Annotated in this window: 53 protein-coding genes and 1 riboswitch (2 of these 54 only partly in view); of the genes, 14 read left to right on the top strand and 39 right to left on the bottom strand. The window is 69.2% G+C overall.

The window, feature by feature from the left end:
• The 6 genes in view from AC069I_RS11210 to AC069I_RS11185 are tightly spaced (at most 39 nt apart) and all read right to left on the bottom strand, a layout consistent with a single transcriptional unit that may run on beyond the window.
• Positions 1-524 carry the 5' portion of an ABC transporter permease gene (locus tag AC069I_RS11210; protein WP_016336350.1) on the bottom strand. 493 nt of this gene lie to the left of the window's left edge, so the window shows 524 of its 1017 coding nt (coding positions 1-524); the start codon lies at positions 522-524; its stop codon lies beyond the left edge, outside the window.
• A complete protein-coding gene (locus tag AC069I_RS11205) occupies positions 521-2041 on the bottom strand; it encodes a sugar ABC transporter ATP-binding protein (RefSeq protein ID WP_478231545.1) in 1521 nt (506 codons plus the stop codon). The genes AC069I_RS11210 and AC069I_RS11205 overlap by 4 nt, the downstream gene beginning before the upstream one ends.
• Positions 2038-3063 (bottom strand): sugar ABC transporter substrate-binding protein, encoded by a 1026-nt coding sequence (locus AC069I_RS11200; RefSeq protein ID WP_478231934.1) that lies wholly within the window; start codon positions 3061-3063, stop codon positions 2038-2040. Before AC069I_RS11200 ends, AC069I_RS11205 begins: the two co-directional genes overlap by 4 nt.
• A gap of 39 nt (positions 3064-3102) precedes the next feature.
• Positions 3103-3861, bottom strand: coding sequence for an SDR family NAD(P)-dependent oxidoreductase (locus tag AC069I_RS11195; protein WP_478265320.1), 759 nt, complete (start codon positions 3859-3861; stop codon positions 3103-3105).
• The gene (locus tag AC069I_RS11190) at positions 3858-5159 is read right to left on the bottom strand and encodes an enolase C-terminal domain-like protein (RefSeq protein WP_478231547.1); all 1302 of its coding nucleotides are present in this window, start codon (positions 5157-5159) and stop codon (positions 3858-3860) included. The genes AC069I_RS11195 and AC069I_RS11190 overlap by 4 nt, the downstream gene beginning before the upstream one ends.
• Positions 5159-6019 (bottom strand): fumarylacetoacetate hydrolase family protein, encoded by an 861-nt coding sequence (locus AC069I_RS11185; protein ID WP_478231548.1) that lies wholly within the window; start codon positions 6017-6019, stop codon positions 5159-5161. Before AC069I_RS11185 ends, AC069I_RS11190 begins: the two co-directional genes overlap by 1 nt.
• A gap of 230 nt (positions 6020-6249) precedes the next feature.
• On the opposite strand from AC069I_RS11185, the gene AC069I_RS11180 reads away from it, so the two are divergent.
• Positions 6250-7497, top strand: a complete 1248-nt coding sequence (locus tag AC069I_RS11180) for a Bcr/CflA family multidrug efflux MFS transporter (protein ID WP_478265319.1) — start codon at positions 6250-6252, stop codon at positions 7495-7497.
• 34 nt (positions 7498-7531) lie between these two features.
• On the opposite strand, the gene AC069I_RS11175 is transcribed toward AC069I_RS11180, so the two are convergent.
• Positions 7532-8761, bottom strand: coding sequence for an NAD(P)/FAD-dependent oxidoreductase (locus AC069I_RS11175; protein WP_478265318.1), 1230 nt, complete (start codon positions 8759-8761; stop codon positions 7532-7534).
• Between the two features lie 195 nt (positions 8762-8956).
• Here AC069I_RS11175 and AC069I_RS11170 point away from each other — a divergent pair, with 195 nt between their 5' ends.
• The 3 genes from AC069I_RS11170 (at position 8957) to AC069I_RS11160 (ending at position 13129) form a co-directional block, all read left to right on the top strand.
• Positions 8957-9175: a hypothetical protein gene (locus AC069I_RS11170; RefSeq protein WP_478225695.1), complete on the top strand. Its 219-nt coding sequence runs from the start codon at positions 8957-8959 to the stop codon at positions 9173-9175.
• 58 nt (positions 9176-9233) lie between these two features.
• Complete coding sequence (locus AC069I_RS11165) at positions 9234-11207, top strand: SDR family oxidoreductase (protein ID WP_478225696.1); 1974 nt, start codon at positions 9234-9236, stop codon at positions 11205-11207.
• Positions 11208-11320: 113 nt separating this feature from the next.
• Entirely contained in the window at positions 11321-13129 is a 1809-nt protein-coding gene (locus AC069I_RS11160; protein ID WP_478265317.1) for a hypothetical protein, read from the top strand.
• 70 nt (positions 13130-13199) lie between these two features.
• Here the strand turns inward: AC069I_RS11160 and AC069I_RS11155 are convergent, their stop codons facing one another.
• Positions 13200-14516, bottom strand: a complete 1317-nt coding sequence (locus tag AC069I_RS11155) for an aminotransferase-like domain-containing protein (RefSeq protein WP_478265316.1) — start codon at positions 14514-14516, stop codon at positions 13200-13202.
• 129 nt (positions 14517-14645) lie between these two features.
• Between AC069I_RS11155 and AC069I_RS11150 the strand changes: the two genes are divergently transcribed.
• The gene (locus AC069I_RS11150) at positions 14646-15473 is read left to right on the top strand and encodes an ABC transporter ATP-binding protein (RefSeq protein WP_478231553.1); all 828 of its coding nucleotides are present in this window, start codon (positions 14646-14648) and stop codon (positions 15471-15473) included.
• 32 nt (positions 15474-15505) lie between these two features.
• Positions 15506-16162 (top strand): O-methyltransferase, encoded by a 657-nt coding sequence (locus tag AC069I_RS11145; RefSeq protein WP_478225700.1) that lies wholly within the window; start codon positions 15506-15508, stop codon positions 16160-16162.
• 226 nt (positions 16163-16388) lie between these two features.
• On the opposite strand, the gene AC069I_RS11140 is transcribed toward AC069I_RS11145, so the two are convergent.
• Positions 16389-18329 (bottom strand): transglycosylase domain-containing protein, encoded by a 1941-nt coding sequence (locus tag AC069I_RS11140; RefSeq protein WP_478225701.1) that lies wholly within the window; start codon positions 18327-18329, stop codon positions 16389-16391.
• Between the two features lie 100 nt (positions 18330-18429).
• Here AC069I_RS11140 and AC069I_RS11135 point away from each other — a divergent pair, with 100 nt between their 5' ends.
• Together AC069I_RS11135 and AC069I_RS11130 are read left to right on the top strand one after the other, a co-directional pair.
• On the top strand, positions 18430-18759 hold the full coding sequence (locus tag AC069I_RS11135) for an ArsR/SmtB family transcription factor (protein ID WP_007031391.1): 330 nt from the start codon (positions 18430-18432) through the stop codon (positions 18757-18759).
• 4 nt (positions 18760-18763) lie between these two features.
• Positions 18764-20434, top strand: coding sequence for a SulP family inorganic anion transporter (locus tag AC069I_RS11130; protein WP_478265315.1), 1671 nt, complete (start codon positions 18764-18766; stop codon positions 20432-20434).
• On the opposite strand, the gene AC069I_RS11125 is transcribed toward AC069I_RS11130, so the two are convergent.
• The 12 genes from AC069I_RS11125 to AC069I_RS11070 form a co-directional block, all read right to left on the bottom strand.
• The gene (locus tag AC069I_RS11125; protein ID WP_016336365.1) at positions 20408-21130 is read right to left on the bottom strand and encodes a FadR/GntR family transcriptional regulator; all 723 of its coding nucleotides are present in this window, start codon (positions 21128-21130) and stop codon (positions 20408-20410) included. The genes AC069I_RS11130 and AC069I_RS11125 overlap by 27 nt on opposite strands.
• Before the next feature lie 88 nt (positions 21131-21218).
• Complete coding sequence (locus AC069I_RS11120; protein WP_478225703.1) at positions 21219-22592, bottom strand: L-serine ammonia-lyase; 1374 nt, start codon at positions 22590-22592, stop codon at positions 21219-21221.
• A 16-nt stretch (positions 22593-22608) separates the two neighbouring features.
• Positions 22609-23610 (bottom strand): lipoyl synthase, encoded by a 1002-nt coding sequence (gene lipA / locus AC069I_RS11115; protein WP_478225704.1) that lies wholly within the window; start codon positions 23608-23610, stop codon positions 22609-22611.
• On the bottom strand, positions 23607-24875 hold the full coding sequence (gene glyA / locus AC069I_RS11110; RefSeq protein WP_478225705.1) for a serine hydroxymethyltransferase: 1269 nt from the start codon (positions 24873-24875) through the stop codon (positions 23607-23609). Before glyA ends, lipA begins: the two co-directional genes overlap by 4 nt.
• Before the next feature lies 1 nt (position 24876).
• On the bottom strand, positions 24877-25254 hold the full coding sequence (gene gcvH, locus AC069I_RS11105; RefSeq protein ID WP_125673314.1) for a glycine cleavage system protein GcvH: 378 nt from the start codon (positions 25252-25254) through the stop codon (positions 24877-24879).
• Positions 25255-25271: 17 nt separating this feature from the next.
• Positions 25272-26363, bottom strand: coding sequence for a glycine cleavage system aminomethyltransferase GcvT (gcvT, locus tag AC069I_RS11100; protein WP_478265314.1), 1092 nt, complete (start codon positions 26361-26363; stop codon positions 25272-25274).
• Between the two features lie 8 nt (positions 26364-26371).
• Positions 26372-29203, bottom strand: a complete 2832-nt coding sequence (gene gcvP / locus AC069I_RS11095; RefSeq protein ID WP_478265313.1) for an aminomethyl-transferring glycine dehydrogenase — start codon at positions 29201-29203, stop codon at positions 26372-26374.
• A 142-nt stretch (positions 29204-29345) separates the two neighbouring features.
• Positions 29346-29439: riboswitch (glycine riboswitch) on the bottom strand.
• Between the two features lie 157 nt (positions 29440-29596).
• Positions 29597-29959, bottom strand: coding sequence for a four-helix bundle copper-binding protein (locus AC069I_RS11090; RefSeq protein WP_478225708.1), 363 nt, complete (start codon positions 29957-29959; stop codon positions 29597-29599).
• 257 nt (positions 29960-30216) lie between these two features.
• The gene (locus AC069I_RS11085; protein WP_478265312.1) at positions 30217-30984 is read right to left on the bottom strand and encodes a 3-oxoacyl-ACP reductase; all 768 of its coding nucleotides are present in this window, start codon (positions 30982-30984) and stop codon (positions 30217-30219) included.
• 45 nt (positions 30985-31029) lie between these two features.
• On the bottom strand, positions 31030-32391 hold the full coding sequence (locus AC069I_RS11080) for an aldehyde dehydrogenase family protein (RefSeq protein ID WP_478265311.1): 1362 nt from the start codon (positions 32389-32391) through the stop codon (positions 31030-31032).
• Positions 32388-33101 (bottom strand): gamma-glutamyl-gamma-aminobutyrate hydrolase family protein, encoded by a 714-nt coding sequence (locus AC069I_RS11075; RefSeq protein WP_478265310.1) that lies wholly within the window; start codon positions 33099-33101, stop codon positions 32388-32390. The genes AC069I_RS11080 and AC069I_RS11075 overlap by 4 nt, the downstream gene beginning before the upstream one ends.
• Entirely contained in the window at positions 33082-34446 is a 1365-nt protein-coding gene (locus tag AC069I_RS11070) for a glutamine synthetase family protein (protein ID WP_478265309.1), read from the bottom strand. The genes AC069I_RS11075 and AC069I_RS11070 overlap by 20 nt, the downstream gene beginning before the upstream one ends.
• A 228-nt stretch (positions 34447-34674) precedes the next feature.
• Here AC069I_RS11070 and AC069I_RS11065 point away from each other — a divergent pair, with 228 nt between their 5' ends.
• Entirely contained in the window at positions 34675-35199 is a 525-nt protein-coding gene (locus tag AC069I_RS11065) for a YflT domain-containing protein (RefSeq protein WP_034323444.1), read from the top strand.
• Between the two features lie 51 nt (positions 35200-35250).
• On the opposite strand, the gene aspS is transcribed toward AC069I_RS11065, so the two are convergent.
• The 3 genes from aspS to AC069I_RS11050 all read right to left on the bottom strand — a co-directional run bounded on the left by aspS (position 35251) and on the right by AC069I_RS11050 (position 38423).
• Positions 35251-36504: an aspartate--tRNA(Asn) ligase gene (gene aspS, locus AC069I_RS11060; RefSeq protein WP_478265308.1), complete on the bottom strand. Its 1254-nt coding sequence runs from the start codon at positions 36502-36504 to the stop codon at positions 35251-35253.
• 351 nt (positions 36505-36855) lie between these two features.
• Positions 36856-38103: a DUF1700 domain-containing protein gene (locus AC069I_RS11055; protein ID WP_478265307.1), complete on the bottom strand. Its 1248-nt coding sequence runs from the start codon at positions 38101-38103 to the stop codon at positions 36856-36858.
• Complete coding sequence (locus AC069I_RS11050) at positions 38100-38423, bottom strand: PadR family transcriptional regulator (protein ID WP_478225715.1); 324 nt, start codon at positions 38421-38423, stop codon at positions 38100-38102. Before AC069I_RS11050 ends, AC069I_RS11055 begins: the two co-directional genes overlap by 4 nt.
• A gap of 162 nt (positions 38424-38585) precedes the next feature.
• Here AC069I_RS11050 and AC069I_RS11045 point away from each other — a divergent pair, with 162 nt between their 5' ends.
• Genes AC069I_RS11045 through AC069I_RS11030 form a run of 4 tightly spaced genes read left to right on the top strand, consistent with a single transcriptional unit; the run spans position 38586 to position 40911 of the window.
• Positions 38586-38963 carry a GntR family transcriptional regulator gene (locus AC069I_RS11045; protein ID WP_034323460.1) on the top strand — a complete coding sequence of 126 codons (378 nt, stop codon included), beginning with the start codon at positions 38586-38588 and terminating at the stop codon, positions 38961-38963.
• Positions 38960-39847: an ABC transporter ATP-binding protein gene (locus AC069I_RS11040; protein ID WP_478225716.1), complete on the top strand. Its 888-nt coding sequence runs from the start codon at positions 38960-38962 to the stop codon at positions 39845-39847. Before AC069I_RS11045 ends, AC069I_RS11040 begins: the two co-directional genes overlap by 4 nt.
• On the top strand, positions 39844-40533 hold the full coding sequence (locus AC069I_RS11035) for an ABC transporter permease (RefSeq protein ID WP_340683363.1): 690 nt from the start codon (positions 39844-39846) through the stop codon (positions 40531-40533). The genes AC069I_RS11040 and AC069I_RS11035 overlap by 4 nt, the downstream gene beginning before the upstream one ends.
• Positions 40534-40560: 27 nt before the next feature.
• Entirely contained in the window at positions 40561-40911 is a 351-nt protein-coding gene (locus tag AC069I_RS11030) for a DoxX family protein (RefSeq protein WP_478231562.1), read from the top strand.
• Here AC069I_RS11030 and AC069I_RS11025 read toward each other — a convergent pair.
• The 14 genes from AC069I_RS11025 to rsmD form a co-directional block, all read right to left on the bottom strand.
• Positions 40908-42092, bottom strand: coding sequence for an MAB_1171c family putative transporter (locus AC069I_RS11025; RefSeq protein ID WP_478265306.1), 1185 nt, complete (start codon positions 42090-42092; stop codon positions 40908-40910). The genes AC069I_RS11030 and AC069I_RS11025 overlap by 4 nt on opposite strands.
• Positions 42089-42652, bottom strand: coding sequence for a hypothetical protein (locus AC069I_RS11020; RefSeq protein WP_340683366.1), 564 nt, complete (start codon positions 42650-42652; stop codon positions 42089-42091). The genes AC069I_RS11025 and AC069I_RS11020 overlap by 4 nt, the downstream gene beginning before the upstream one ends.
• On the bottom strand, positions 42653-43093 hold the full coding sequence (locus tag AC069I_RS11015; protein ID WP_034323476.1) for a helix-turn-helix domain-containing protein: 441 nt from the start codon (positions 43091-43093) through the stop codon (positions 42653-42655).
• Positions 43094-43160: 67 nt separating this feature from the next.
• Positions 43161-44021 (bottom strand): bifunctional DNA-formamidopyrimidine glycosylase/DNA-(apurinic or apyrimidinic site) lyase, encoded by an 861-nt coding sequence (mutM, locus tag AC069I_RS11010; RefSeq protein ID WP_478225720.1) that lies wholly within the window; start codon positions 44019-44021, stop codon positions 43161-43163.
• A gap of 174 nt (positions 44022-44195) precedes the next feature.
• Complete coding sequence (locus AC069I_RS11005; RefSeq protein ID WP_478265305.1) at positions 44196-45551, bottom strand: polysaccharide lyase 6 family protein; 1356 nt, start codon at positions 45549-45551, stop codon at positions 44196-44198.
• Between the two features lie 111 nt (positions 45552-45662).
• Positions 45663-46409 (bottom strand): ribonuclease III, encoded by a 747-nt coding sequence (gene rnc / locus AC069I_RS11000; RefSeq protein WP_034323482.1) that lies wholly within the window; start codon positions 46407-46409, stop codon positions 45663-45665.
• A gap of 15 nt (positions 46410-46424) precedes the next feature.
• Complete coding sequence (gene rpmF, locus AC069I_RS10995) at positions 46425-46607, bottom strand: 50S ribosomal protein L32 (protein WP_005160412.1); 183 nt, start codon at positions 46605-46607, stop codon at positions 46425-46427.
• Between the two features lie 72 nt (positions 46608-46679).
• Positions 46680-47297 (bottom strand): YceD family protein, encoded by a 618-nt coding sequence (locus AC069I_RS10990; RefSeq protein ID WP_478225722.1) that lies wholly within the window; start codon positions 47295-47297, stop codon positions 46680-46682.
• A gap of 268 nt (positions 47298-47565) precedes the next feature.
• On the bottom strand, positions 47566-48291 hold the full coding sequence (locus AC069I_RS10985) for a DivIVA domain-containing protein (RefSeq protein WP_034323487.1): 726 nt from the start codon (positions 48289-48291) through the stop codon (positions 47566-47568).
• Positions 48292-48417: 126 nt separating this feature from the next.
• Complete coding sequence (locus tag AC069I_RS10980; RefSeq protein WP_478265304.1) at positions 48418-49188, bottom strand: hypothetical protein; 771 nt, start codon at positions 49186-49188, stop codon at positions 48418-48420.
• On the bottom strand, positions 49188-49703 hold the full coding sequence (locus tag AC069I_RS10975; RefSeq protein WP_478265303.1) for an RNA polymerase sigma factor: 516 nt from the start codon (positions 49701-49703) through the stop codon (positions 49188-49190). The genes AC069I_RS10980 and AC069I_RS10975 overlap by 1 nt, the downstream gene beginning before the upstream one ends.
• Before the next feature lie 69 nt (positions 49704-49772).
• Complete coding sequence (locus AC069I_RS10970) at positions 49773-50465, bottom strand: ribonuclease domain-containing protein (protein ID WP_478225725.1); 693 nt, start codon at positions 50463-50465, stop codon at positions 49773-49775.
• A 99-nt stretch (positions 50466-50564) separates the two neighbouring features.
• Positions 50565-51047: a pantetheine-phosphate adenylyltransferase gene (gene coaD, locus AC069I_RS10965; protein ID WP_016336395.1), complete on the bottom strand. Its 483-nt coding sequence runs from the start codon at positions 51045-51047 to the stop codon at positions 50565-50567.
• A 53-nt stretch (positions 51048-51100) separates the two neighbouring features.
• Entirely contained in the window at positions 51101-51655 is a 555-nt protein-coding gene (gene rsmD, locus AC069I_RS10960; RefSeq protein ID WP_034323500.1) for a 16S rRNA (guanine(966)-N(2))-methyltransferase RsmD, read from the bottom strand.
• Between the two features lie 122 nt (positions 51656-51777).
• Here rsmD and AC069I_RS10955 point away from each other — a divergent pair, with 122 nt between their 5' ends.
• Positions 51778-53892, top strand: a complete 2115-nt coding sequence (locus tag AC069I_RS10955) for a HelD family protein (RefSeq protein ID WP_478225727.1) — start codon at positions 51778-51780, stop codon at positions 53890-53892.
• Positions 53893-54150: 258 nt separating this feature from the next.
• On the opposite strand, the gene AC069I_RS10950 is transcribed toward AC069I_RS10955, so the two are convergent.
• Positions 54151-57334, bottom strand: the 3' portion of a protein-coding gene (locus tag AC069I_RS10950; protein WP_478265302.1) for an nSTAND1 domain-containing NTPase. It continues 632 nt past the right edge of the window; only the last 3184 of its 3816 coding nucleotides appear in the window; its start codon lies beyond the right edge, outside the window — the gene reads right to left on this strand; it ends in the stop codon at positions 54151-54153.

Here is a 57334-nt window from a genome sequence, read left to right as displayed (position 1 = left end):
GCGGTGAACACGTCCAGCTGATCGAAGAGCGTCTTTCCCTGGGTGGACCCGATCTGCGTGCCGCGCAGCACCGTCAGCATCGCCAGCGTGACGATGAAGGCGTTCAGCTTCAGCTTGACGATCAGGAAGCCGTTCACGAACCCGACCGCGGCACCGGCCACCAGTACGGCGAGGATGCCCGCGAAGCCGGGGATCTCGGTGCCGAAGCCCGAGGACGCCACTGGGATGACCAGCATCGCGCCGAGCGCGGGCGCCATGCCCATGGTGGATTCCAGCGACAGGTCGAACTTCCCGGTGAGCAGCACGAGGGATTCGCCCAGCACCACCATCGACAGCGCTGCCGAGGCGGACAGGATCCCGACGATGCTGCCGAAGGTCAGGAACGTGTCACTGATCAGTCCTCCGATGATCAGCACCACGACGAGCGCGGGCACCAGGGCGAGTTCGCGCAGCCAGCGGAACTTCCGGCGCTTCGGCGGTGCCGCGAGTGTCGAAGTCTTCGGATCGGTCATCAACTCGGTCACCGTTCGACTCCTTCGATGTCGGCCACCAGGTCGCCGTCGGACCAGCCCGCCCGGTGTTCGGCGACCACGGCACCGGCGCGCAGCACCAGCACCCGGTCGCTCAGACGAAGATCGTCCAGCTCGTCGCTGACGATCAGCACCGCCTTGCCCTCCGCGCGCACCCGGTCGACGACCGCGAGCAGCGCTTCCTTCGATTTCACGTCCACGCCCGCGGTCGGGTTGATGAGCACCACCAGGCGCGGATCCCCGGCCAGCGCGCGGGCCAGGACGACTTTCTGCTGATTGCCACCGGAAAGGTCGGACACCGGCTGGTCCGCGTCGGCCGCGACGATGTCGTAGTCCTTCAACGCCTGGGCGGCACGGCCGTATCGCGCGCCCGGTGACGCCAGGCCACCCTTCCCCATACGGTCCAAAATGGACAGTGTGGCGTTGTCCGCGATGGAATGCTCCAGCACCAGCCCCTCGTGGTGCCGGTCCCTCGGCACACAGCCGATCCCGGCGCGGATCGCGGCCGGGATGTCGCCCGGTTTCAGCGGCTTCCCGTCCACCTCGATCGTGCCGCCGGACGGCGAACGGAGGCCGTACACGGTTTCGGCGACCTGATGCTTGCCGCTGGCGTTGCTGCCCGCGAGCCCGATCACCTCGCCGCGATGGATCCGGAAGGTCACGTCGGAGAACCCGTCACCGGAAAGCCCGTCGACGGTCAGCACCTCGTCGGCGTCCTGAGCCAGCGCCTCGCGGGTGGAGGCGTCACGCACGGAAAGCCCGCCCTGCTCACCGGTCATCGCGTCGATCAGCTCGGCACGCCCGACCTCGGAGACCGGCGCGGTCAGGATGTGCTTGGCGTCGCGCAGCACGGTGACCGCCTGACAGACTTCGTAGACCTCGTGGAGGTGATGCGAGATGAACAGGAACGTCACCCCGTTGTCCTGCATCTGGCGCATCCGCGCGAAGAGCCGTTCGATCGCCTGGCTGTCCAGCTGCGCCGTCGGTTCGTCGAGAACGATGAACCGGGCACCGTAGGAGAGCGCCCTGGCGATCTCGACGAACTGCCGGTCCTCCACCGAAAGCTCGCCCGCCGGGGTGTCGACGTCGACCCGCACGTCCCAGGAGTCGAGCAGTTCCCGTGCCTGACGGCGCAACCGCTTCCAGCCGATCGCGAACCCCGTGCCCGACTGGCGATTGAGGAACAGGTTCTCCGCGACGGTCAGCTGCGGGACGACCATCGCGTGCTGGTAGACGCAGGCGACCGCGCGTTTCCAGTCGTCCTGCCTGGACAAGGGCGGTGCGGGGACGCCGCCGAACTCGACGCGCCCGGTGTCCGTTTTGGACAGTCCGGTGAGGATGGAGACGAGTGTCGATTTCCCGGCACCGTTGCGGCCGACGAGCGCGTGCGACTCGCCGGGGTGCACGGTGAGGCTGACGTCGGACAGCGCCACGGTCGGGCCGTAGCGTTTGCCGACGCCCTGTGCGCTGACCACCGGCACGGCGGCGGATCCGGCGGGCAGCGCGCTCACAGGTTGTTCCCCCAGAGTGCCTTGTCGTCCACGTTGTCCTTGGTGACGACGGGCGCGGGGAGCTGGTCTTCCAGGATGCCGGGCCGGACCTCGACGACGGTGCTGCCGTGATCGGTCGGCCCCGCCTTGAAGGTCTCCCCCGCCATGGCCTTCTTGATCCAGTACATGCCGTACTTGGCGTAGTCGTCGGCCGGCTGCGAGACGGTCGCGTCGAGTTCGCCCGCGCGGATCGCGGCGAGCTCCTGCGGGATGCCGTCGTTGCTGACCAGCACGACATGCTTCGGGTCGCCGACCGGGAAGTAGAGGTTCTTGCGCTTGAGCGCCTGCTGCGTCGGCGCCAGGTACACGCCGCCCGCCTGCATGTACACGGCCTTGATATCCGGGTTCGCGGTCAGCAGACTGTCCAAACCGGACGAAGCCTTGTCCGCCTTCCATTCGGCGGCGACCTCCAGCACCTGGACGTCCGGGTACTTCGTCTTCATGCACTGCCGGAACGCCTCGGAGCGGTCGCGGCCGTTGACCGAGGCCAGGTCGCCCATGACCTGCACGACCTTGCCCGACGTCACCTTCGCGCCGATCGCCTCGCAGGCCTTGGTGCCGTACGCCTTGTTGTCCGCGCGCACCACCATGGCGACCTTGCCGCTCTCCGGCGCGACGTCGACGGCGACCACGGGGACCCCCTTGTTCTCCGCCGCCTTGAGGCCCGCCACGACGGCCGCGGAGTCCAGCGGCGTCACGACCAGGCCCTTGACGCCCTGGTTGAGCAAGGTGTTGATGTCGGTGATCTGCTTCGCCGAGTCGCTGTCCGCGTTGACCGTCGGCAGCGCCTCGACACCCTGTTCCTTCGCCTTCAGCGGTACGTAGTTGTTGTAGGCCTGCCAGAACGGCGAGGTCAGCAACGGGATCGTCGCGCCGACCTTGCCGCCCCCGCCCGTACCCGGCTGGGGGGCGTTGTCCTTCGTGGACCCACAGGCCGACAGGGCCAGCCCGAACGCGGTGGCCGCGGCGGCCACCTTGATCACCCTCGTACGCACCGCATCCTCCTTGATGACAGCGAAAAACTACCGCTGGACCGGGCCGCGCGGGCGCAGCCCGTACATCCCTCCGTCGACAGCGAGCGCCGTGCCGGTGGTCGAAGCCGACAGCGGGCTGGCCAGGTACACGACCGCGTTCGCGACCTCGTCCGCGGTGACCAGCCTGCCCATCGGCTGACGGGCGGCCAGCGCGGCGCGTTCGGTCTCCGGATCGCCCGCGGCGTCGAGCAGCCTGCCGACCCACGGGGTGTCCGCGGTGCCGGGGCAGACGCAGTTGACCCGGATCCGGTCGGCGAGGTGGTCGGTCGCCATCGCCAGGGTCAGCGAGAGCACCGCGCCCTTGCTGGCCGAGTACAGCGCACGGTTGGGCAAGCCCGCCCACGCGGCGATCGAACAGGTGTTGACGATCGCGGCCGAGGGCGAGTTCTTGAGGTGCGGCAACGCCGCCCGCGCCAGCCGCACCATGCCGACGACGTTGATGTCGAGCACGCGGTGCCATTCGTCGTCGCTGTTGGCGGTGACGTCGCCCTGCGCGCCGATACCCGCGTTGTTGACCAGGACGTCGATCCCGCCGAACCGGTCCGCGACCGCGTCGATCGCCGACCGGACCTCTTCGTCGGAACCGACGTCGCAGCGGAATCCGGTGAGACCTTCGGGAAGGTCACCGGGATTCAGGTCGAGGACCGCGACCTTCGCCCCGCGTGCGGCGAGCAGGTCCGCGGTGGCCCGGCCGATTCCCGACGCGCCTCCGGTGACCGCCGCGACGAGGCCTTCGAACTCACTCACTTGCTTGTCTCCGTCCATTCCGGACCGTCGGGGAAGGTGAACCGGCGCAGCGTCGCGTCGTGCATCCGTGCCGAGAAGCCCGGCGCGGACGGGGCGACGTAGCGGCCGTCGACGACGGCTGCCGGATCGGTGAAGTGCTCGTGGAGGTGGTCGACCCACTCGATGGACCGGTCGGTGCCGGAGCCGGATACCGCCACGAAATCGAACATCGACAGGTGCCGGACGAGTTCGCACAGCCCGACACCGCCGGCGTGCGGGCACACCGGGATCCCGAACTTGGCCGCCAGCAACAGGATCGCCAGGTTCTCGTTGAACCCGCCGACCCTGGCGGCGTCCAGCTGCAGCACCGAGATCGCGCCCGCCTGCAACAGTTGCTTGAACACCACACGGTTCTGGACGTGCTCGCCGGTGGCCACCCGGATCGGGGCGAGCGCCTTGGCGATCGTGGCGTGCCCGAGCACGTCGTCCGGCGAGGTGGGCTCCTCGATCCAGTACGGGTCGTACGGCGCCAGCGCGGTCATCCAGGTGATCGCGGTCGAGACGTCCCAGCGCTGGTTCGCGTCGACGGCGACCCGGATGTCCGGGCCGACGGTCTCGCGGGCGAGTTTCATCCGGCGGACGTCGTCCTCCAGATTCCCGCCGACCTTCAGCTTGATCATCTCGAAGCCGTCCGTCACCGCCTGCTCGGCGAGCCGGACCAGTTTCGCGTCCGAGTAGCCGAGCCAGCCGGGAGAAGTGCTGTACGCGCGGTATCCGTCACGCTCGATCCGGGCGATCCGCTCGGCGCGGCCCGGCTCGGCGGCGCGGAGGATGTCGAGCGCCTCCTGCTCGGTCAGCGCGTCGGTCAGGTAGCGGAAGTCGACGAGGGAGACCAGGTCCTCGGGCGACATTTCGGCGGCGAATCGCCAGACCGGGAGGCCGGCGACGCGCGCCGCGAGATCCCAGGCGGCGTTGACCACCGCGCCGATCGCCATATGCGCGACACCCTTTTCCGGGCCGAGCCACCGCAGTTGCGAATCGCCGACCAGCGTCCTCGACAGGGCGCCGAGAGCGGCGGCGTCGGTCGGCACGTCCATGCCGACGACGTGCGGTTCCAGCGCGCGGATCGCCGCGGCCTGGACGTCATTGCCGCGGCCGATGGTGAAAGCGAGTCCGTACCCGTCCGGACCGCCGTCGGTGTGCAGCACGACGTACGCGGCCGAGTAGTCCGGGTCCGGGTTCATGGCGTCCGAACCGTCGAGCTCCCGCGACGTGGGGAACCGGACGTCGAGCACCTCCATGCCCACGATCTTCGCCATCACGCCTGCCTGACGTTCTGGCGCTGGCGGCCGAGGCCGTCGATCTCGAGCTCGATGACGTCCCCTTCGCGCAGGTACGGCTTGGGATCCGGCTGGCCGAGGGCGACGCCCTGCGGAGTGCCGGTGTTGATCAGGTCGCCGGGCCGCAGCACCATGAACCGGCTCAGGTAGTGCACGATCTCGGCGACCGGAAAGATCATGTCCTTGGTCGAGGAGTCCTGCTTCTTCTCGCCGTTGACCCACAACCGCAGGCCGAGGGCTTGCGGATCGGCCACCTCGTCGGCGGTGACCAGCCACGGGCCGAGCGGGTTGAAGTTCTCGCACGACTTGCCCTTGTCCCAGGTGCCGCCGCGTTCGAGCTGGAACTCGCGTTCGGACACGTCGTTCGAGACGGTGTAACCGGCGACGTACTCGAGCGCCTCTTCGGCGCTTTCGAGGTAGCGCGCGGTCTTGCCGATGACGACGCCGAGCTCGACCTCCCAGTCGGTCTTGGTCGAGCCGCGCGGCACGAGCACGTCGTCCTCCGGCCCGACCACGACGTCGGAGGCCTTCATGAACACGACGGGCTCGGTCGGGACGGCGGCGCCGGACTCCTCGGCGTGCTGCCGGTAGTTGAGGCCGATGCAGACGACCTTGCCCGGCCGCGCGATCGGCGCGCCCACCCTGGCCCGCGCGGCTTCGGGGCCGGCTTCGGGCAGCTCACCGGCGGCCAGCGCGGCGGCGACCCTGGCCACGCCGTCGCTCGCGAAGAAGCCGCCATCGATGTCGGTGGTCAGCCCCGAGAGGTCGCGCAGCGTGCCGTCCCCGGCACGTACGAACGGACGCTCACTTCCCGGCTCCCCGAGTCGCAACAGCTGCACGGATTTTCCCTTCAAGCCGAACCGCCAACAATCAACGGCTCCCACAGCAACGAACAGACATCCGATGTATACCCGACGAGCTTGGCCAAGATCTAGGGTCCGTTCGGATTTGGATCGAAAATTGATCGGATCAGTAGTCGGACGAGGAAGTGCGATGGGTCACAGAGGGAATAGTTACCTACTCTAAGCAAGTTATTCGTCGCGGAACCATGACTGGGGAAGGGAAGAGCATGACCATCGCGCCCGAGCGAGTGGAAGAACCCGTCGCGCGGCCCCGCACGAGCGGACGCGCCCGATTCGTCCTGATCCTCGGCGGCCTGTCCGCCTTCGGGCCCCTGTCCATCGACATGTACCTGCCCGCGCTGCCGCGGATGGCGGGCGAACTGCGCGCGGCGGACGCGACCGTGCAGCTCACACTGAGCGCGTTCATCATCGGGCTCGCCATCGGCCAGCTGATCCTCGGACCGCTGTCCGACGCGATCGGCCGCCGCAAACCGCTCGTGGCGGGCCTCGCGCTCTACATGGTCGGCTCGATCCTGTGCGCCGTCGCCCCGACCGCCGAACTGCTCATCGCCGCACGAGGCGTCCAGGCCTTCGGCGCCGCGGCGGGCATCGTGATCGCCAGGGCGACCGTGCGCGACCTCTACTCCGGCACCGCGATGACGAAGTTCTTCTCGCTGCTCATGCTGGTCAACGGGCTCGCCCCGATCCTGGCGCCGATCATCGGCGGCCAGATTCTGAACTGGACCTCGTGGCGCGGCGTGTTCGTCTGCCTGACCGTGTTCGGCGCGATCCTGCTCGCCGTCGTCTTCTTCCTGCTGCCGGAACCGCTGCCCGAGGAACGCCGCACGCCCGCGCGGTTCGGCTCGGTGCTGCGGAAGTACGCGAGCCTGCTCCGCGACCGCGGCTTCCTCGGCTACGCGCTGGCCTCCGGGCTGATGTTCGGGAGCCTGTTCGCCTACATCTCCGGCTCGTCCTTCGCGCTGCAAGGCGTCTACGGGCTCAGCCCGCAGGCGTACAGCCTGGTGTTCGGGCTCAACGGCATCGGCATCGTGGCCGTCGGCCAGCTGAACGGGCGTATCGTCGGCCGCTTCCCGGAACGGACCCTGCTGACCGTCGGTCTCGTCATCGCGGCGGTCGCCGGATTCGGCGTCCTGGCCGCGGCGGTGCTGGACCTCGGCCTGGCCGGGTTGCTGATCCCGCTGTTCATCCTGGTGTCGAGCATCGGCATGGTGGCGCCGAACGCGAGCTCCCTGGCGCTCGCCGAACAGGCGCGGTCCGCCGGTTCGGCATCGGCGCTGCTCGGCGTGCTGCAGTTCGTCGTCGGCGGGCTGGCGACTCCGCTGGTCGGGCTGGGCGGCGCGGGCACCGCGGTCCCGATGGGGATCGTGATGGCGGCCTTCGGCGTACTGGCGCTGCTGGCCTTCTGGACCATGACGCGGTCCGCGACACCAGCACTGGCGGCCGCGCGGGCGTAGAGGCTCGTGAGTGGCTAGGACGGTTCTAACCGTCCTAGCCACTCACGAGTCCCTTGAGGTCAGCGGTCCTCAACTGCTCCGCGGTCACCGCCGCGCGCCCCTCGACCAGGGCCTTCAACGCGTCCCCGTCGTCCCATTGGTTGACGTTCATCGCGGCGGTCACCTGCCCGTCCCGCAGCCAGAACGCCGTGAAGTCCCGCGCCGCGAGATCGCCCCGCACCACGAGCTCATCCCGTTCGGGATCGGCGAGACCCCGGTATTCGCAGCCAAGGTCGTACTGGTCCGAGAAGAAATAGGGACTCCGCAGGTACGGCTTGTTCTCCCCCAGCAGGTTCCCGGCGACGTGCTCGCCCTGCCACTTCGCGTTCGACCAGTGCTCGACGCGGACACGTTTTCCGTAGCGGGGATGGAAATGCGCGGCGATGTCGCCGATGGCGTAGACGTCGGGCGCCGCCGTCCGCAGGCCGGCGTCGGCGCAGACGCCTCCGTCGTCGGACAGTTCCAGCCCGGCGGCGTGCGCGAGGTCGACCCGCGGCGCGGCGCCGACGGCCACCAGGACGACGTCCGCGGGAAGCTCGTCACCACTCTTCAGGCGAACACCCGTCACCCCGTCCGGGCCGCCCGTGAATCCGGCGACGCCTTCACCCAAACGCCAGTTCACGCCGTGCTCGGTGTGCAGGCCTTTGAACACCCCGGACACCTGCTCGCCCAGCACCGCGAGCAAGGGTGAGCCGACCTGGTCGACCACGGTCACCTCGGCACCGTGTTCCCTGGCGGCCGCCGCGGCCTCGGTCCCGATCCAGCCCGCGCCGACGATCACCACCCGTCCGGCATCCTTGAACGCCGAGCGCAGCGCCAGCGCGTCGTCGAGGGTGCGCAGGGTCCGCAGTCCCGGCAGGTCCCCGCCGGGCACCGGCAGCGAGCGCGCCCCCGAGCCGGTCGCAAGCACGAGCCGGTCGAAACGGTGTTCACCGCCCGCGTCGTCGTGCACGAGCCGCGCGCCGAGTTCGACCTTGGTCGCGGTCACGCCGCTCTCGAAGGCGATGTCCTTCTCTCCGTAGAAACCCTCGTCGTGCACCCAGTCGGGTTCATCGGCCTTGCCCATCAGGAGCCCTTTGGACAAGGGCGGTAATTCGTACGGGCGATGCGTGTCGGTGCCGAGCAGCAGGATTTCTCCCGCGTAACCGCGCTCTCGCAGCGTCCCGGCCGCCGTCGCTCCGGCGAGACCGGCTCCGACGATGACGATCTTCCTGGGTTCGGACATCGATGACCTCCCAAGCAGTCCTCCCCCGGACGCTACTCCCGTTCGTGCTCGTCCGGCTCAGTGAAGGCGGAAGTCGATCACGATACGAGGGATCGGTTAACCCATCAGTAGGAATGTCGGGTAACCCGCGTCACGCCCCCGAAAGCGCCTCGTCCCAGCCTCGGACGAGAAAGGGAGATCATGGGATACGGGAGGATGAGGACGTTGGCACCCCGGGACGAATGGTCGGTCGGCTGCCGGGATCTCGCGGGCAGGCGCAGGGACGTGACGGTGTTCGTGAGCAGCGACAAGATCGTGCTCGTGGCACCGCCCGGAGAGGCCGCCGTACTGGGGCCGCTGGACGTGGGGCGCTTGCGCGCCGCGCTCCGCGACGCCGTGGTCGCGGTGGCCGAACATCCGGACCACAAGGAATGACAACTACCGTTCCTACTTCCGAGTAGGTAGAGTCGGCTCCGTTCGGAAGGAGCCGGCCATGACCACCTACTTCGTGACGGGCGCGACGGGTTTTCTGGGAAAACGCCTGGTCGCGCGCCTACTACGGCGACCTGAGACCGTAGCCGTCCATGTTCTCGTGAGGGAGACCTCACGCGGGAAGCTCCCGAGCCACGAGAAGCTCGTTCCCGTCACCGGCGACCTGACCGAACCCCTGCTGGGCATCGATCCCGCCCATCTGGCGCCCCTTGACCACGTCGTGCATCTCGGCGCGATCTACGACCTCACCGCGGACGAAGCGGCGAACCGCGCGGCCAACGTCGACGGCACCCGCAACGTCCTGGAGTTCGCCGTCGCCGCGAAGGCCGGGCTCTTCCACCACGTCTCGTCGATCGCGGTCGCCGGGCAGTACGCCGGGCGGTTCACCGAGGCCGATTTCGACCTCGGACAGAGCTTCGCGTCGCCGTACCACGCGACGAAGTTCGAGGCGGAGAAACTCGTGCGACAGCACGGGAAAACGCCGTTCCGCGTGTACCGGCCGTCCGCCGTGGCCGGCGATTCGCGGACCGGCGAGATGGACAAGATCGACGGCCCGTACTACTTCCTCCCGGCCATTTCGCGGCTCGCCGCGTTGCCCCGGCGTCTCCCTCTCGCCGCCCCGGATCTCGGCGCCACGAACATCGTTCCGGTCGACTACGTCGTCGAAGCGATGGAACACCTCATGCACGTCGACGCGCCCAGCGGCAGCACGTACCACCTCGCGTCGCCCCGGCCACAGCCGCTTCACGAGGTCTACAACGCCTTCGCGCGGGCCGCGGGCGGGCCGAAGATCTCCGCGGTCCTTCCTCCCCTGCCGTCCGGAGCGCTGAAGCGGGCCGGAACCCGGCTGGCGAAATCCGCGGCCGCCGGATTCGACCGCGTCCCCGGCGGGCGTTCGGCCCGCGCGGCGGTGCTGGCGGAACTCGGCATCCCGCTGGAAGTCCTGCCGCATCTGAGCATGGAGGTCGACTTCGACACGAGCGCGACCACGGCCGCGCTCGGAGGCAGCGGGATCACCTTGCCGCCGTTGGAGGAGTACGCCGGTCCGCTCTACCGATACTGGCTGGAACACCTCGATCCCGACCGCGGCCGCCGCCGTCCGGGGCCGGAACCCCTCGACGGCCGCAAGGTGCTGATCACCGGCGCGTCGTCGGGCATCGGTCGCGCCTCCGCGCTGGCCGTCGCCGCGAAGGGCGGCGAAGTGATCCTCGTGGCCAGGCGCGCCGATGAGCTGGAACAGGTCCGCGAGCAGATCGTCGCGGCGGGCGGGAAGGCGTCGGCGTATCCGTGCGACCTCACCGACGGCGGTGCCGTCGACGCTCTGGTCAAGGACGTGCTCGCCGCGCACGGCGCCGTCGACATGCTGGTCAACAACGCGGGCCGGTCGATCCGGCGGTCGCTTTCGCTGTCCACCGAACGGTTCCACGACTTCGAGCGGACGATGGCGATCAACTACTTCGGCCCCGTGCGGCTGACGCTGGGCCTACTGCCGTCGATGACCGCGCGCGGATTCGGGCACGTCGTCAACGTGACGACCCAAGGACTGCAAACGGACACGCCGAGGTTTTCCGCTTACCTGGCCTCGAAGGCGGCATTGGAGGAGTTCGGGCTGACCGCCGGCCGGGAAACGCTTTCCGACGGCGTCACCTTCACCTCGGTCCGGATGCCGCTGGTGCGCACCGACATGATCACGCCGACCGGGTCCTATCGCGGTATGCCGTCGAGTTCTCCCGAACGCGCTGCCGCGCTGGTGGTGAAGGCGCTGGAGAAACGACCCGAGATCCTGAACCTGCCCGAAGGAACGGCCGCCGAACTGGTGACGCTCGTCGCACCTCGGACGGCACGGTTCTTCGCCCATCTCGTCTACCGCGCCATGCCCGAGTCAGCGCCGGAATCCCGTGGCCTGCCCAGGAAGGCTCCGCTCGCGTCGGTGGCGGGAGCCGTCACCCGGCTGGTCTGGCGCCGCCGTCCCTGACGTCCCGCCGCCAGGGCTCGATCGGGGGACGCCCCCGGCCGCTACCATCGGTTTCCGATACGCCGGGGGGTCGGCGGGCACGGGCCGAGGCAGGACGACCGGGAAGGGGCAGTGTGGACGTCGCCAGTCCCCCGCTGTCGACCGGACCGGACGCGGCGGTGGTACGTCCGTCCAGGACAGTGCTGCGGCTTTCCCTGCACGTGGCCTGGGTGCTCGCGCTCGCCGTCGCCACCGAACTCCGGGTGGGGCGCTTCGGTTTCCACCCGTCGGACCAGGGTTTCATCCTCGCCCAGGCGTGGCGGGTACTGCACGGCGAAGTCCCGCATTCCGACATCATCTCCGCGCGGCCGCTGGGTTCGGCGTACCTGCATATCGTCGACTTCGTGCTGCCGGGGCCGCTCTTCTTCGTCTCAAGTGTGCTCAGCATGCTGGAGATCATCCTGGCGACCATCGCCTTCGCCGTACTGGTCACCCGGCGCCGCGTCCGTGACTGGGGTCCTGGGCTCACCGGACTGACGGCGGCCGCGTCGCTGCTGAACCTCAACGCCTTCCCGCTGATGGCCTGGCACACGATCGACGGGATCTTCCTGACCGCCTGCGGTGCCTGGGCACTGGATTCGGGGCTGCGCAACGGCAAGGCGTGGCCGCGGCGGCTCGGTCTGGTGCTACTGGGCACCGCGGTGTTCGTCAAGCAGAGTTTCGCGCCCGTGCCGCTGATCGCGCTGTGCTGGCTGCTGCTGCACCCGTCGCTGCGGGAAGGCGCGTTCCGCACCGGCCGCTGGTGGGCCCGGCTGGGCTGGGATCTGCTGGCACTGGGCGCTTTTCTGGTGTTCTACTTCGGAATCATCACACTCGACGGCGGGCTCGGCGCGATGGCCGAGCAGCTCACCGGCGGCCTGCCCGCGTACGGCGAGCGGCTTCTCGGGCTGTGGCTGGAAAATCCCGCGTCCCTGCTGCGGCCGCCGGTGCGGGGCTTGACCTTCTTCGTGATCGCCGGGGTGTTCCTCGCCCTGCTCGGGATCTTCCGCGACCGCGCGGGTTTCGCCGGGGCGGTCCTCGCGCGGCTACTGCTCCTGGCCGGCGTGGCGGTGGTGGTCGGCACCGTCGTCGACGGGCACTTCACCGGCGCGTCGCGCTGGGCGGACGTCCTCTGGTGGATCCTCGGTGTCGCACTGCTGGTGCACTGGGCGGCGACGCGGCGATTCCCGCGGATGGGCGCGCTGGTCTTCGCGACCGGCTTCATGACCAGCCTGTCCTGGGGGAACGACACGCCGACGCTGTTCACCGGAACACTGGCGCTGACGGCGATCCTGCTGCTGTCGGACGCGCTGCCGCCGCTGCCCGAGCCGTCTCGCCGGTTGAGGCTGGTGGGCGCCACCGCGATGGGCCTGGTCGCGGTGCTGGCGTCGGGCTGGGCCGTGGTCGCGCACCACGACGAGGCCGCGTATCTCGACATGGCGCACGAGAAGCTGACCGGTGACCTCGGCAAGGTGACGCCGTCGATGCGCGGGATCCGGACGAATCCGGGCACCTTCACCTACATCTCCCAGATCCAGGACTGTGTCACGCGATTCCCCGCGGGACGCACGGCCGTCCTGCCGGACAACCCGTTCGCCTATCCCGCCTTCGGCCTGCGCAACCCGTTCCCGCTGGAATGGCCGCTGCCGCTGGAGATCGTCGCCGACGCTCCGGAACGCATGCTCGCGACGGCCGACGTCCTCAACCGCGAAGGCGACTACCTGGTGCTGTTCCAGACCGTGAGCATGCCCGCCCTCGCCAAGGGCGGGCCGGTGCCCGCCGAGGTCGCCGCGGACGCGCCGATCTTCGACTACCTCGGGCTGGAGAACGCGCTGCGGTCGCGGCTCACCGGGCAGACCGTCACCTGCGGCAGCTTCATCGGCAAGTGGGCGCCGCGCCCCTGACGCGTTTCGTCCTCTGAATGCGGTAGTTCGTAGTGCGAACTACCGCATTCAGAGGACGAAACGCGTGGGGTCAGTCGACGCCGGCGTCCTCGGGGCGGCCGGAAGCGAGACCGGCGAGGACGTCCAAAGCGGCCCCGAGCGTCTCGAGCGGCGGCGACGAGACGGCGAGGCGGACCGCGTTCGGCGCGTGGCCGGGGACGACGGCGAACGCGGCCGCCGGGGTGACCGCGATCCCGCGTCGCGCGGCCGCGGCGACGAAGGTTTCGGCGCGCCAGTGTTCGGGGAGTTCCCACCAGCAGTGATACGCCCGCGGATCGGCGCGCAGGGTGAACCCGGCCAGCCGCGCCGCCGTCACCCGCTGGCGTTCCGCGGCGTCGAGCCGTTTCGCCCGCTCGACGGTTTCCAGTGTCCCGCCGGTGATCCACCGGGTGGCGGCTTCGACGGCGAACCGGGGCGCGACCCAGCCGCCCGAGCGCACGGACGCGGCCAGCCGTTCCTTCCATTCCGCCGGGACGGCGAGGAATCCGGTGGTCAGCCCCGGGGCGAGCCGTTTGGACATGCTGTCGGTGAACACCGTGCGTTCCGGCGCGTACGCCGCGAACGGGCGGACCTCGGGCCGGAGGAAGGTGTAGATGCCGTCCTCGATCACCGGGATGTCCATCCGGCGCACCGTTTCCGCCAGCTCGACGCGCCGCGCTTCGTCCATTGTGGACCCGAGCGGGTTGTGCAGCGTCGGCTGGACGTACAGCGCGCGGACGGACGCGGCTTCGAGCGCCTCGGGAATGAGACCCATGTCGTCGGTCTCGATGGGCACCAACTGGACGCCGAGCCGTCCGGCGAGCGCCTTGACCACAGGATAGGTGATGGCTTCGACGGCGAGGCGTTCCCCCATCGGCACGAAGGCGGCGATGGCGGCCGCGATGGCCTGGCGCCCGCTCCCGGCGAAGAGGATTTCCGGCGTCCAGCCGTCCTTCGCGAGCAAACCGGCGACGGCGTCACGCGCCTGCTTCGAGGCGGAGACGCTTCCCGGCCGCAGCGCCGCTGTCAGGACGTCTTCGCGCAGCAACGGCTCCAGCGCCTTCCCGACCAGCGCCGACTGTTCCGGGAGGACGGCGAAGTTGAGCTCGAGGTCGACCGTCGCGCCACCGGGTTCGGCGAGGGCGGTCTCCAGCGGCGGCCTTCCGGCGCGGACGAACGTGCCCCGGCCGACCTCGCCGACCACGACGCCTCTCCGGACGAGTTCGCCGTAGACCCTCGCGGCGGTCGAGTTCGCGATCCCGCGTTCGCGGGCGAACCGCCGCTGCGGGGGCAGCCGGTCGCCAGGGCGGAGCCTTCCGGCCTCGACGTCGGCGGAGATCTCGTCCGCGACTATCCGGTAGTCCTCCATGCCGTTCCTTCGATCGCTCCGAGACCGCTCGCGGGATTGCACTGGGGATGATGCCATCGACGAGCGTCGTGAGCCGACTGCGACCTACGGAACACCACAACGGCGGACTCCTAGGTTAGCCTAACCTGCGTGGAGACCGTGGAAACCCTCACCGAGCAGAGCACGACGTCCCGCCTGCACGCGGACGCGCTGACGCTCGCCTACGACGGCCGGACCGTGGCCGAAGACCTCGGGGTGGTCATCCCCGACCGGTCGTTCACCGTCATCGTCGGCCCGAACGCCTGCGGCAAGACGACCCTGCTGCGCGCGCTCGCGCGGATGCTCAAACCCCGCCAGGGTTCGGTGTTCCTCGACGGACAGGCGATCAGCTCCTTCCCCGCCAAGGAAGTCGCCCGGCGGCTCGGCCTGCTTCCGCAGAGCTCGACCGCGCCCGACGGCATCACCGTCGCGGACCTCGTCGCGCGGGGCCGGTACCCGCACCAGCGCCTGCTGCGCCAATGGTCCCGTGAGGACGCCACCGTGGTCGCGGAGTCCATGCGCGCCACCGGGGTCGACGACCTCGCCGAGCGGCTGGTCGACGAACTGTCGGGCGGCCAGCGGCAGCGCGTGTGGATGGCGATGGCGCTCGCGCAGGAGACCGATCTCCTGCTGCTCGACGAGCCGACGACCTATCTGGACATCGCACACCAGATGGACATCCTCGATCTGTGCGCGCAGCTGCACCAGGAACAGGGCCGGACACTGGTCGCGGTGCTGCACGACCTCAACCACGCCGCCCGCTACGCGACGCACATGATCGCGATGCGCGGCGGAGAGGTCTTGGCGACCGGCTCGCCCGAAGAGGTCGTGACCGCGGCCAACGTCGAGAAGATCTTCGAGCTGCCATGCCGGGTCATGCCGTGCCCGGAAACCGGTACCCCGCTGGTGATCCCGAAAGCCGGACGCCGCGCCGCCTGATGGTCCCGGAGTAGGTTGGCCGCGGAGGTGCCATGTCACAGCAACTGTGGTCCGAAGTGGACGACTATCTGTCCGGAGTGCTCGTCCCGTCCGATCCCGCCCTCGAAGGCGCGCGGCAGGCGTCGGACGAGGCCGGGCTGCCGTCGATCGCCGTCGCGCCGAATCAGGGCAAACTGCTCAACCTGATGGCGAGGATGATCGGCGCCCGGTCCATCCTGGAGATCGGCACGCTTGGCGGGTACAGCACGATCTGGCTCGCCCGCGCCCTGCCACCGCAGGGCAGGCTCGTCACCCTCGAATTCGACCCGAAACACGCCGAGGTCGCGCGCGGAAACATCGCAGCGGCCGGGCTCGGCGGGCTGGTCGACGTCCGTGTCGGCAAGGCGCTGGACCTGCTGCCCTCGGTCGAGGGCCCGATCGACCTGGCGTTCATCGACGCAGACAAAGCCAACAACCCGGCCTACTTCGCAGCGTCGCTGAAGCTCGTCCGGCCCGGCGGCGTGATCGTGGTCGACAACGTCGTCCGCGGTGGCGCGGTGACCGACGCCGCCAGCGAAGACCCGAACATCCAAGGGATCAGGCGGCTGCACGAGATGATCGCCGCCGAACCCCGCGTCGACGCGACGGCGATCCAGACGGTCGGCAGCAAGGGCTACGACGGGCTCACCGTCGTGCTCGTGAAGCCCTGAAGGAACCACTCGGCCGGCGATTCGTGTTCTCTTCGGGTCTGCTGGTCTCGGGTGCGGTGGGCGGTCCGCTCGTGGCCCGGTCGGCGATCGTGTCGCGAAAGTGGCTTTCGCGGCACACGCCCAGACCGTGGGCTCGCCCAGGCTGCGTCGGAGGAGGGGAGTGAAGGCCTCCTTCCCTACTTTCAGGGTAGGCAAGGAGGCCTTCACCACCACCTGGACCGATGCCTCACCGCGGCGCCGTCGTGGCGGGCCGCGGGCCGGAGCCGTCCGGCCACCGCACCGGCAGTCCCTGATGGAAGCCGATCATGAAGCGCTGCCACATGTCGGCCGGGATCGTCCGCCCGGTCAGTTTCTCCCCGGCGGTGTCCCGCATCCGGCGCGGCTCGTCGGAGCCGACCCAGACCGCGGTCGCGAGTTGGGGGGTGTACCCGACCGCCCAGCCGCCGGCGTTGTCGTCCGTCTCGTTGTACTGGAAGTCGCCGGCCTTCAGCGCGGCCGGGCGGTCTTTCAGTCCGGTGGCCAGCACCTGGCTCATCGTGCCCGCGATCCGGCGGCTCAGCGCCTCGTCGTCCTTGAACGCGGGTGCCCTGTCCGACGGCCGTTCCCACACGATTTCGCCGTTCTCGTCCCGGATCTTCGACACCAGATGCGGGGTGGCGCGCAGGCCGTCGGCGGCGAAGGTCGCGTAGGCGCCGGCCATGTCGCTGGGGCGCAAGGGATATCGGCCGACCGCGATCCCGGGACCGATCAGGAACCCGTCCTTCTCCCGCAACGTCACCGCGCCGTCGACGGCCTCGGGGATCCCTGCCGCGCGGGCACCTTCGCGGACCGTTTCCGCGCCGAGTTTCTTCGCCAGGTCGACGAACGGGCCTCGTGCGCCCCGCGCCATCGCCTCGCGCAGCGTGCACTTCCCGGCTTCGCCGCATTGGTCCTGGAACTCGAAGGTCTCGCCGAGGAAGTCGACCGCCGCGGGCACCTTGAGGGGTTCGTCCACGCCGACGCCCCGTTCGAGGCCGGCGGCGAGGATGAACGGCTGGAAGGCGGAGCCGGTGCCGTACGGGGTGCCGGCGTAGTCGTGCACGCTCCAGCCACCGCCGTTGTAGGCGCGGATGGCGCCGGTCCCGGGTTCGACGGCGACCAGCGACGCCCGGAAGTGCTCAGGCTGTCCCCGCAACCGCTCCTTGACCGTCTTCTCGGCTTCGGCCTGCGCCCGCGGATCAATGGTCGTCTCGACCTTCATCGCACCGCCGCGGAGCCGGTCGAGCGGGTAGCCGACCTGTTCCAGTTCCGCGAGGACCTGCTGCTTGATGTGGTACTGCTCGTAGGTCACGCGACCGGCCCTGGTCTCCGACGGCGCCTGGATCGCGTCCTCCGGATAGGTCATGGCGACCGCTTCGGCCTGACCGACGTAGCCGCGCGAGACCAGCTTGTTCACCACGTAGGACCAGCGTTTCCTCGCGTGCTCGTGGCTGGAGGCGTACGGGTCGTGCACCGACGGCGACTGGATCATGCCCGCGAGGAACGCCGCCTCGCTCCAGGTCATCGAGTCGTCGAGCTTGCGGCCGAAGTAGGCGTTCATCGCCGACGCCGGGCCGTAGGTGCCGCGGCCGAACGAGATGATGTTGACGTAGCTCTCGAAGATCTCCTTCTTGGTCTGCTGCTGGGTGATCTTCGTGGCGAGCACCAGCTCGGAGAACTTGCGGGCGAGGGTGGCGTCCTCGTTGCCGGTGGATTTCTTGATGTACTGCTGGGTGATCCCCGAACCGCCGCCGACGCCGGTCACCAGCGCGCGGCCGAGTCCGGTGAGGTCGAAGCCCTCGTTGTCCCAGAAGGTCGGGTCCTCGGTCGCGACGATCGCGTCGCGCAGTTTCGCGGGGACGGCGTCGTACGGCACGAACAGCCGGTCGCCGCCGGGCGGGACCACCTTGAGCAGTTCGGAACCGTCCGCGTTCTGCAGGACGACGGTCTTGTCGAGGTCGGCGAGGACCTCTTGCGGACTGCGGACGTCGAGAAGGACGTACGCGAGCCCGAACGCGACGACCGGGATGCCGATCACCAGGCCGAACGTCCAGGCGGCGATCTTGCGCCACCTGCGCTTCTTCCGTTTCGGCTCCGGGGTGGCCGTGGTCTCCGACTCGGGTGCGTCTGCCTCATCCGGGTTTTCCACGCCAAGTTAGACGCCCGAACGAGTGAAAAGGTTGTGGGAAAGTCACCGGATGGCATCCGGTTCATGACTTGAATAATTCTTCATTTGATAATGTGGTCAGATGCCCGTCCCCTTGTACCAGGCCAAGGCGGAGTTCTTCCGCATGCTGGGCCACCCGGTCCGGATCCGTGTGCTCGAACTGCTCGCCGAAGGCCCGAAGGCCGTCCGCGAACTGCTCGCCGAGATCGAGGTCGAGGCCTCCAACCTCTCGCAGCAGCTGGCAGTCCTGCGCCGGTCGGGGATCGTCACCTCGACCCGCGAGGGCTCGACGGTCGTGTACGCGCTCGCCGGCGGCGATGTCGTCGAGCTCCTGCGCGCGGCCCGGCGCATCCTCACCGAGCTGCTGGCCGATCAGAACGCCTTGCTCGCCCAGCTGCGCGACGCGGAGTGAAGCCGTGGCGGGTCTGAAGCTTTCGGAGCTGCGCTCGCTCCTGCCCGGACGTGAAGACCTGCGGACGCTCAAACGCGCTCCCCGGCGCGACCTCACGGCGGGCCTGACCGTCGCGATCGTCGCCCTGCCGCTGGCGCTGGGCTTCGGCATCTCGTCCGGCCTCGGGGCCGAAGCCGGGCTGGTCACCGCGATCGTCGCCGGCGCGCTGGCCGCGATCTTCGGCGGCTCCAACCTCCAGGTGTCCGGGCCGACCGGCGCGATGACCGTGGTGCTGGTTCCGATCATGGCCACGCACGGAGCGGGCGGCGTGCTGACGGTGGGCCTGCTCGCCGGGGTCTTGCTGCTCCTGCTCGCGGTCGCCCGCGCCGGCCGGTACATGCGCTACGTGCCGACGCCGGTGGTCGAAGGCTTCACGCTGGGCATCGCCGGGGTGATCGCGTTGCAGCAGGTCCCCGCCGCGCTCGGCGTCGCCACCCCGGAAGGCGAGAAGGTGGCCGTCGTCGCGGCGAAGGCGGTGGCCGATTTCGCCGGGCATCCGGCCTGGCCGTCGATCGCGATCGCCGTCGGGGTCGCCGCCCTGATGCTGCTCGGCGCGAGGTGGCGGCCGTCGATCCCGTTCTCGCTGGTCGCGGTGGCCATCGCGACCCTCGTGAGTCATTTCGCGCAGCTGCCGGTCGCTCGCATCGGCGCCCTGCCCAACGGTCTTCCCGCACCTTCGCTGGACTTCCTGGATCTGTCGACCTTGGGCGCGCTGGCGCCCTCCGCCGTCGCCGTCGCGGCGCTGGCCGCACTCGAGAGCCTCCTTTCGGCCACGGTCGCCGACGCGATGAGCGTCAACGAACGCCACGACCCGGACCGGGAACTGTTCGGGCAAGGCCTCGCGAACCTCGTCACCCCGCTGTTCGGCGGCGTGCCCGCCACCGCGGCGATCGCGCGCACCGCGGTCAACGTCCGTGCCGGGGCGAAGTCCCGGCTGGCCTCGTTCATCCACGCGATGGTGCTGGCGGTGATCGTCTTCGCGGCGGCGCCGCTCGTGGCCACGATCCCGATCGCGGCGCTCGCCGGGGTGCTGCTGGCCACCGCCGTCCGCATGGTCGAGGCGGGCTCGGTCCGCGCGCTCCTGCGTTCCACCCGGCGTGACGCGCTGGTCCTCGTGCTCACCGCGGCCGCGACCCTGATCCTGGACCTGGTCACCGCGGTCATCCTCGGCCTCGTCGTGGCAGGCGCACTGGCACTGCGGGCGATCGCGAAGGCGGCGCGCATCGAAGAGGTCCCGCTCGACCACGCCGATCACGCGGCCGAGGAACGGGCGCTGCTGGACGAGCACATCGTCGCGTTCCGGCTCGACGGCCCGCTGGTCTTCGCCGCGGCCCACCAGTTCCTGCTGGAGTTGTCCGAGGTGGCCGAGGTGCGGGTGGTCATCCTCCGGCTGTCACGGGTGTCGGCCATCGACGCCACCGGCGCCCTCGTCCTGAGGGACGCCATCGAACGTCTCGAACATCGCGGGATCACGGTCCTGGTGTCGGGGATCAAACCCGGGCACGAGAGGGTGCTCGACGAGCTCGGCGTCGCGGATCGGCTCCGCGCGGAGGGGCGGGTGTTCCCGGATACGCCGCACGCCATCGACTTCGCGCACGCGCTGCTGACCTCAAGCGAGGAATGCGCGAAGCAGTGAAGCGGTCCCTTCGACGTGTTCCGTCATCGCCCGGCGGGCCGCCTCGGAGTCCCCGGCGAGGATCGCGTCGACGATGGCCTCGTGCTGGGCGTTGGAGTGCTCCAGATTCGGTTCGAGCAGCGGGATCATGTCGAGCAGCTGGTTGACCCGCATCCGCGCGTCGGCCATCGCCGTGGTCAGCGAGCCGGACGCGGTGACCTCGGCGATCGCCAGGTGCAGCCGCGAATCCTTGCGCCGGTAGTCGCCGACATCGGCCGCCGCGGCCTCGGCGAGCGTGCTGGTCAGATGCTGCCGGTCGGCCGGGCTGAGCGAACGCGACGCCGCCATCTCGGCGGCGCCGGTCTCCAGCACGTGCCGGAGGCCGAGCGCGTCCTCCAGCGTGGCGTTGTCGACCTTCCGCCCGTCGGCGGCGGGCGGGTCGGGCAGGACGTCGTTGACGAACGTGCCGCCGTACCGCCCGCGCCGCGACTCGACGTAACCCGCGTCGGACAGCGCGCGGATGGCCTCGCGCAGCGTCACCCGGCTGACCCCGAGCCGCTCGGCGAGCTCACGCTCCGAGGGCAGCCGCTCCCCCGCGCCCACCACGCCCAGCCGGATCGCCTGGAGCAGCCTTTCGACGGTCTCCTCGAAGGCGTTGCCCGCGCGCACCGGGCGGAACAGCGCGTCACCCGCGTTCGCGACCGTGCTCGACTCCACCCTTCGAGTTTAGGCGGCCCGCAATTCGTCCTCTGGATGCGGTACTTGCGTGTGCAACTACCGCATCCAGAGGACTAAATGCGAGGGGTCAGCACTCGATGACGTTCACGGCGAGGCCGCCGCGCGCGGTCTCCTTGTACTTCACGCTCATGTCGGCGCCGGTCTCGCGCATCGTCTTGATCGCCTTGTCCAGCGTCACGACGTGCGAACCGTCGCCGCGCATCGCCATCCGCGCGGCGTGGATCGCCTTGGACGCGCCGACGGCGTTGCGTTCGATGCACGGGATCTGCACCAGCCCGCCGACCGGGTCGCAGGTCAGCCCCAGGTGGTGCTCGACGCCGATCTCGGCGGCGTTCTCCACCTGCGCGGGTGAACCGCCGAGGACCTCGGTGAGCCCGGCGGCGGCCATGGCGCTGGCCGAACCGACCTCGCCCTGGCAGCCGACCTCGGCGCCCGAGATCGAGCCCGTCTGCTTGAGGATCGAGCCGATCGCGCCCGCGGTGAGCATGAACGTCACGATGCCGTCGTCCGACGAGCCCCTGATGAACCGCTGGTAGTAGTGCAGAACCGCCGGGATGATCCCCGCCGCGCCGTTGGTCGGCGCGGTGACGACGCGGCCGCCCGCGGCGTTCTCCTCGTTGACCGCCAGCGCGTACAGGCTCACCCAGTCCATCGCGTACAGCGGGTCACCGACGCCGTCCTCGGCGAGCAGCTTCTCGTGCAACGCCTTCGCGCGCCGAGGCACCTTCAGCCCGCCCGGCAGCACGCCCTCGTGCTCGCATCCGTTGCGCACACATTCCGCCATGACCTGCCAGATCTCCAGCAGTCCTTCGCGGATCTCCTCGCGCGTGCGCCACGAAAGCTCGTTGCGCAGCATGATCTCGCTGATCGGCAGCCCGGTGTCCTCGCAGTGCTTCAGCAGATCCGCGCCAGTGCGGAACGGGAACTCCAGTTTCGTCGAGTCCTCGACGACGACAGTGTCGGTCTCGTAGGACTCGTCGCGCACGAACCCGCCGCCGACGGAGTAGTAGGTGCGCTCGCGCAGCACCTTCCCGTCGGCGCCGAACGCGCGGAAGATCATCCCGTTCGGATGCGCGGGCAGCGACTTCCGCCGGTGCATGGTCAGGTCGGTGTCCTCGGTGAACACGATCTCGTGCTCACCACGCACCTTCAACCGGCAAGATTCCCGGATCTCCGCGATCTTTCCGGGCACCGTATCGGTGTCGATCTCCTCCGGACGCTCCCCGGACAGCCCGAGCAGCACGGCCTTGTCGCTGCCGTGCCCGAACCCGGTCGCGCCGAGCGAGCCGAAAAGCTCGCTCTGGACGCGGGTCGTGGCGGCGAGGTCACCGTCCGCCGCCAGACCGTCCACAAAGGTCAGTGCGGCACGCATCGGGCCCACCGTGTGGGAGCTGGAGGGGCCGATGCCGATCGAAAACAGGTCGAAGACGCTGATCGCCATTGATCTGCCCTCCTTCCTATCTGGCCAGCAGTGAGCTGGCTTCTTGGGCCGCGGGCCCTTCGGCGGCGAGATGGGCCAAGTTCTCCGACAGCGCTTCGCCGCGGTGGGCCTTCGTCTGGGCGAACAGGCGACCGGCCCGATACGACGAGCGTACGAGCGGCCCGGCCATCACACCAGCGAAACCCATCGCTTCGGCGGCGTTCGAATGCTCGACGAACTCCTCCGGCTTGACCCACCGGTCCACCGGATGATGCCTCGGTGAAGGCCGCAGATACTGGGTGATCGTGAGGATCTCGCAGCCCGCGTCGACCAGATCCTTCATCGCCGGAGCCACCTCCTCCGGCGTCTCACCCATGCCGAGGATCAGGTTCGACTTCGTCACCAGACCGGCCTCACGAGCCCGGGTGATGACCTCCAGCGAGCGCGCGTACCGGAAGCCCGGCCGGATCCGCTTGAAGATCCGCGGCACCGTCTCCACGTTGTGCGCCAGCACCTCCGGCCGCGAACCGAACACCTCGGCCAGCTGATCCGGATCCGCGTTGAAGTCCGGGATCAACAGCTCGACACCGGTGCCCGGGTTCAACGCGTGGATCTGACGGACGGTCTCCGCGTACAGCCACGCGCCGCCGTCTTCCAGGTCGTCACGCGCGACACCGGTCACCGTCGAGTAACGCAAACCCATGGCCTGCACCGACTCCGCCACCTTGCGCGGCTCGGTGCGATCCAGCGCCGCCGGCTTGCCCGTGTCGATCTGGCAGAAGTCACAGCGCCGCGTGCACTGGTCCCCGCCGATCAGGAACGTGGCCTCACGGTCTTCCCAGCACTCGTAGATGTTGGGACACCCGGCCTCCTCACACACGGTGTGGAGGCCTTCACGCTTGACCAGTCCCTTGAGCTCCGTGAACTCCGGACCCATGCGCGCGCGGGTCTTGATCCACGGCGGCTTCTTCTCGATCGGGGTCTGCGCGTTGCGGACTTCGAGCCGGAGAAGTTTGCGCCCCTCGGGGAGCGCGCTCATCGGTTGAGGTCCGCGTACAGCGGGTGCTTCTTCGCCAGCAGCTCGACCCGGGCGGACAGCGACTGGCGCAGGGCCTCGTCGAAGTCCGGGCGCAGCGCCTCGGCGATGATGTCGGCCACCTCGGCGAAGTCCTCGGCCCCGAAGCCGCGGGTCGCGAGCGCCGGGGTGCCGATCCGCAGGCCGGAGGTGACCATCGGCGGACGCGGGTCGAACGGGACGGCGTTGCGGTTGACCGTGATGCCGACCGAGTGCAGCCGGTCCTCGGCCTGCTGACCGTCCAAAGTGGAGTTGACCAGGTCGACGAGCACCAGGTGCACGTCGGTGCCACCGGTCAGCACGCGGACTCCGGCCTCGGTGCAGTCCGTGCGCGAAAGGCGGTCGGCCAGGATCTTCGCGCCTTCGAGCACGCGCTGCTGGCGCTCGCGGAACTCCTCGCTCGCGGCGATCTTCAGCGCGACGGCCTTGGCCGCGATGACGTGCTCCAGCGGACCGCCCTGCTGGCCGGGGAACACCGCCGAGTTGATCTTCTTGGCGAGTTCCTGGCGGGACAGGATGATGCCACCGCGCGGGCCGCCGAGGGTCTTGTGCGTGGTCGTGGTGACGATGTCGGCGTAGGGCACCGGGCTCGGGTGCAGCCCGGCGGCGACCAGACCGGCGAAGTGCGCCATGTCGACCATGACCTTCGCGCCGACCTCGTCGGCGATGCGGCGGAACTCGGCGAAGTCGAGCTGACGCGGGTACGCCGACCAGCCGGCGATGATCAGCTTCGGCTTGTGCTCCTTGGCGAGGCGCTCGATCTCCTCGACGTCGACGATCCCGGTCTCCTTGTCGACGTGGTAGGCGACGACGTTGTAGAGCTTGCCGGAGAAGTTGATCTTCATCCCGTGGGTCAGGTGCCCGCCGTGCGCGAGGTCGAGACCGAGGATGGTGTCGCCGGGGTTGAGCACCGCGACCATGGCGGCGGCGTTGGCCTGCGCGCCCGAATGCGGCTGGACGTTGGCGTGCTCGGCGCCGAACAGGGCCTTCGCGCGGTCGATCGCCAGCTGCTCGATGACGTCGACGTGCTCACAACCGCCGTAGTAGCGGCGGCCGGGGTAGCCCTCGGCGTACTTGTTCGTCAGCACCGAACCCTGCGCCTCGAGCACGCCCACCGGGGCGAAGTTCTCCGAGGCGATCATCTCCAGGGTCGACTGCTGCCGGTCGAGTTCGGCGGCGACGGCCGCGGCGACCTCGGGGTCCACTTCGGACAGGGCAGCATTGAACATGTCAGTTCTCCTGGGTCAGGACGGCGTACGCCTGGGCGTCGAGCAGGGCGGGCACGTCGCCGGACAGACGCACCTTCAGGAGCCATCCTTCGGCGTACGGGTCCGAGTTGATGAGCTCGGGGGTGTCCGTTGTGGCCTCGTTCACCTCGACGACCTCACCGTCCACGGGTGCGTACAGCTCGCTGACCGATTTGGTCGACTCGACCTCGCCGAACACCTCGCCCGCGGTGACGGTGTCGCCGACCGAGGGAAGCTGGACGAACACGATGTCACCGAGCGACTCGGCGGCGAAGGCGGTGATGCCCACGGTGGCGACGCCGTCGGCGACGCTCAGCCACTCGTGTTCCTTCGTGTACTTCAGGTCCTGGGGGATGCTCATGATCAGAGGAGGGCCTTTCAGGCGCGGGAGTAGAAGGGCAGGGCGACGACCTCGACGGGCTCGATACGGCCCCGGATGTCGACGGAAAGCTCGGTGCCGGGCTCGGAGTGCTCCCGGTCCACATAGGCCATGGCGATCGGGTAACCCAGGGTCGGCGAGAGGGCACCGCTGGTGACCTCGCCGATCTCGGCGTCGCCCGCCAGGACGGTGTAGCCGTGGCGCGGGGCGCGGCGGCCGGAGCCCTTGAGCCCGACGCGCACGCGGGGAACGTCCTTCTTGGACAGTTCCTCCAGCGCGGCCTTGCCCACGAAGTCGCCCGGCTTCTCGAACTTGACCACGCGCCCGAGGCCGGCTTCGAACGGGCTCAGCTGGAGGCTGAGCTCGTTGCCGTACAACGGCATTCCCGCTTCGAGGCGCAGGGTGTCGCGGCAGGCGAGACCGGCCGGGAGCAGGCCGTGCGGCTCGCCCGCGTCGGTCAGGATGCGCCAGACGGCGGGAGCCTCACCGGCCGGGACGTACAGCTCGAAGCCGTCCTCACCGGTGTACCCGGTGCGGGCGAGCAGGACGTCGTGACCCTTCACGACGGCCGGGACGCTCGCGTAGTACTTGAGCGCGCCCAGGTCGGCGTCGGTGACGGCGCCGACGATCTCGACGGCCTTCGGTCCCTGGACGGCGATCAGCGCGACGTCCTCGGACTTGTTCTCGACGACCGCGTCGAAACCCGAGACCCGCTCGGCCAGCGCCTCCGCGACCACGCCGGCGTTGCCCGCGTTGGCCACGACCAGGAACTTCTCGTCGGCGAGGCGGTAGACGACCAGGTCGTCCAGCACGCCGCCGTTCTCGTCGCAGATCATCGTGTAGCGCGCCCGGCCTGGCTTCACGCCGGACAGGTTGCCGACCAGCGCGTAGTCGAGGGTGTCGGCGGCCTGCGGGCCGGTCACCTCGATCTCGGCCATGTGCGAGAGGTCGAACAGGCCGGCGGCCTCGCGGACCGCCTTGTGCTCCGCCAGTTCGCTGGAATAGCGGATCGGCATCGACCAGCCCGCGAAATCGGTGAACAGCGCACCCAGTCCTTTGTGGACTCCGTGCAGGGACGTCTCTTTCGACATCAAGTGCCTCAGTTCTCGTAGGCGTTGAGCGGCGGGCAGGAGCAGACGAGGTTACGGTCCCCACGCGCACCGTCGATGCGGCGCACCGGGGGCCAGTACTTGGACTTGCGGTTCACCCCGGCGGGGTACACCGCCAGTTCGCGGTCATACGGCAGGTCCCAGTCGCCGACGAGGGTCTCGGCGGTGTGCGGGGCGTTGCGCAGCGGGCTGTTGTCCGCGGCCCACTTGCCCTGCGCGACGGCGTCGATCTCCGCGCGGATGGCGATCATCGCCGCGATGAAGCGGTCGATCTCGCCGAGGTCCTCGGACTCGGTCGGCTCGACCATCAGCGTGCCCGCGACCGGGAACGACATGGTCGGAGCGTGGAAGCCGTAGTCGATCAGGCGCTTCGCGACGTCGTCGACGGTGACGCCGGTCTCCTTGGTGAGCCCGCGCAGGTCGAGGATGCACTCGTGCGCGACCAGGCCGTCCTGGCCGGTGTAGAGCACCGGGTAGTGCTGGTTGAGGCGCTTGGCCACGTAGTTCGCCGCGAGGACCGCGACCTGCGTCGCGGCGGTGAGCCCGCCCGCGCCCATCATGCGGACGTACGCCCACGAGATCGGCAGGATCGACGCCGAGCCGTACGGTGCGGCGCTGATCGGGCCGACACCGGTTTCCGGACCGGCCTTCTCCAGCATCGGGTGGTTGGGCAGGTACGGCGCGAGGTGCGCGCGGACCGCGACCGGGCCGACGCCGGGGCCGCCGCCTCCGTGCGGGATGCAGAAGGTCTTGTGCAGGTTCAGGTGCGAGACGTCGCCGCCGAACTCTCCCGGCTTGGCGAGACCCAGCAGGGCGTTGAGGTTCGCGCCGTCGACGTAGACCTGGCCGCCCGCGTCGTGGACGATCTTGGCCAGCTCGTCGATGCCGTTCTCGTACACGCCGTGCGTGGACGGGTACGTGACCATGATCGCGGACAGCGTGTCGCGGTTGGCCTCGACCTTGGCCCGTAGGTCTTCGAGGTCGACGTTGCCCTCGTCGGTGCACTTGACCACGACGACGCGCATCCCGGCCATCACCGCGGAGGCGGCGTTCGTGCCGTGCGCGGACGACGGGATCAGGCAGACCTCGCGCGCGGTCTGACCGTTGGCGTGGTGGTACGCGCGGATCGCGAGCAGACCGGCGAGCTCGCCCTGGCTGCCCGCGTTCGGCTGCAGCGAAACCTTGTCGTACCCGGTGACCTCGGCCAGCCAGCCGGACAGCTGCTCGACCAGCACGTGGTAGCCCTCGGCCTGGTCCGCGGGCGCGAAGGGGTGGATCCCCGCGAACTCGCGCCAGCTGATCGGCTCCATCTCGGTGGTGGCGTTGAGCTTCATCGTGCAGGAGCCGAGCGGGATCATGCCGCGGTCGAGCGCGTAGTCCAGATCGGACAGACCGCGCAGGTAGCGCAGCATCGCGGTCTCGGAGCGGTGCGAGTGGAAGACCTCGTGGGTGAGGTACTCGCTCTCGCGGCCGAGGCCGGCGGGCAGCGCACGGGCGTCGGCGGCGGGGGTGTCGACGCCGAACGCGTTGAGCACCTTGGCGATGATCGCGGGCGTGGTGACCTCGTCGACCGCGATGCGGACGTGGTCGGCGTCGACCGGGCCGAGGTTGATCCCGTTCTCCCGCGCCACCGCGACGACCGCTTCGGCCTGTCCGGGCATGCGGGCGAGGACGGTATCGAAGAAGCCCTCGTGCACGACCTCGACGCCTGCCGCTCGGAGGGCGTCCGCCAGGCCCGCGGCGAGGCCGTGGACGCGGGTCGCGATGCGCTTGAGGCCGTCGGGACCGTGGTAGACCGCGTACATCGCGGCGAGCACGGCGGGCAGCACCTGCGCGGTGCAGATGTTGGAGGTCGCCTTCTCGCGGCGGATGTGCTGCTCACGCGTCTGCAGGGCGAGGCGGTACGCGGGGTTGCCGTCGGCGTCGACCGAGACCCCGACCAGGCGGCCCGGCAGCGAACGCTCGAGCCCTGCGCGGACGGCCATGTACCCGGCGTGCGGACCGCCGTACCCGAGCGGGACGCCGAAGCGCTGGGTCGAACCGGCGGCGATGTCGGCGCCGAACTCACCCGGCGCGGTGATCAGCGTGAGGGCGAGCAGGTCGGCGGCGACGGCGTACAGCGCGCCGGCGGCCTTCGCGGTCTCGGAGATGGCGGAGTAGAAGCCCGCGCCGCGCAGCACGCCGGAAGCGCCCGGGTACTGGACGACGACGCCGAAGAACTCCTCCGGCAGGCCGGTGAGCAGGTCACGGACCTCGACCTCGACGCCCATGGCCTCGGCGCGGGTGCGGACGACCGCGATCGTCTGCGGCAGGCACTCGGCGTCGAGGACGACCTTGTTCGACTTCGCCTTCGACGCGCGGCGCATCAGCATGACGGCCTCGGCGACGGCGGTGGACTCGTCGAGCAGGGAGGCATTCGCGGTGGCGAGACCGGCCAGCTCCGAGACCATGGTCTGGAAGTTGAGGAGGGCTTCGAGACGGCCCTGCGAGATCTCCGGCTGATACGGCGTGTACGCCGTGTACCAGGCCGGGTTCTCCAGCACGTTGCGGCGGATGACCGCCGGGGTGACCGTGTCGTGGAAGCCGAGACCGATCATCTGCGTCATCGGCTTGTTGAGCGCGGCGAGTGCGCGAAGCTCGGCGATGGCGTCCTCTTCGGACGCGGCGGGGGGAAGTTCGAGGTCGCGGGTGACCCGGATCGCGGACGGCACGGCGGCCTGCACCAGGGCATCGAGACTGCCGTAGCCGACCTCGGCGAGCATCTTGGCCTGCTCGGACTCCGAGGGGCCGATGTGCCGGTCGTCGAAGGACGTACTGGTCAAGGGAGCTCCTTGGGTCAGGCGCCGGATAGACCGGTGCGCTGGGAACTCCCCCTCTGTCATGGCACCTGAGAGTTTCACCACCGTTGAGGGTGGCTTTCACCTTGGGTGAGACGCACTTGCGCGCCTGCTTTCCAGAGTGGCCTCGCGTGAAGCGGTAGTGGGTACCTGAGAGATTCCGGGGAGTTTGCTCCTTCGGTGCCCCACCACGTTCGTGGGGGCTCTCCCGCTCCAGCTCGACGGCCCTGTCTGAAGTTGTGCGCACACCGTACCTGGCGTGTTCGACGCGCGTCTACTTCCAGCCGAGCACGTCACTTGAGCCGCACTCGCGTGCTTGGAGACGTAACTCGTGAGTTCCGCCTCCAAGCACGCGAGTTACGTGCCTGAGCACGCGAGTTACGCGTTTTCCATCATCATTTCGGCGGTGATCGTGCCGCAGAGCTCGGCGCACCGCATCATCATGTCGGCCGCGTCGGCGAGCTCGGCGTCGCCGGTCTTGGCGCACTCCTGGGCGCACATGCGCATCATCTGGGAGGCGAGGCCGCACGTCTTCGCGCACATGCGCATCATCTCGAGGTCGGCGACCATGGCGGAGCAGCGCATCATCATGTCGGCGGACATGCGGGACATGTCCGCGCAGGTCACCATCATCATCCCGAGCTTCGCGCCGCCGATCTCCATGCAGCGCGTCATCATCTCCTCGCACCTGACGTGGCACTCGTTGCACAGGTCGATGCAGTCACGCATGGCGGTGCTCATCTGCCGGGTCATTCGTCGGGCCTCCCGCGCTGTTCGGATCACGGAACCGGGTGGTCCCGCGTCTCAGGACTACAGCGCAGGTCAGCGGCCCGCCATCCCAGCCACCGGGACGAGTGACGGCGGCCGGAAGTACAGCCACGGTTCGCGCCGGGCCCAAGTCCGTGAAGGCCTCCTTCCCTACTCTCAAGGTAGGGAAGGAGGCCTTCACGGACATCGCGACCCAACGGCGCGCATTTAGAGGACTAAATGCGTGGCGGTCAGACGGGCGTGACGTAGGCGCCGGAGATCCCACCGTCGACGAGGAACTGCGACGCCGTGATGAACGAGGCGTCGTCGCTCGCCAGGAACGCGACGGCCGCCGCGATCTCCTCCGGCTCCGCGAACCGCCCGACCGGCACGTGCACCAGCCGCCGCGCGGCCCGCTCGGGGTCTTTCGCGAACAGTTCCTTGAGCAGCGGCGTGTTCACCGGTCCCGGGCACAGCGCGTTCACCCGGATGTTCTCCCGCGCGAACTGCACGCCCAGTTCCCGGCTCATCGCCAGCACCCCGCCCTTGGACGCGGTGTAGGAGATCTGCGACGTCGCCGCGCCCATGACCGCGACGAACGACGCCGTGTTGACGATCGAGCCCTTGCCCTGCCGCCGCATATGCGGCAGCACGGCCTTGCAGCACAGGTAGACCGAGGTCAGGTTGACCTTCTGTACCTTCTCCCACGCGTCGATGCCCGTGGTGAGGATCGAGTCGTCCTCGGGCGGGGAGATGCCCGCGTTGTTGAACGCGACGTCGACCGAGCCGAAAGTGTCCACAGTGGTCTGGAACAGGGCCTCGACCTGCTCGGCGTCGGTGACGTCGGCCTGCACGAACAGGCCGCCGACCTCGTCGGCCGCGGCTTTGCCCGCCTCGGCGGAGATGTCGCCGATGACGACCTTCGCGCCCTCGCTCGCCAGCCGCCGCGCGGTGGCGAGGCCGATGCCGCTGCTGCCGCCGGTGATGACCGCGACGCGGCCTTCGAAACGCTGAACCATGCCTATTCCTCCGTGCTGATGGTCTTGATACGAAAAGAGACCGGCTCACTCTGTGTTGATGAAGACGTTCTTGGTCTCGGTGAAGGCGTCGACGGCGTCGGGGCCCAGTTCGCGGCCCAGTCCGGACTGCTTGAACCCGCCGAACGGCGTCCAGTACCGGACGGACGAATGCGAGTTGACCGACAGGTTCCCGGCTTCGACGCCACGCGCGACGCGGAAGGCGCGGCCGACGTCGCGGGTCCAGATCGAGCCGGACAGGCCGTACTCGGTGTGGTTGGCCATGGTCACCGCGTCCGTCTCGTCGGCGAACGGGACCACGGCGACGACCGGGCCGAAGATCTCGTCCGACGCCAGCGGATGCCGCAGGTCCGGCGGGGTGACGACGGTCGGCGCGAACCAGTATCCGGGACCGACGGGCGCGTTGCCCCGGAAGGCGACCGGCGCCGCGTCGTCCACATAGGACGACACTTTCGCATGGTGCCCGGCCGAGATCAGCGGACCCATCTCGGTCACTTCCAGCCGCGGATCCCCCACGACGACGCCGTTCACCGCCGGTTCCAGCAGCTCCATGAACTTCTCGTACACGCTCGACTGCACGAGGATCAGCGACCGCGCGCAGCAGTCCTGCCCGGCGTTGTCGAAGACGCCGTAGGGTGCGGTGGCCGCGGCCTTCTCCAGGTCTGCGTCGGCGAAGACGATGTTCGCGTTCTTGCCGCCCAGTTCCAGCGTCACCCGCTTCACCCGCGCGGCACAGCCCGCCATGATCTGCTTGCCGACCTCGGTCGAGCCGGTGAACACCACCTTCCGCACCGCCGGGTGGTCCACGAACCGCTGCCCCACCACCGATCCCTTGCCGGGAAGCACCTGGAAGACGTCTTCGGGGATCCCCGACTCACGGGCGAGTTCGCCGAGGCGGATCGCGGTCAGCGGGGTGAGCTCGGCGGGCTTCAGCACGACGGTGTTCCCGGCGGCGAGCGCCGGCGCGAACCCCCAGCCCGCGATGGGCATCGGGAAGTTCCACGGCACGATCACCCCGACGACACCGAGCGGCTCGTGGAACGTCATGTTCACCCCGCCGGGTACCGGGATCTGCTTGCCGCTCAACCGTTCGGGCGAAGCCGAGTAGTACGTCAGCACGTCGCGGACGTTGCCCGCTTCCCAGCGCGCGTTGCCGATCGTGTGGCCCGCGTTGGCGACCTCCAGCTGGGCGAGATTCTCGATGTCGGCGTCGACGGCGTCGGCGAATCGGCGCAGCAGCCGCGCCCGGTCGCCGGGGGCCACGGCGCGCCAGGCGGGGAACGCCGCGTGCGCGCGGGCGATCGCCGCGCCGGTCTCCTCCGCCGAGGTCAGCTCGACCGACCTCACCACCTCTTCGGTGGCTGGGTTGATCACCTCGAACGTGGTCATGCGTGCTCCTTCGCAGCTTTCACCAGCGCCTCGAAAAGCCTGATGTCGTCGGGGTTCTGTTCGGGATGCCATTGGACGCCGAGGACGAACCCGCCGCCGGGCAGCTCGGCCGCCTCGATGGTCCCGTCGGCGGCCCAGCCGACCGGGACCAGCCCGTCGCCGAGCTTGTCGATCGCCTGATGGTGGTAACACGGCACCTTGGTCTCGGCGCCGAGGATCGAGGCGACGCGGCTGCCCTCGGCGAGGCTCACCGTAGTGGTGCCGAAGGTCCCCGGCGCGGGCTGGTGATCCGCACTGTCCAAAGTGTCCGGTAGATGCTGCGCGAGCGTGCCGCCCAGCGCGACGCTGAGCACCTGCAGCCCGCGGCACACACCCAGTACCGGTTTTCCCGCGTCCAAAGCGGACCGCAGCAGGCCGAACTCGAAGGCGTCCCGGTTCGGCCTCGTGTACGTCGTCGCGTGCTGCTCCTGGCCGTAGCGCGCAGGGTCGACGTCGGCGCCGCCGGCCAGCACGAGTCCGTCCACGGCGGAGATCAGCCGATCGTGTGCCCCGCTCACCGGCGGCAGCAGGACCGGGACGCCGCCCGCCGCGACGATCCCGTCGACGTAGACCCGGTGCAGCAGGGCGGCTTCGGTCTCCCAGACGAGGAACTTCGCGGGCTCCAGATAGGAAGTGAGCCCGATCAGGGGCTCAGAGACGTTCGAAGCCACGGATCCGCTCCCAGTCGGTGACGGCGGCGTCGTACGCGGTCAGTTCGACCTTCGCCGCGTTCAGGTAGTGGTCGACGACCTCGTCCCCGAACGCGGTCCTGGCAAGCTCGCTCTCGTCCAACAGCGCCGCGGCTTCCCGCAGGGTCGTCGGCACGGTCGGCTTGCCGGAACCGTAGGCGTTGCCGTGGAACTCCGGCTCCAGCTCCAGTCCGTTCTCGATGCCGTGCAAACCTGCCGCGATCAGCGCGGCCACCGCGAGGTACGGGTTCACGTCGCCGCCGGGGACCCTGTTCTCGGTGCGCAGCGAGTCCCCGTGCCCGACGACGCGGAGCGCGCACGTCCGGTTGTCGGTGCCCCACGCGACGGCCGTCGGCGCGAAGCTGCCGGGGACGAACCGCTTGTAGGAGTTGATGTTCGGCGCGAAGAAGTAGGTCAGCTCACGCAGCCCGGCGAGCTGGCCGGCGAGGAAGTGCTCCATCAGCGGCGAGAACCCGCCGGGACCGTCGCCGACCAGGACGGGTTCGCCCTCGGCGGAGCGCAGGCTGATGTGGATGTGGCACGAGTTGCCCTCGCGTTCGTTGTACTTCGCCATGAACGTGAGGCTCTTGCCCTCTTGCGCGGCGATCTCCTTGGAGCCGGTCTTGTAGACGCTGTGGTTGTCGCAGGTGGTCAGCGCGTCGGCGTAGCGGAACGCGATCTCGTGCTGGCCGGGGTTGCACTCGCCCTTGGCGGACTCGACGTACAGGCCCGCTCCGCCCATGTCGTTGCGGATACGGCGCAGCAGCGGTTCGATCCGCGCGGTGCCGAGCATCGAGTAGTCGACGTTGTACTGATTGGCCGGGCGAAGGTCCTGGTACCGCTTGTCCCAGGCCGACTCGAAGGTGTCGTCGAAGACGATGAACTCCAGTTCGGTCCCGACATACGCGGCGAGACCGCGTGCGGCGAGCCGATCGAGCTGACCGCGCAGGATCTGGCGCGGCGAAGGGGCCACGGCGCCCCCTTCCACCCGTTCGAGGTCGGCGAGGACGAGCGCGGTGCCCTCCTGCCACGGAAGCAGGCGCAGCGTGCCGAAGTCCGGGCGCATGACGAAGTCGCCGTAGCCGGTCTCCCAGGACGACATCGCGTAGCCGTCGACGGTGTTCATGTCCACGTCGACCGCCAGCAGGTAGTTGCACGCTTCGGTGGCGTGCTCGACGACCTCGTTGAGGAAGTACTCGGCGGCGCAGCGTTTGCCCTGCAGCCTGCCCTGCATGTCGGTGATCGCCACCAGCACCGTGTCGACGGTGCCGTCCTCGACCAGTTCCCGGAGCCGTTCCAGCGTGAGCATGCCGCGCCTATTCGCCATCAGCCTCACCTAAAGGTTCGAAGCGGTACCTTTGAGGGTTCTTCCTACCGGGTAGACCGGATGCGGTCAACTTGTCCAATGGTCTGATTCGTTATCCATTGCTCACCGTAGTTGATCCCTGGGCGGATTGTCTGCGATGCCCGGCTGAGAAGATGCTGTGAATCCCGCCGCACCGGGAGGAGATCCGCGCATCCGGGACGTTGTACGGATCAAGAGAGGTGAGAAGGAATGACACAGGCATTCACGCAGCAGACCACGTTCACCGAGCCCCAGGGGCGGGCTCAGCTCCCGACGATGCCCAGTGGGTGGCCGATCGGCTCGTACGAGTCGTACTCCGAAGCGCAGCGTGCCGTCGACCACCTCGCGGGAACGGACTTCCCGATCACGGACGTCACGATCGTCGGTGTCGAGCCGGTCCTGGTCGAGCGGATCGCCGGACGGATGGGCTGGAGCAAGGTGCTGACCAGCTCGGCGCTGTCGGGCGCGATGTTCGGTATGTTCCTCGGCCTCGTGCTGAGCCTGCTGAACCCGGGCGCCGGGCTGGTGCCGATCCTCGTCGGCCTAGTCGGCGGTATCGGGTTCAACCTGCTGTTCGGCGCGCTGGGATACGCGGCTTCGAAGAACAAGCGCGGGTTCATCTCGCAGAGCCAGCTGGTCGCCCGGCGTTACGACGTCCTGGCCCAGCCGCGCAACGCCGAGAAGGGCCGCGCCCTGCTGGCCGACCTGGCCGCCAGGAGCGCGTTCAACCACTGAGCCTCACCCCACGCGAGCCGGCACCTCAGCACGAGGTGCCGGCTCGTGGCTTTACGGGGTCAGGCGGTGCAGGTCACGCGGGAACAGCGTCGCCTGGCGGACGTTGGGCAGCCCGAGCAGCCGGGCCGTCCAGCGTTCGAGACCGAGCGCGAACCCGCCGTGCGGCGGCATCCCATACGCGAAAACCGCCAGGTAGTCCTGGTACGGCTCGGCGGACTCACCGCGCGCCGCCAGCGCGGCGACATAGTCCGCGTGCCGATGCAGCCGCTGCCCGCCGGTCACCAGTTCCAGCCCACGGAAAAGCAGGTCGAAACTGTTGGAGTACTCGGGCCGCGCCGGGTCCGGATGCGTGTAGAACGGCCGCTTCACCATCGGATAGCCGGTGACGAACAGGAATTCCGATCCGTGTTCGCGCAGCGCCCACTCCGAAAGCAGCCGCTCGTGCGCGGGCGCGAGGTCGGGCTCGCCACAAGGGTCCTCGCCCGGCAGCCATGCGATCAGCTCCTGGGCTTCCGCGAAGTGGATCTCCGGAATCTCCTCCGGCACCACGACTTCCGCCTGCGGAACCGCGGCGGCCATCCCGGCGATGGCCTCCCGCAGCACCGTCATGACGTCGTGGTGGTCGTCGATGAAACCGAGTTCGGCGTCGAGGCTGGTGTACTGCGCCAGATGCCGCGCGGTGTCGTGCGGTTCGGCGCGGAAGACCGGGCCGACCTCGTAGACCCGTTCGAAGACCCCGACCAGGGCCTGCTTGTAGAACTGGGGCGACTGCGCCAGAAAGGCCCGTTCGCCGAAGTAGTCGATACCGAAGACGTTCGCGCCGGATTCCGTGGCCGACGAAACGATCTTGGGCGTATGGGTTTCGGTGAACCCGAGTCCGTCCAGTACCGACCGGAACCCGGCGACGCTCGCCGCCGCGACCGTGAAAGCCTCCTTCAGCCGCGGATGCCGCAGCGCGACGGCGGCGTTGTCCAGTACCGTGGGCAACGCCGCCGGGACCGAGGGCCGGTAGAGGTCGAACGGCGGTGGTTCGGCCGGTTCGGAAAGCAGCCTGACGGACGGCTCCGTGAGTTCGACGCCGCCCGGCGCCTGCGGATTCGCGGTGACGAGCCCCTCGACCTCGACGACGGTTTCCTCGGGCGGGCCACCGGATTCGGCGAGGACCACCTGGACGAGTCCGGAACGGTCCCGGATCACCAGGAAGGTGACGGTTTTCAGGCGGCGCCGGCGGTGCACCCAGCCGGCGATGCGGACACGGCCGCCGACGTGCCGGGGCAGGTCGGCGGCGAGGACACGCGAGATCATCACAACTCCTGTACGGATGTGCGCGACCCCTTGGGAGTGCGGGCGAGAAGGGAACTCGCGGTACCACCGCACTTTCGCCGCCGCCAGGGAACGGCGGCCTCGAAGGCCCGTGACGAGGGCCGGACGGCGGGGCATGGGGCGCGGACGCCGTTCCTCCCCGCACTCGGGAGGGTCTTCACCGAAGGCACGAGGCCGCCTTCCCAGCTACCGGCGGCTCTCTGGGGCTCGCGTGGTCCCTCGGCTACTCGTCTCCGTCGACGCGTTGCCCCGGAGGTTACGTCTCCCGGGGTCTCCCCCGCATCCGCATTTCGGGTGGAGGCGGCCCCCGGCGTCCGCCTCCACCCGGGCCACCTAGCGCGTCGGCTGGGTGGAGTTCGACGGCGGTGCCACCGAGGTGGACGACGGCGGAGCGGCCTGAGAAGTCGGCGGCACCGGCACGGCCTTGGGGATCGCCGCGCTGAAGGGCACGTCCGTCCTTTCCAGACAGTAACCGTGCGAACCGTTGTAGCCGTCGAGGTTTCCTTCGCTGTCCCGGACTCCTCGCTCGACCCGCGGACGCGGGTAGCGGTTGTCGTCGCCGGCCTTCCGCTTCTCGCCCGTGCTGCGCTCACAGGCGTACCTGGTCGTGCTGAGCGGACGGCCGTCCTCGTCGTAGAGGTAGATCTCGGTCAGCGGTTTGCCCTCGGCGTCGAACGCGTAGATGTTCTCCACCTCCTGGCTGCCGTACATCAACTGCGGATTGCCATAGTTGTCGTTGTAGTTGGGCGTGTAACCGCTGTTGTAGGAGCCGCCACCGTAGGACCGCTTCGCAATCAGGTCGACCGCCGCGCCCGCACCGCCGAGCATGCTGCCGACGACGAACGCCGAAATCGGCACGGCCAGCCACAGCAGCCGCCGGTCGGTCTTCAGCTTCGAGCCTGCCCAGACCACCGCCACGGCCGCCAACAGCATCAGCGGCATGAGCAGCACGGCTTCGGTGTCGCGGAGCACGAGCAACAAGCCGAAGATGACCAGTACCGCCGCGCACAGTAGCCACCACGCCGGCTTGAGCATGCGGAAGTAGGCGAGCCCCTTGCTGTTCCGGTCGTTCTGGAACGAGTTCGCGATCTCGCGGAGCTTGGCCACTTCAGGCAGTTCCGCGATGGGGGCGACGCCGTTGCGGACCACGTAGGCGACGCTGATCGCGAGCACGGGCGCGACGAAAAGCAGGCCCAGCAACGGATCCACCCGGACCCACACCGCGGCCGCGAAGCCGAACAACGCGAAGCCGCAGACCGAGAACAGCAGGCCCCAGAACGCGAACCGCGCTCCGCCGATCCCGGTCTTCGCCTTCAGCACGGTGGTTTTGCCGCCCGCGTCGGGCGGACGCGGCGGGTAGCCACCGGACGCCCGCAGCTCGGCGGCGTAGCTCTCCGGGCTGCCAAGACGCTCGATCAAGGCTTCGACCTTGGGATTGTCCCCCAGTTCCGCCTCCATCTCGGCGAGATGAGGCCGGACGTCTTCAAGGATCTCCTCGACTTCACTCTCCGGCAGGTCGGCGAGCGCGCTCCTGACCCTCGCCAGATACACCCGCACGGCGGTCGGATTCTGCGTGCTCATACTGCCTCTCCCAACAGGCTGTTCATCGTCGTGGCGAAAGTGCGCCAGGTCTGCCCCGACTCTTCGAGCCGCTGGCGACCCGGCTCGTTGAGGCTGTAGTACTTGCGGTGCGGGCCTTCCTCGCTCGGCACCACATAGGACGTCAGCAGGCCTGCCTTGTACAGGCGCCGAAGAGTCCCGTACACCGAAGCGTCACCCACTTCCTGCAACCCCGCGATGCGAAGTCTTCGGAGCACGTCGTAGCCGTAGCCGTCCTCTCCGCGAAGCACCGCGAGAACGGCGAGGTCCAGCACGCCTTTTAGTAGCTGACTGATCTCCACAGTCGCGTCCCTCCCAGTCTTACGCAACAGAAGGTACCACGCATTGCACAGTAGTGCGCACGGCGGAGGCGACTTGCGTCGAAGGGGTGGTTCATGGGTTACTTAGTCCAGTAATGAACCACCGCACCAATGAGGTGCTCGAAGACTGGGGACGGAGGTGTCGTGCTCGACGAAGGAACACCCCTGTTCGTGCAGATCGCCGAACAGATCGCCGACGACATCGCCGAGGGAAGCCTGGCCGAGGGGGAACGCGTGCCGTCAACCAACGAACTCGCCGCCTTCTACCGGATCAATCCGGCGACGGCGGCCAAGGGGATCAACGTGCTCGCCGATGACGGCCTGCTCGAGAAGCGGCGCGGTATCGGCATGTTCGTCGCCGCCGGGGCGCGGCAGAAGCTGCTCACCGACCGGCGGCAACGGTTCGCCGAGCAGTACCTCGACCCGATGCTCAGCGAAGCGCGACGCCTCGGCATCGACGACGAAACCCTGATCTCGCTCATCCGCGGGAACGGACACCGGAACGGAGGACCCGCCGCATGACGCCGACCATTTCGACCACCGGCCTGACCCGGCGCTACGGCGACCATCTCGCGCTCGGCGATGTCTCGGTCGACATCGAAGAAGGCAAGATCACCGGCCTGCTGGGCCGCAACGGCGCGGGCAAGAGCACCTTCCTGCGCATCGTCACCGCGCAGGAGTTCGCCACCGCGGGCTCGGTCCGCGTGTTCGGCGAGAGCCCGGTGGAAAACGAGCGGGTGCTGAAGCGCCTGGTGCTCGTCCGCGAAGACCAGCAGTTCCCGGATTTCAAGGTGCGGCACGCGCTTTCGGCCGCGTCGTGGTTCTATCCGAACTGGGACGCGGAACTCGCCGACACGCTGCTCCGCGATTTCGACCTGCCGACGAAGCGCCCGATCAAGAAGCTCTCGCGAGGGATGCGCTCGGCGCTGTCCATCACGATCGGACTCGCGGCGCGAGCGGAACTCACGCTGCTCGACGAGCCGTACGCGGGTCTCGACGCCGTCGCGCGCCAACTGTTCTACGACCGGTTGCTCGACGACTACTCGGCCCATCCGCGCACGATCCTGCTCTCCACGCACCTGATCGACGAAGTGGCCGATCTGCTGGAGCACGTGGTGATGATCGACAAGGGCCGCGTCGTCCTCGACGCGGCGGCCGACGAACTGCGCGGCTCGGCCGTCACGGTCTCGGGTCCCGCCCTCGCGGTGGACGACTTCGTCACCGGGCGCCGGGTGTTGCACCGCCGCAAGATCGGTTCGCGGGCTTCGGTCACCGTCGCCGACGCGCTCGACGCCGCTTCGAAGGCGAAGGCGACGGCCCTGCACCTGAAACTCGAGCCGCTTTCCTTGCAGCAACTGATGGTGCACACCTCCAACGGACAGGCCGCAGAGGAGGCGTCCGCATGAACACCCTGGTCAACGTCGCGCGCTACCACCTGGTGGACCGGCTCCAGTTCCTGGTCCTCCCGGTCGGCGTCACGTTCTTCGCGTTCCTGGTGAATCTCACCATCTTCGCGGTGATCCCCGAGACACCCGAGGAGAACTACTCCGGCGGCCTGTTCACGCTGTACGTGTTCATGTTCGTCTGCGGTGCCTTGAGCATGACGAAGTCGCTGCCGTTCGGGCTCGCGCTGGGCGTGTCGAGGCGGTCGTACTATCTGGGCACGATCCTCCTGGTCGCCGGGCTGTCCGCGCTGTACGCGGTGGGGATCGTCGTGTTCCAGGCGATCGAGAACGCGACCGGCGGCTGGGGACTCGGCCTCAACTACTTCCGGGTGCCCTGGCTGCTCGACGGTTCCTGGTACCTGACCCTGCTCACGTCGTTCGTGCTGCTGACGCTGATGTTCGTCTACGGCATGTGGTACGGCCTGATCTACCGGCGCGCCGCGGTCCTGGGCGTGACCCTGTTCACCGCCGCGCAGGTCCTGATACTGGTAGGCGGGGTGCTGCTGCTCAGCTGGACCGATTCCTGGCCGAAACTCGGCACGTTCTTCAGCACGCTGACCGTCGGCGGCGTGACCGGGGTGATCGCGCTGCTGGTCTGCCTCGCCGGGGCGGGCGGGTTCGCGACGATGCGCCGCGTCACCGTCTGAAGTCCTTCAACACCAAGGAGTTCCGTAATGGCCGTGACTCATGTGGTGCTGTCGGTGCTGCTGGCCGCGATCTTCGCCGTACTGGGGGTGGCGAAGGTCCTGCGTCAGCCGGCGTTGGTCTCCCGGACCGAGAGGCTCGGCTTCTCGGTCCGGGCGATCCAGGGGATCGGCGCGCTCGAACTCGCGGGGGCGGCGGGTCTGGTGGCCGGGTTCTTCTGGCGGCCGCTCGGGGTCGCGGCGGCGATCGGCCTGGTGGCGTTGCTGATCGGGGCGGTGGTCTCGCACGTGCGGGCGGGCGACGGGATCAAGGACGTCGCCCCGCCGGTCTGGCTCGCGCTGGTCTCGGCGGCGGCCGCCGTCACCGCGATCATTGCTTAGACCGTAAGGGTTTCCCGGGTCCGTTCGCGAATGCGTCCGACCACAATGGACCGCCGCCAGGCTCGCGTGACCTCCACCAGCCACGCCGCTTCGGTGGCGATGTCCGGCTCGTCGAGGTAGGTCGCCGGAACGTCGTCGGGGGCGTACCGGCGGCCCGCCTCGGCGGCGACGAGCGCGGCGGCCAAGGCCGCGGCCTCGATCGTCGCGGCGATCCGGGCTTCGGGGACCTTCGCCTCGCGTGCTTCGGCTTCCGCGACCGGCGGGACGTCCGGATCGAAGTAGGGCCGCAGCGCGAGATGGCCGTCCCGGATCTCGATGACCCTGCGGTACAAGGCGAATTCGACGCCACCCGGCATACCGGGGCCTGGATCCAGCGCGATTCCCGGGACGGCTTCGCGCAGCGCGGCCCACAGCGGTTCGATCCGGCGATACGTCCGGTACGCGCCGATCAGCCGGAACGGCGTGGCCAGCGCGGGCCCCCACACGCTGAGCGTCGCGCCCGCCCCGGCGAGCCCGACGCTCAGCGCCGCCAGGATCGCCGAGAACGTGTCCTCACCGGCGTCGACCGCACCGGTGGTGGCGAGGATGCAGATGTCGTCGACGTCCCAGAATGTCCAGCCCAGCGCGGAAACCCCGCCACCGACGAGCAGCCACAGCCCGATGCGAAGCGGGCCGGGATCGGCATGACGCGCGAAACGGGCGAAGACGATGGAGAAGGTCAGCAGGCTGATCAGGCCGTAGACGAGGAAAAGGACGTTGTACGCGACGAACAAGCCGAGCCTGCCCGGACCGGCTGCGGTGTGGTCGCCTACCCGGTAGCTGTCGGACAGGAAGAAGAGCGCGGTTTCGGCAACCACCACGGCCCAGGAAAGCACCGCGTGCCACCCGATCCGCTTGCCCTCCCCCAGTTTCAGCGAACGCGCGAACGCGACCGCGAACGCCATCGCGCCGATCTTGAGCAGGTCCGCCCCGAGGTTCAGGAGGCTGCCCATGGGTTCTTCCACGCCGACGGCGTTCTCCATGGCCGGGGTGAGCAGCATGATGCCGCCCGCGATGCACATCCCGAAGGCGGAGAGGAACCACATCCGCCGCGCCGGCTGGGTGTGGCGGGCCTGGATCAGTTTGTAGCCGAAGCCCGCGAAAGCCACCACGCAGCAGAGGTACGCGATGGTTTCGGTCACGGCAGGCGCCGTTTCCGGCTGCCGAAGAGGTCGTCGACCCTCGCCATCCCGCCGGCGAGATCGCTCCCGCTCTCGTCGGGACGCGCGGCGCCGCGCATCACGGTCCGCGCGACACGGTGCGCGAGGAGGCTGGCGAGCAGTTCGGCCTCCTGCTCCTCGACGGCGCTGTAGCTCGTGCGGCCGAGGACACGGCGGACGAGTTCGGGTGACAGGTTCGGCATGAGGGTCTTTCCCGCGGCGGCGTCGAGCACGATCCCGTCGGCCCCGGCGTCCGAGCCGACGTGGCCGCACAAGAGGTGGCCGACCTCGTGCAGCAGGATGTGCCGCCGGTGCAGCGCGGTGGTGTTGGTCGGATACAGGATGTAGTCCGCGCGTTCCGTGCTCATCAGCAGCCCGCACGGGCCGCTGGAAGGAACGCTGACCTGCATCAATTCGATGGGGCGGCCGCGTTCGGCCGCCAGGTCCGCGACGAAGGACTCGGCGTCGAAGGGTTCGGGAAGGGTGACGCCGTCGGCGAGACTCCGGCAGCGGCGCCACAACTCCTTACGACGGCGGTCCACTCACGACTCCTTCTTCGGGCCGCCCCGTCCGGATTCCCTGCGGGCGATCGCGTCGATCATGTCGCTGATGGTGTCGAGTCCGTCGGGGGAAAGCGTTACGGCCCGCAGCGCGACGTCGCGGACACCGGCGTCGCGAAGGGCGCCGAGGAGCGCGAGTTCCTCGGCGATCTTGGCGCTCTGCTCGTCGTCGAAGAAGTACGCGGGCGAGACGCCGAAGAACTGCGCGAGCGCCTCGAGATGGCGTTTCGTCGGATTGTCGCGACGCCCCGTGCGCAATTGCCACAGGTACGTCGTCGAGAAGCTCTCGCCGGTCGCCTCGCGGCAGGCCTTGGCGACCTCCTCGTGGCTGTACGGCTCGCGATCGGGTCTCAGCACGATCTGGAACAGCTTGTCGATCTTCTCGGCGAGCGTCGTCTTACCGGGCTCGGTCGCGGCCACCATCCCACTCCCTACATGTCGTGCCCGTTCATGCTAGTTGACGCGACGCCCACGGCGTACACGACAGTTTTCACCTCGCGCGCGGCTTCGGCTGGCATCGCGGGCAGGAGAACGACGACCGGTTCATGAAGGGGTCGCGCCGGATGGCCGTCCCGCACCGGCCACAGGGCAGTCCTTCCTGGCCGTAGGCGTCGAGTGACCTGTCGAAGTAGCCGGACTCGCCGTTGATGTTGACGTAAAGCGCGTCGAACGACGTCCCGCCGGCGACCAGCGCCTCGGCCATCACGTCGCTGGCGGCGGTGAGCACGGCGCGGCCATGGGCGGCGGTGAGCCTGTCGGTCGGGCGGGCCCAGTGGAGCTTGGACCGCCAGAGCGCCTCGTCGGCGTAGATGTTGCCGATCCCGGAGACGAGGGTCTGGTCGAGCAGGGCGCGTTTGAGCTCGGTCCGCCTCGACCGCAGCGCGCGGACGGCCTGATCGAGGTCGAACCGCGGATCCATCGGGTCGCGGGCGATATGCGCGATGGTGCCCGGCAAGGCCGTCCCATCGACTTCGGTGAGTTCCGCGAGCGCGAGCCCTCCGAAGGTCCGCTGGTCGACGAAGCGCAACTCCGGCCCGTTGTCGGCGAAGCGGAACCGCACGCGAAGGTGCTTCTCGTCGGGTGCGCCCTCGGGCTGGACGAGCATCTGACCGCTCATGCCGAGGTGCGCGAGCATGGCCTGGCCGTCGGAGAGCTCCAGCCAGAGATACTTGCCGCGTCGGCGGGCGGCGGTGATCTTCACCCCGGAAAGCCGTCCGCCGAAGTCCTCGGCGCCGAGTTCGTGGCGGCGGATCGCGCGGGCGTGGAGAACTTCGACCTCGGTGATCGTCCGGCCGGAGACATGCGCCTCGAGCCCGGCACGGACCACCTCGACCTCGGGGAGTTCGGGCATGCCGTCGATTCTCCCATCGGCCCTCGTATCACCTCGTGAGTGGCTCGTGGGTTCGGTCCGTGAAGGCCTCCTTACCTACCCTGAAGGTAGGGAAGGAGGCCTTCGCTACCTTCGCCGCCGCCACGGTCGCCACCGCGGCGCGTAAAGCGGGCGAGGTACCGGTATGGAGCGGGGTCAGGGGGCGAGCGGCCCGACATCCGCCTTCGTCAGAGCCTTCCGCGCCCCGCCCGGCAGCAGCTCGTCGGCCCCGACGTCGTACTTCCCGGATCGCTTCTGCAGATCGAAATCCGTGCCCGCGTACGGGTAGGAACCGACACCGGCGTCGACCGCGGGGCTCCCGGACGACAGGCGGTACAACCCGTCCCGCACCAGCTTCGGGTCGACCGACCGGTACCCGGACGGCATCCCCGCCGGCCCGCCCCAGGCGATGTTCCCCTCGTACTTCACGACCGAACCGCCCGGCATGGTCACGAGCTTTCCCGTCCCCTGCAGGACGTTGTTCGCGAGCACGCAGTCCTTGGGTTTGAAGTCACCGCCGTCGCCGTGGACGACGTCCGTGGTCCCGACGACGGTGTTGTACGCGACCACGACCCGGTCGGGCCGGTCGTGGAGTTTGCTGTCCGGTCCGCTGTCCGCCTCGTTGCCCGAGCCGAAGACGATCCCGCGGTTCGCCGTGGTGTGCACGTAGTTGTTGACGATCTTGTGGTCGTTGCCGTGGAAGCGGATCCCGGACCGGCCCAGCAGGATGTTCCCCTCCACCACGCTGCGATCGCCGTGGCGCAGCACGAGGAAACCGCGGCTGTCGCGGATCGTGTTGTACCGGATGACGTTGTCCGACGACTTCACGGAAATCGCCTCGGAATCCCCGTCGGCCTTCTCGAACAGGTTGTACTCGACGATCCCGCCCGCCTTGTACTTCTGGTGGTGGCTCAGCCCGAACCGGATCGACTCGCCACCGTTCGCACCGGTGAACCCGTGGTTGGAGAAGTGGTTGTGGTGCACATGCACCCGCTTCGCCATGTCCTTCGCCGGGCCGAGCACCTGGAGGAAGACACCTTGGGTGGTGCGGTTCTGCAGCACGTTGTGGTCGAACTCGGTGTCGTCGCCGTTGAGGGTGACCCAGTTGCCGCCGCCGGTGAGCTGGACGTCGAGCCTGGTCAGCCGGTTGTGCGTGCTGCCCACCGGCACGCTCAGCGATCCACCGTGCCGGAGCTTGAACCCGCGCAGCACGACATGCGAGGCCCCGGAGGAGAACGAGAACCCCATCGATCCCTTGATCTCGGCCTTGCCGACGTGTTCCGCGGTGATCGTGATCGGCGCGTTCGCCGTCCCCGACCGTTTGATCGCGATGGCCGAACCCGCCGAATAGCTGCCGTCGGCCAGCCGGATCTCGTCGCCGGGAGCGGCCTTGTCGATCGCGGACTGCAACGCGCTCAGCGACGTCACCCGGACGACCTGAGCACCCGAAGCAGTGGCAGGACCTGTCACCAGCGCCAAAGCCGTCGCTGTGACAAGGCAGAGAACACGCATCCGCCGACCTCTCGACGGGCGACCTGAACGGTCGCGTCAGTGGCGGCGGACTGCGATGACGTTACTGATTCACCGGCTCGTGCGTCAACGAACCGTCCCGCTGAGGAGGACTCAGGTCGTCTTCGGCGGCTGGTCGACGTCGAGCTCGGCCGAAAGCTGTCGCCAGGCCGTCTCGGCGGCCTTCTGCTCGGCTTCCTTCTTGGTCGTTCCCGAGCCGTAGCCGAGTTCACGCCCGCCGACGAGGACGGTGGCGCTGAACTCCTTGCGGTGATCGGGCCCGGTGTCCTCGACCTTGTACTCGGGCACGCCGAGCCCGGCCGACGCCGTCAGCTCCTGGAGGCTGGTCTTCCAGTCCAGGCCGGCGCCACGCAGCGGCGCCTCGGCGAGCAGGTCGTCGAACAGGTGGTGCACGAGCTTGCGCGCGACGTCGATGCCGTGCTGCTGGTACGCGGCGCCGATGACGGCTTCGAGCCCGTCGGCGAGGATGCTCGCCTTGTCCCGGCCGCCGGTGAGCTCTTCGCCCTTGCCCAGCAACAGGTGCTTGCCCAGCCCGCCCTCACCGAGGCCGCGCGCGACCCTGGCCAGCGCGTGCATGTTGACCACGCTGGCCCGGAGCTTCGCGAGCTGTCCCTCGGCCAGTTCGGGATGGGTGTTGTAGAGGTGGTCGGTGACGACCAGGCCCAGCACCGCGTCGCCGAGGAACTCCAAACGCTCGTTCGGCGGCAACCCACCGTTCTCATAGGCATAAGAACGGTGGGTCAGCGACAGCGTCAGCAGCTCGGGTTCGATCGTGATCCCGAGAGCTTCGAGCAGTGGTGCGGGGTCCGCGGGTGGTCCACCGGCAGATTTGCCCCCCATGTCGTCAGCTGCCGATCAGGCGGGCTCGACGACCTGGCGACCGTTGTGCTGGCCGCAGGCCGGGCACGCGATGTGCTGGAGCTTCGGCTGCTTGCAGGCGCGGTTGGAGCAGGGCACCAGCTGAACCGGAGCCGCCTTCCACTGGCTGCGGCGCGCGCGGGTGTTGGATCGCGACATCTTCCGCTTCGGGACGGCCACGAGTAGATCTCCTTCAGACGGTCTGCCCGCGGTCGCGAGCGAACTTGCTTCTCCGGAACGAGCTGGTGCTCGTCAGGCTTGCTTTCCGGGGCCATCGGCCTGGTCATCGCCCGTTTCGTCATCGAAACGATCGACCAGCGCGGCCCACCGAGGGTCTATCTTCTCATGCCCGTGCCCGGGCTCGAGATCGGCCCACTTGACACCGCATTCGGTGCACAGTCCCCGGCAGTCCTCGGCGCACAGCGGGGCCAGCGGCAGTGCCAGCACCACCGCGTCACGGACCGTCGGCTCGAGGTCGATCCGGTCGTCCACCAGGCGCGGGATCTCGTCCTCGTCGGTGGTCTCCTCGGTCGCGGAGCCGGGGTAGGCGAAGAGCTCGGTCAGGTCGACCTCGACGTCCTCGGTGATCGGGTCGAGGCACCGCGAGCAGTGCCCCGTCGCGACGGCGGACGCCGTGCCGCTGACGAGCACACCCTCGACGACGGACTCGAGCATCAGGTCGAGTCCGAGGGTGGAACCGGCGTCGATGGTGATGACGTCGGGCACACCGAGCGCGGTCTCGACGGGGATCGACCGTTGGACGGCCTTGCTCAGGCCGGCGTGACGGCCGAGTTCGCGGGTGTCGAGCACCCACGGGTTCCGGTCGTCCAGTTGCGCAGGCCTGGCCTGCGGCGACTTGTTCTCAGACATCGGTCACCAGGGTACGCAGGTACCGCCACTCACTTTCGGGCGGCCGGAGCTCGGAAGTGCCGTGAAGGCCTCCTTACCTACCCTCAAGGTAAGGAAGGAGGCCTTCACCACCTCCGTTGCCAAATGAACCAGCAGCGCGGCGCGGTGCGGTGGCGAAAGTTCGTCGAGCGCCGCCGCTGGCATGGGCGATGAACAGCTGTCGAACTGGTGTCGCAGGGTTCCCGAGCCGGCTCTAGCGCGTGGAGGGGGCCTTCATGTACTTGAGCGATCAGGACTGGTAGTCGTACAGCGACGTCCGGCTGTTGCCCGGCAGGTTGACCGGGGACCGCAGGTGGTTGCGCCCGGAGTCGACCGTCCGCAGCGTGGTCGCCAGCAGTTCGGAGAACTCGGCAAGCTTCCCGTCGACGTAGGCGTCGCAGTCGCCGCGCTGCTTGTCGGCCTCGACGTGCGCCTCGTCGACGATGCGGGCCGCCTCGCCGTGCGCGGCCTGGACGACCTCGGTCTGGGCGACGAGCCGGGCCTGTTCGGCGCGGCCGTCCTCGATGGCGCGCTCGTAGGCGTCTCGGCCCGCCTGGATCATCCGCTCCGACTCCGCGCGGGAGCGGTCGGTGAGGTTCTGGAACTCGGCCTGCCCGGCGGCGACCATGCGCTCGGCCTCGGCGTGCGCGTCGCTCATCATCTGCTCGGCGCGGGCGCGGGCGTCGGCGAGGATGCGCTCGGCCTCGGCCTGCGCGTCGGCGACCGTGCGGTCGGCCTCGGTGTTCGCCGTGGTGATCGTCTCCGCCGCTTCGGTGCGGGCGGTCTGGATCAGCTGATCACGTTTGTCCAGGACGTCCTGGGCGTCGTCCACCTCGCCCGGCAGCGCGTCGCGGATGTCGTCGAGCAGTTCCAGGGTGTCCCCACGCGGGACGACACAACTGGAGGTCATCGGCACGCCGCGGGCTTCCTCCACGATGGTGACGAGCTCGTCGAGCGCCTCGAAAACCCGGTACACGGCCCACTCCCTACCTACTGCTACAGCGATCCCCACATTCCCTGAGATCAGTTTGCCCTCATCACCGCCGTAAGGGGTGAAAGCGCGCGGTACCGGGCGTGTCCCCGCCGGTACCGCGCGCCATGATCACCGGAAGGTGAAGGCCGGGTCGGTGACGAGCTTGATCAATTGCTCGTCGGTGAGCGCCGGTCCGGCGTCCGGCGAATCCCACGAACCGAGGTCGATCACGTTGACCGAACCTCCCCCCGACGGCCAGGCGATCGCGCTGCGGCCGACCACCTTCCCGGTGGAAAAGCCTTGGCCGACCACGGTCGGCTCCCCCACCTGATCCGGGTTCTTGCGCGTGGTCTCGGAGATGACCACCGGTATCCCGGCCGGGGTCACGAGCTCTTCGCACCGCGTCGGCTTCCGGTCGGGCCCGATGGCATCGGCCCTCTTCCCCAGATCGCAGCGGCCTTCGCGGGGATAGCCCTCCTTTGTGGTCACCGGACCGCTGATGGTCAGGTTGAGCTGCCGTTTCACCCCGGCGGCGTCGGTGTACCTGACCTCCGATGTCATCAGGTCCCAGTCGTTCACCTGCACGAAGTCACGGACGTCGATGTCCTTGGCGTCGACCAGGATGCCCGGCAGCACTTCCTTCAGATGCCGGAGATCACGCGCCTTCTGCTCCGCCCGGCTGAGCGGCGCTGCGGCCGGCGCCACTTCCACCGGCTCGTTCGCCGGTGCCACGAACACCACCGCCGCCGCGATCACCGCCAGCGTCGCGGCCCCGGTGGCGAGGATCCCTCGCCGATTCCGCGCCTTCTTCGCCGCCGTCCCGGCGACCTCGTCCGGGTCGAAACCGAGCGGGGGCTCGGCCAATGTGATCCCGCGCAGCCTGTTTTCGAGTTCGTCCATCACGCGCTCCTCCCGGAGACAGCCTCGTCGTGCTGTCCCTGCAGGGCCGCGCGGAGGACTTCGAGTCCTCGCGCGGCCTGGCTCCTGACCGTTCCTTCCGAACAGCGCAGCGCGACGGCGACCTCCGCGACCGGGAGATCGGCGCAGTAGCGCAGCACGACGGCGGCGCGCTGTTTCGGGGGAACTTCGGCGAGGGCGCGAAGCAGCGAATCCGAGATCCCGGTATCAGCCGGGACGGCGGGCTCTTCGGGGACGACGCCGTCGCGGTTCTCTCTGCTCCGCCATGGTCGTCGCCGCTCGTCGAGCCAGCAGCGCATCAGAATCTGCCTCGTGTAGTTGTCGACGGGCCCTTTCCGGCGGACCTTCGGCCAGACCCGGTAGAGCTTGACGAGCGCGGTTTGGACCAGATCCTCCGCGAGATGCCAGTCGCCGCAGAGCAGATACGCCGTCCGCCTGAGCGGTAGCGCCTTGTCCCTGGCGAACTCCCTGAAGCTCGCGTCATCCCCAGACCGCATCGTGCCTCCTCGTCCGTGTTCCGGTGTATCTCACGGACGGGGAGGCACGAAATGTTGCACGGGGGCGGATCAGCCGGCGAGGTTCACCAGTTTGAAGGTCGCGTAGCGGTCCGGCGTATAGACGATCTCACCGCCCTTGCCGGAGATCACGCGGTCGCTCGTGCCCACCGGGAACAGCTGGTAGTAGCCGGAAGCGCACGACGGCAGGACACCTTCGCGGTTCTCGTAGACCGTGCCGGTCGCGCCGCCGCGAGCCTTGTCCACCACGGACTTCGCCGCGGAGGACAGCGTCGAGTAGCCGATCTTCGTCAGCTTCGAGGTGTCGCCGCAGGACGGCGCCGGGGTGCCGTCGGCGTCGATCACGGAGAAGGTCTTGTAGTGGTCGGCGGTGTAGAAGTGCTCACCGGCGTTACCGGTGACGATGCGGCGCGCACCGCGATCGGGCGAGCCCGGTGTCGGGACCGTGTACTCGCGGTAGTAGCCCGACGCGCACTTCGGGAGGATGTTCTCGCGGTTGGAGAAGACCGTGCCGTCCTTGTCCGGGTACGGGAACGGGCCACCCTTCTGGATGAGGTCGTAGGTCGTCGTCGCCTCGGCGGGCAGCGACGACAGCGACACGTGCTTGAACCCGGTGAGATCCCCGCACGGGTTCTGCTGGACCGAGACGGGGGCGGCCGTGGCCTGCGCGGCACTCAGCCCGCCGAAGAACGTGACAAGCAGAACGAGCAGCGCGGCGGCGATCCGCGATCGTTTGTTGGTCATTTTCGGACCGTAACCCGATCGTGTATTCACCAGAAGGCGCCGAGATGAACTCTTCATCCCCGCTCACCAACGCCCGACCAACGGCTTCGGCCGTTCGGGTCAACCTCGTTCGGAGTACTTCTCCGAGAGGCGTTTGAACACTATCGGCGGCACCAGGTGCTCGATGTCGCCGCCGAGCGCGGTGACCTCCTTGACCAGCGAACTCGACACGAATCCGTACGCCGGGTTGTTGGCCATCAGCAGCGTTTCGAGCCCGGTCAGCTCGCGGTTCATCTGCGCCATCTGGAGCTCGTAGTCGAAGTCGCTGACCGATCGCAGCCCCTTCGCGACCGCGATGATGTCGTTCTCGCGGCAGTAGTCGACCAGGAGTCCCTGCCACGAGTCGACGCGGACGTTCGGCAGCTTCGCGGTGATCTCGCGAAGCATGTCCATCCGCTCCTCGGTGGTGAACAGGCCCTTCTTGCTCTTGTTCACCCCCACCGCGACGACGACCTCGTCGAACAGCTTCGCCGCCCGCTCGATGATGTCGAGATGTCCATTGGTGGCCGGGTCGTAGGACCCGGGACAGACCGCACGCCGCATGGCGCGGACGCTACCAAGGCGAGGATCGTCCTGCGCGTTCTGCGCGTTCTGCGTCACACCTGATATTCGGCCCAGTAGAGCGCGGTGTCGCCGTAGCGCTTCGTCCGCATCGGCTCGAAGCCCGGCGGCCAGTCCGGCTCGCCGTCCCTAGCGGCCCGCTCGATCACCACCAGCGCGCCGTCCGTGACCCACCGGCCCGCCGCGAGCGCGGCCATGACCTCCCCCAGACGGGTGGAATCCACAGCGTAGGGCGGATCGGCGAGGACGATGTCGAACGTTTCCGGCGCCGGCGCGGCCACGACGGACTCGACGGCCCCGGCCCGGACCGCGCCGCCGAGCCCCAGCGCGGCGACGTTCCCCTTGAGCACTTCTACCGCGCGCCGGTCCGACTCGACGAACAGCGCGCCGGACGCGCCGCGGGACAACGCCTCCAGCCCGAGCGCGCCCGAACCGGCGTAAAGGTCGAGGACCTGGGCACCCTGGAGCTCGCCGGCGACCTCCAGCGCGTTGAACAGCGCCTCGCGCACGCGTTCCGACGTGGGCCTCGTGCCTTTCGGCGGGACCTTCAGCCGCCTGCCGCCCGCGGTCCCCGCCACGATCCTGGTCATGCGTGCATCGTGCCTCAACGCCGTCCGCCGTGACGTTGGCCGGGACTTGGTGAAGCCGCCGCCCAGCTCGCGTAGAGTCGTCCTTCGCCCTCGGAGGCGATAGAAGCGTTTAGGAGCGTTGCGTGTCCGAACCTCGGGTCAGACGGGCCGAGATCGCCATCGAGCAAGCCCATGTGGACACCGTCTACACCCGGCTCGCCGAATTGCGAGCCCAGGCTGAGGCCATGCGTACCAAGGGCTATGAGATCGGCCATGGCGCCGGGCGGGAAGCCATCTTCGAGCAGGCGTCCATGCTGTTCGAACGGGACATGATGGTGTACCACGCCAATCAGACCCTCCAGACCCTCGACGCGGAGTACGAGGGGCTGGTGTTCGGCAGGCTCGACCACCTCGACAACGACCACATCTACGTGGGCCGCCTCGGCATCCGCGACGCCGAGTTCGACAACCTCGTCACCGACTGGCGCGCGCCCGCGGCCGCGGCGTTCTACCAGGCGACGGCCGAGGAGCCGATGGACGTCGTCCGGCGCCGGGTGATCCGGTGCTCCGGCCAGACCGTGCTCGACGTCGACGACGACGTCCTGATCGCGGACGCGGTCCCCGACGGCATGCAGATCGTCGGCGAAGGCGCGTTGATGGCCGCGCTCGGGCGGTCGCGTGGCGAGAAGATGCGGGACATCGTCGCCACCATCCAGAAGGAGCAGGACGAGGTCATCCGGGCGCCGTGGCGCGGGGTCACGGAGATCACCGGCGGCCCCGGCACCGGCAAGACCGCGGTCGCGCTGCACCGCGCGGCGTACCTGCTCTACCGCCACCGGCGCCAGCTCGGCGGCGCGGGCGTGCTGGTGATCGGCCCGTCCGGGGTGTTCACCAGCTACATCTCGCGGGTGCTGCCGTCGATGGGTGAGACGAACGTCGAACTGCGCGCGCTCGGCGAGGTCCTCGACGGTCTCGAAGCGACCCGCCAGGACCCGGCGCCGCTTGCGGCGATCAAGGGATCGCTGCGGATGCGCAAGATCCTGCTGCGCGCGCTGCGGGACACGCCGGAAGCCGCGCCGGAGGACATGAAGATCGTCTACCGCGGCGAGGTGCTGCGGCTCAACGCGCGCGAGCTCGACAAGGTTCGCCGCAAGGTGCACACCGCGGGCGGGCCGCCGAACCGGTCGCGGATCCGCGCCGCCGAACTACTGCTCGACGCGCTCGCCGCGAAGGCCGAGCAGCACGCGAAGGACGACGGCCGTCAGATCGACAAGGCCGAGCTGATCACCGAACTCGGTGAGCGCATCGAATTCCACCGGTTCCTGGTGGTCTGGTGGCCGATCCTGTACCCGGCGCAGATCCTGCGGTGGCTCGGCGACGAGAAGCGGCTCGCGTCCGCGGCGAAAGGCCTGCTCAACCGCGGCGAGATCAGCATGCTCGCGGCCGATTTCGCCGATCGCTCGCGCGGCTGGACCATCGCGGACGTCGCGCTCCTCGACGAGCTGCGCGTCCTGATCGGCCCGCCGCCCAAGAGCCGCCGGACCCGCCAGAACGTCGAGGTCAACCCGGAACGCGGCGGCGCCCCGACCCGGCCCGAGCACTACGACGAGTACTCGCACGTGGTCGTCGACGAGTCGCAGGACCTCTCGCCGATGCAGTGGCGGATGGTCGGGCGGCGCGGCAAGTACGCGAGCTGGACCGTGGTCGGCGACCCGGTGCAGAGTTCGTGGCCGGATCCGGCCGAGGCCGCGATGGCGCGGGACCAGGCCTTCGGGCTCAAGACGACGCGGCGCCGGTTCACCCTGCGCACCAACTACCGGAACTCGGCGGAGATCTTCGACCTGGCCGCGAAGGTCGTCGCCGGGCACGCGGAGGCCGACGAGCTCCCGCGCGCGGTGCGGCAGACCGGTATCACGCCGGAGGTCCGGCCCGTCGAGGCCGCCGGGCTGGAGGCGGCGACGCAGACCGCGGTGAAGGAAATGCTGGGTGTCGTCGAAGGCACCGTCGGCGTGATCACCGCCATGGACCGGGTGCCCGAGGTCGAGGGCTGGCTCGACGGGCTGTCGGACGAGCGGCTCAAGGTCGTCGGCAGCCTCGACTCCAAGGGCCTCGAGTACGACGCCGTCGTCCTGGTGGAGCCCAACGACCTCATCACGGAGTCGACCACCGGACGCCGGGTGCTGTACGTCGCGCTGACCCGCGCGACCCAGCAGCTGACCGTCCTGGCCTCGAACCCGGACTGGATCCCGGCCGCCTGACCCCCTCACGCGTTTAGTCCTCTGGATGCGGTAGTTGCGCGTGCAACTACCGCATCCAGAGGACTAAACGCGCGCGCGAAAAAGCTGAAGGGCTCCTTCAGGACACTGGTGAATGCCCTGAAGGAGCCCTTCAGACCCCCGGTGAGTGAACGATGTGGGGACGCATCGCACGTCCAGGGGTATTTCTAGCGCCTGTTCGTTGTTCGGTGTCACGGCGATCTCACCGAACAACAACGCCGAACAACGAATCGGCCGTGGTCACGGGCACGGAGGCCGGTAATCGAGCCCCGGCAGGTGTTGTTCCCACTCTTCCGCCGTGATCCGCGGGTACACGGTCGCGCAGATGCGTTCGGCGGCCCGTTCGGGGCTGGTCTCCCACAACCGCACGCTGCCGTCCGCGACCGAGCCCGCGAGAGTGTGCCCGTCGGGGGCGAACGCCACGGCGTTGACCCGGTCGACGTCGTCGGTCAGGTTCGCCGATTCGCGGACGGCTCCCGGATCGGAGACGTCCCATAGTCGCACGGACCGGTCGTAGCTGCCGGTCGCGAAGGTCTTCCCGCCCCCGCTGAAGGCGACCGAGATGACGTTGTCGGTGTGCCCGGCCAGCAGCGCCGCCTCCCGCGGGGCAGCCGGATTCGTCACGTCCCACAGCCTGCCGGTGCGATCGGCGCTCCCGGTCGCGGCGAGTTTGCCGTCCGGGCTGTAGGCGACCGAGAACACCGTGTCGGAGTGCCCCTTCAATACCGAAAGCGACTTCGGCGCCTTCGCCATCGAGACGTCCCACAGCCGGGCGGTGTGGTCCCAGCCACCGCTGAGCAGGATGCGGCCGTCCGGGCTGAACGCGATCGAATGGACGTCGTCCTCGTGTCCGGTGAGGGTCGCGAGTTCGACCGGCCGCCGGATGTCGGCGACGTCCCACAGCTTCACGGTGTGCCCGCTGCCCGCGGTCGCGAGCGTCCGGCCGTCCGGACTGAACGCGACGGGGTCGATCTCGTCCGACGGGCGGTAGAAGACGCCGGTGTCGACCGGCTTGCGCGGGTCGGTGACGTCGATCAGCCGCATGGTGTGGTCCCAGGAGCCGGCGGCGAGCGTCCGCCCGTCCGGACTGAAGGCGAGACCGCAGACGCCCTGGCCGAAGCCCGCGACCTTGCCCACCTCACGCGGATTCCGGGTGTCGGAGACGTCGACCAGGCGCACCACGCCGTCCTGGCTGCCGGTGGCCAGCAGCTTCCCGTCGGAGCTGAACACCGCCCGGCACGCCGACCTCGCGGGACCGCTGATCGCGGGACCCGGCAGATCCCACATCCGTACCGTCTGGTCGTCGCTCGCCGTCACCAGCGTGCGGCCGTCCGGGGAGAACACCGCCCAGACCACGGCCGCGGTATGCCCGACGAGCGCCGGCTTCTCGCGCGGCTTCGCCGGATCGGCGATGTCCCACAACCGCGCGGCGCGGTCGAAACCGGTCGTGGCCAGCGTCGTCCCGTCGGGGCTGAACGCCACGGACCGCACGATGGTCTTGTGCGCGGCCGTCGTCCCCAGCGGTGACGGCGCCATCGGATCGGCGACGTTCCACAGGCGCGCGGTCTGGTCGATGCTCGCGGTGGCGAGCGTCCGGCCGTCCGGGCTGAACGCCGCGGAGTGGATACCCGCGGTGTGCCCGCTCACCACGCCGAGTGGCCTGGCCTTGAGCGGGTCGGCGACGTCCCACAACCGCGCGGTCTTGTCGGCGCCGGTCGAGACGAGCGTCCGCCCGTCGGGGGCGTAGGCGAGACCGTTGACGTTGCCGGTGTGCCCGGTGAGGGTGGCCGCGAGCACCGGTTTCGCGGGATCGTGGACGTTGAACAGGCGCACCGTGCCATCGCCGTCCGCGGTGGCGAGCACCGCCGCCTTCGGGCTGAACGCCACCGCGTTGACCCGGCTCGGATGCTCCCCCACCAGTACGCCCGGCCCGGGTTTCGCCGGTTCGGCGACGTTCCACAGTCGCGCGGTCTTGTCCCAGCCCGCCGTCGCGACCGTCGCGCCGTCGGCGCTGAAGGACACCGAGTTGACGTTGGCGGTGTGCCCGGAGAGCGTGGCCAGCTCGTTCGGGCGGTGGGGATCCTTGATGTCCCACAGCTTGGCCGTCTGGTCCCAGCTGCCGGTGACCATCACCTGGCCGTCGCCGCGCAGGGCGGTCGCGTTGACGCGGTGGCCGTGCCCGCGGACCCTGGTCGAGTAGGGCGACTCGAACATCCCGAGCACGCTGCCGCGGGTGTCCACGCTCGGATCGACGCGGTACGCCGCCAGCGCGAGCTGCGCGGCCAGCGCCGGATTCGTCGTCCGCATCTCGATGGCCTGCCCGGCGACCTTCTGCGCGAGCGCGCTGTTGCGCTGGCTGGTCGCGGTCTGCTCGGCGCGCACCGCGTACACCATCGCCGCCGTCGCCAGCACGAGCAGCACGGCCAGGAGCGCGACCAGCTGACGCAGCCGCCGGGTGCGGCGCCGGGCGACAGCCTGCTCGTGGTTCTCGATCGCGACGCTCGCCTCGAGGAACCGGCGCTCACGCTGGGAAAGCGCGCTGTCGTGCTCCCCCGCCCACTCCCTGGCGATGGCCAGCCGCGCGCCGCGGTAGAGCCAGCCGTCGTCGCGGCCGACGGACTCCCAAGCGTCGGTCGCCTCGGTGAGCTGGCGGTGCACACGCAGGCCTTCACGGTCCTCGGCGAGCCACTCGCGCAGGCGCGGCCAGCCCCGGATCAGCGCCTCGTGCGCGATCTCGATGCCGTTGTCGTCGAGCGTGACCAGCCGCGAAGACGCCAGCCTGTCCAGCACGACGGCGACGTCCGGGTCGTCGGCGTCCACCTCGTCGCGGGTGATGCGGCGTTTGGTGTCCTCGGTGCCTTCACCGAGCGCGGTCATCCGCAGGAAGATCTGGTTCGCCAGCCGCTGCTGGTGTTCGGTCAGCGCGGTGAAGGTGTGCTCGGAGGTCTGCGCGACCGACCGTTCGATCCCGCCGGTGGACTCGTAGCCGGTGAGGGTGAGGGTGTTGCCATGACGGCGGCGCCAGGTCTCCAGCAGTGCGTGGGAGAGCAGCGGCAACACACCGGGCTGCCCGGTCGCGTCGGCGACGAGCCGTGAGACCAGCGCGTTCTCGACGCGGTACCCGGCGTCGATCGCCGGCCGCGAGATGGCCTGCCGCAGCTCCTCGGTGCTCATCGGGCCGACGAGGATCTGCGCGTCCTGCATGGCCTCGACCAGCTCGGGATGCCGCGCGCAGTGGGTGTAGAAGTCGGTGCGGATGCCGAGGACGACCCTGGCCCGGCTCTCCGGCTCGGTCGTCGCGGTAAGCAGCGCCGACAGGAACGCCGTCCGTTCGTCTGCGTCCTGGCAGAGGGTGAAGACCTCTTCGAACTGGTCGACGACCAGCACGACGTCGCCCTCGCGGTCGGCGACCAGCTGACGGGCG

The sequence above is a fragment of the Amycolatopsis sp. NPDC043885 genome (genome assembly GCF_056435685.1).
The sequence above is the reverse complement of the archived record's forward strand: the minus strand, read 5'-3'. Positions and strand labels throughout refer to the sequence as shown.

Excerpts from the sequence above, each read along its gene's own strand:
- AC069I_RS11190 (WP_478231547.1), bottom strand. The coding sequence starts at position 5,159 with ATGGCGAAGATCGTGGGCATGGAGGTGCTCGACGTCCGGTTCCCCACG.
- AC069I_RS11180 (WP_478265319.1), top strand. The coding sequence starts at position 6,250 with ATGACCATCGCGCCCGAGCGAGTGGAAGAACCCGTCGCGCGGCCCCGC.
- AC069I_RS11175 (WP_478265318.1), bottom strand. The coding sequence starts at position 8,761 with ATGTCCGAACCCAGGAAGATCGTCATCGTCGGAGCCGGTCTCGCCGGA.
- AC069I_RS11170 (WP_478225695.1), top strand. The coding sequence starts at position 8,957 with ATGAGGACGTTGGCACCCCGGGACGAATGGTCGGTCGGCTGCCGGGAT.
- AC069I_RS11165 (WP_478225696.1), top strand. The coding sequence starts at position 9,234 with ATGACCACCTACTTCGTGACGGGCGCGACGGGTTTTCTGGGAAAACGC.
- AC069I_RS11155 (WP_478265316.1), bottom strand. The coding sequence starts at position 14,516 with ATGGAGGACTACCGGATAGTCGCGGACGAGATCTCCGCCGACGTCGAG.
- AC069I_RS11145 (WP_478225700.1), top strand. The coding sequence starts at position 15,506 with ATGTCACAGCAACTGTGGTCCGAAGTGGACGACTATCTGTCCGGAGTG.
- AC069I_RS11135 (WP_007031391.1), top strand. The coding sequence starts at position 18,430 with ATGCCCGTCCCCTTGTACCAGGCCAAGGCGGAGTTCTTCCGCATGCTG.
- AC069I_RS11120 (WP_478225703.1), bottom strand. The coding sequence starts at position 22,592 with ATGGCGATCAGCGTCTTCGACCTGTTTTCGATCGGCATCGGCCCCTCC.
- lipA (WP_478225704.1), bottom strand. The coding sequence starts at position 23,610 with ATGAGCGCGCTCCCCGAGGGGCGCAAACTTCTCCGGCTCGAAGTCCGC.
- glyA (WP_478225705.1), bottom strand. The coding sequence starts at position 24,875 with ATGTTCAATGCTGCCCTGTCCGAAGTGGACCCCGAGGTCGCCGCGGCC.
- gcvH (WP_125673314.1), bottom strand. The coding sequence starts at position 25,254 with ATGAGCATCCCCCAGGACCTGAAGTACACGAAGGAACACGAGTGGCTG.
- gcvT (WP_478265314.1), bottom strand. The coding sequence starts at position 26,363 with ATGTCGAAAGAGACGTCCCTGCACGGAGTCCACAAAGGACTGGGTGCG.
- AC069I_RS11090 (WP_478225708.1), bottom strand. The coding sequence starts at position 29,959 with ATGAGCACCGCCATGCGTGACTGCATCGACCTGTGCAACGAGTGCCAC.
- AC069I_RS11085 (WP_478265312.1), bottom strand. The coding sequence starts at position 30,984 with ATGGTTCAGCGTTTCGAAGGCCGCGTCGCGGTCATCACCGGCGGCAGC.
- AC069I_RS11080 (WP_478265311.1), bottom strand. The coding sequence starts at position 32,391 with ATGACCACGTTCGAGGTGATCAACCCAGCCACCGAAGAGGTGGTGAGG.
- AC069I_RS11070 (WP_478265309.1), bottom strand. The coding sequence starts at position 34,446 with ATGGCGAATAGGCGCGGCATGCTCACGCTGGAACGGCTCCGGGAACTG.
- AC069I_RS11065 (WP_034323444.1), top strand. The coding sequence starts at position 34,675 with ATGACACAGGCATTCACGCAGCAGACCACGTTCACCGAGCCCCAGGGG.
- aspS (WP_478265308.1), bottom strand. The coding sequence starts at position 36,504 with ATGATCTCGCGTGTCCTCGCCGCCGACCTGCCCCGGCACGTCGGCGGC.
- AC069I_RS11055 (WP_478265307.1), bottom strand. The coding sequence starts at position 38,103 with ATGAGCACGCAGAATCCGACCGCCGTGCGGGTGTATCTGGCGAGGGTC.
- AC069I_RS11040 (WP_478225716.1), top strand. The coding sequence starts at position 38,960 with ATGACGCCGACCATTTCGACCACCGGCCTGACCCGGCGCTACGGCGAC.
- AC069I_RS11035 (WP_340683363.1), top strand. The coding sequence starts at position 39,844 with ATGAACACCCTGGTCAACGTCGCGCGCTACCACCTGGTGGACCGGCTC.
- AC069I_RS11030 (WP_478231562.1), top strand. The coding sequence starts at position 40,561 with ATGGCCGTGACTCATGTGGTGCTGTCGGTGCTGCTGGCCGCGATCTTC.
- AC069I_RS11015 (WP_034323476.1), bottom strand. The coding sequence starts at position 43,093 with ATGGTGGCCGCGACCGAGCCCGGTAAGACGACGCTCGCCGAGAAGATC.
- mutM (WP_478225720.1), bottom strand. The coding sequence starts at position 44,021 with ATGCCCGAACTCCCCGAGGTCGAGGTGGTCCGTGCCGGGCTCGAGGCG.
- AC069I_RS11005 (WP_478265305.1), bottom strand. The coding sequence starts at position 45,551 with ATGCGTGTTCTCTGCCTTGTCACAGCGACGGCTTTGGCGCTGGTGACA.
- rnc (WP_034323482.1), bottom strand. The coding sequence starts at position 46,409 with ATGGGGGGCAAATCTGCCGGTGGACCACCCGCGGACCCCGCACCACTG.
- AC069I_RS10990 (WP_478225722.1), bottom strand. The coding sequence starts at position 47,297 with ATGTCTGAGAACAAGTCGCCGCAGGCCAGGCCTGCGCAACTGGACGAC.
- AC069I_RS10980 (WP_478265304.1), bottom strand. The coding sequence starts at position 49,188 with ATGGACGAACTCGAAAACAGGCTGCGCGGGATCACATTGGCCGAGCCC.
- AC069I_RS10975 (WP_478265303.1), bottom strand. The coding sequence starts at position 49,703 with ATGCGGTCTGGGGATGACGCGAGCTTCAGGGAGTTCGCCAGGGACAAG.
- AC069I_RS10970 (WP_478225725.1), bottom strand. The coding sequence starts at position 50,465 with ATGACCAACAAACGATCGCGGATCGCCGCCGCGCTGCTCGTTCTGCTT.
- coaD (WP_016336395.1), bottom strand. The coding sequence starts at position 51,047 with ATGCGGCGTGCGGTCTGTCCCGGGTCCTACGACCCGGCCACCAATGGA.
- rsmD (WP_034323500.1), bottom strand. The coding sequence starts at position 51,655 with ATGACCAGGATCGTGGCGGGGACCGCGGGCGGCAGGCGGCTGAAGGTC.